Below are 57164 nucleotides of genomic sequence, written 5' to 3' on the forward strand. Positions count from 1 at the left end.
GCGCTGGAGGCGAAGTACGGCCTGAAGCTCATCCTCGTCGACAACGACAAGGCCGAGGAGTGGAACAACGCCTACTCCCTGTGGTGCGCGCGTGACGTCCTCAAGCAGGGCGTAATCCTCGCCAACGGCGACACCGTCCACCCCGTCTCCGTCGAGCGCACTCTGCTCGACGCCCGGGGCAACGGCCAGAAGATCATCCTCGCGCTCGACACGGTGAAGCACCTCGCCGACGAGGAGATGAAGGTCATCACCGAGGGCGACAAGGGTGTGCGGCGCATCACCAAGCTGATGGACCCGGCCACCGCCACCGGCGAGTACATCGGCGTCACCCTCATCGAGCCCGAGGCCGCCGACGAGCTCGCCGACGCGCTGAAGACCACCTTCGAGCGCGACCCCGACCTCTACTACGAGGACGGCTACCAGGAGCTCGTGAACCGCGGCTTCACCGTGGACGTGGCCCCCATCGGCGACGTCAAGTGGGTCGAGATCGACAACCACGACGACCTCGCGAAGGGCCGTGAGATCGCGTGCCTGTACTGACCCGCCTGATCCCGTCGCCCGTCGTCGTCGACATCAGTGCCGGTGCCCTGGACGATCTGGCCGGCCTCCTGGCCGACCAGCGAATCTCCGGTTCCGGAAAGCTGGCGATCGCCATCAGCGGAGGCTCCGGCCAGGCGCTGCGTGAGCGACTTGCGCCAGTACTCCCCGGTGCCGCCTGGTACGAGATCGCCGACGGAAACATCGACTCCGCGGTCAAACTCGCCGACCACATCAAGGGCAAGCGGTACGACGCCGTGGTCGGCCTCGGCGGCGGCAAGATCATCGACGTGGCGAAGTACGCCGCGGCGCGAGTCGGCCTGCCCATGGTTTCCGTCGCGACGAACCTCTCGCACGACGGCCTGTGCTCCCCGGTCGCGACGCTGGACAACGACAACGGCCGCGGCTCCTACGGTGTCCCCGGTCCGATCGCGATCGTCATCGACCTCGACGTCATCCGCGACGCCCCGGTCCGTTTCGTACGCTCCGGCATCGGCGAGGCCATCTCCAACCTCTCGTCGATCGCGGACTGGGAGCTGTCCCACCAGGTCAACCAGGAACCGGTGGACGGCCTCGCCGCCGCGATGGCCCGTACCGCCGGCGAAGCCGTACTGCGCCACCCCGGAGGTGTCGGCGACGACGATTTCCTCACCGTGCTCGCCGAGTCGCTGGTGCTGACCGGCATCGCGATCTCGATCAGCGGGGACACCCGGCCCGCGTCCGGCGCCTGCCACGAGATCAGCCACGCCTTCGATCTGCTCTACCCCAAGCGGGCCGCGAGCCACGGCGAGCAGGTCGGCATCGGAGCCGCCTTCGCGATGCACCTGCGTGGTGCGCACGAGCAGTCCGCACTCTTCGCCGAGGTGCTGCGCAGACACGGCCTGCCGGTGCTGCCCGAGGAAATCGGGTTCTCCACGGACGAGTTCGTCAAGGCCGTGGAGTACGCACCGCAGACCCGTCCGGGCCGCTTCACCATCCTCGAGCACCTTGACCTCACCACCGATCAGATCAGGGACGCGTACGCCGACTATGCCAAGACCATCAGTAGCTGAACTCCGTCCGGTCGTTCACCCGGCGGGAGTGAAGGACCGGCGAAGCGGCGAGCACTGGGGCGGCCGCCTGTACATGCGCGAGATCTCCCTGCGCATCACCCGCCGTCTGGTCACCACCGACGTCACGCCGAACCAGCTGACGTACCTGATGACCATCTGCGGCGTCCTCGCGGCCCCGGCCCTGCTCGTGCCGGGCATCTGGGGCGCCGTCCTCGGCGTCGTGGCGGTCCAGCTCTATCTGCTGCTTGACTGCGTCGACGGCGAGGTCGCCCGCTGGAAGAAGCAGTTCTCGCTCTCCGGCGTGTACCTGGACCGCGTCGGTGCCTACCTGTGCGACGCGGCGGTCCTGGTCGGCTTCGGCCTGCGCGCCGCCGACCTGTGGGGCCCCGGGCCGATCGACTGGCTGTGGGCCTTCCTCGGCACCCTCGCCGCGCTCGGCGCGATCCTGATCAAGGCCGAGACAGACCTCGTCGGGGTCGCCCGCCATCAGGGCGGGCTGCCGCCGGTCAAGGAGGCGGCGGCCGAGCCGCGCTCGTCCGGCATGGCACTGGCCCGCCGGGCCGCCGCCGCGCTGAAGTTCCACCGGCTCGTCCTCGGCATCGAGGCGTCCCTGCTCATCCTGGTGCTCGCCGTCCTCGACGCGATCCAGGGCGACCTGTTCTTCACGCGCCTCGGCGTCGCCGTGCTTGCCGGCATCGCGCTGCTCCAGACGCTGCTGCACCTGGTGTCCATCCTGGCTTCGAGCAGGCTCAAATGACTGTGTCCTCCCGGGGGACGACCTCCGAACCCCCGAGGCCGATGAAGCTCGGCGCGGTCATCATCACGATGGGCAACCGCCCCGACGATCTGCGCGCGCTCCTCGATTCGGTCGCCAAGCAGGACGGCGACCCGATCGAGGTGGTCGTGGTCGGCAACGGCGCCCCGGTGATCGATGTCCCCGAGGGCGTACGGACCGTGGACCTGCCCGACAACCTGGGCATTCCGGGCGGCCGTAATGTCGGCATCGAGGCCTTCGGCCCCTCCGGTTCCGACGTCGACGCGCTGCTCTTCCTGGACGACGACGGTCTGCTCCCCAACAGCGACACCGGCGAGCTGGTGCGCAAGGCCTTCGAGGCCGATCCGGAGCTTGGCATCGTCAGCTTCCGTATCGCCGACCCGGAGACCGGGCTCACCCAGCGCCGCCACGTCCCGCGGCTGCGCGCCTCCGACCCGATGCGCTCCTCGCGAGTGACAACGTTTCTCGGCGGAGCCAACGCCGTGCGTACGGAGGTCCTCGCCGAGGTCGGCTCGCTGCCGGACGAGTTCTTCTACGCCCATGAGGAGACGGACCTGGCCTGGCGGGCGCTGGACGCGGGCTGGGCGATCGACTACCGCTCGGACATGGTGCTGTTCCATCCGACGATGCCGCCGTCCCGGCACGCGGTCTACCACCGCATGGTGGCCCGCAACCGGGTCTGGCTGGCCCGCCGCAACCTCCCCGCGCCCCTGGTCCCCGTCTACCTCGGAGTCTGGGTGCTGCTCACCCTGCTGCGGCGGCCCTCGCTGCCCGCTTTGAAGGCCTGGTTCGGCGGATTCAAGGAAGGCTGGCAAACTCCTTGTGGTCCCCGTCGGCCCATCAGGTGGCGTACGGTGTGGCGCCTGACCCGTCTGGGCCGCCCTCCTGTCATCTGACATGCTCGGTCCTGAGAGCATCGGGCGTACTCCCGGGACCTGGACGTCTGAGCCTGCGCCCGACCGGCTGCGCATCTTGAACACGAAAGTTTCAACTTGTGAGTGACACAACCCATGACGGTGCGATCGTGACGAGCGCCCCGCCATCCGCCGACGAAGGCCTGACAGCGGCGCAGCTTGCCGACAAGTACGGCCTGTCGGTGAGCGGTGCCCGACCGGGTCTCGTCGAATACATCCGGCAGCTCTGGGGCAGGCGCCACTTCATCCTGGCGTTCTCCTCGGCGAAGCTGACCGCCCAGTACAGCCAGGCCAAGCTCGGCCAGCTCTGGCAGGTGGCGACCCCCCTGCTGAACGCGGCCGTGTACTACGTGATCTTCGGCCTCATCCTGGACTCGGGCCGCGGGATGGACAAGACGGTCTTCATCCCCTTCCTGGTGACGGGCGTCTTCGTCTTCACCTTCACCCAGACCTCCGTGATGGCCGGTGTCCGCGCCATCTCGGGCAATCTCGGGCTGGTACGGGCACTGCACTTCCCGCGGGCGGCACTGCCGATCTCCTTCGCGCTGCAGCAGCTGCAGCAGCTGATGTTCTCGATGATCGTGCTCTTCGTCATCGCGGCGGCCTTCGGCAGCTACCCGTCGCTCAGCTGGCTGCTGATCCTGCCCGCGCTGGCCATGCAGTTCGTCTTCAACATCGGGATCGCCCTGATGATGGCCAGGCTGGGCAGCAAGACACCCGACCTGGCCCAGCTGATGCCGTTCATCATGCGTACCTGGATGTACGCCTCGGGCGTCATGTTCTCCATCAAGGTGATGCTTGCGGACAAGCCCGCCTGGATCGGCGATGTGCTCAGCTACAACCCGGCGGCCATCTACATGGACCTGATCCGCTTCGCGCTGATCGACGGATACGGCGCGTCCAATCTGCCCTCGCACGTCTGGCTCGCAGGCGTCCTGTGGGCCGTTCTCTTCGGCGTCGCCGGGTTTGTGTACTTCTGGAAGGCGGAGGAGCGATATGGCCGTGGCTGAGGACATCACAGCGCAGGACATCGCGCAGGAGCGCATCCCCACTGTCATCGCCGACGACGTGCACATCGTGTACCGAGTGCACGGAGGCAGTGGCGGCAAGGGCAGTGCCACCGCGGCCCTGAGCCGGATACTCCGCCGGGACAAGAGCCAGACCCGCGGTATCCGCAAGGTCCATGCCGTGCGCGGTGTCTCCTTCACCGCGTACCGCGGCGAGGCGATCGGACTGATCGGAACCAACGGCTCCGGCAAGTCGACTCTCCTGCGTGCCATCGCCGGCCTGCTGCCGACCGAGAGCGGCAGGGTGTACACCGACGGCCAGCCCTCCCTGCTCGGCGTCAACGCCGCGCTCATGGGCGATCTCACCGGCGAGCGGAACGTCATTCTCGGCGGCCTGGCGATGGGCATGTCGCGCGAGGAGATCCGCGACCGTTATGAGGGCATCGTCGAGTTCTCGGGCATCAACGAGAAGGGCGACTTCATCACCCTGCCCATGCGCACCTACTCCTCCGGCATGGGTGCCAGGCTCCGCTTCTCCATCGCCGCCGCCAAGAACCACGACGTCCTCATGATCGACGAGGCCCTGGCGACGGGTGACCGCAAGTTCCAGATCCGCTCCGAGGAGCGCATTCGCGAGCTCCGTAAGGAGGCGGGCACGGTCTTCCTGGTCAGCCATGGCGCCAAGACGATCAGGGACACCTGCGACCGTGTCCTGTGGCTGGAGCGCGGCGAGCTCCTGATGGACGGCCCGACCGACGAGGTCCTGCGGGCGTACGAGAAGGAGACCGGCAAGTAGCCGGACCACGAAGATCGCGCGAAAAGATCCCCGTCGGCGCATCCCGGCGGGGGTCTTCTGCGTCCCTAGGGAGACACGGACCGCGCTGCGCGCCGACAGGTGGGCAAGGATCGTCAAGCCAAGGTCAATTCCCGAGCCGCCGGGGAAGGTTGGCAAGGATTGGAGTGTTCTTGTAATGCGCGCAACACCCGGACGTATCACCGCGCGTTGTACAACGTAAGCTGTACCGGTGCTGAATCGCGCCAATCGGGGCGATACGGCCGGACCAGACCTGTGGCGCGCCGTCCGCCGGGCGGTCTCCGCTGAGTCGGGAGGACCGGCGGCGTGTCCGAAATAGGATGGGTTGGATCGGCAGTGTAGAACGGGAGATGTGACGGCTATGACGGAAAATCTCCAGCTCCGCGAGGCTTTCGCCGTCCCCGCACCGGGCAGTTCCGAATGACGGGCACCCGGCAGGCGCGCGCCGAGGCTTCCGCGCGCGCCACACTCGACAAGGCCGCGGACGAGAACTTTCCCGTGGCCCCCTTCTTCCTGCCGCGCGCCTGGCGCGATGACCTGATGGCGGTTTACGGCTACGCCCGCCTTGTCGACGACATCGGCGACGGCGACCTCGCACCCGGCGGCGCTGACGCCCGCCACCTCGGCGTCGATCCGGCGAAGGCCGATGACCGGCTGGTGATGCTGGACGCCTTCGAGACGGACCTGCGCCGCGTTTTCGCCGGAGCCGACGCCGACCCGCACCACCCGCTGCTGAGCGCCCTGCGGCCGGTCGTACGCCGCCGCTCGCTCACCCCGGAGCCCTTCCTCCGGCTGATCGAGGCCAACCGCCAGGACCAGCTGGTGGGGCGCTACAAGACGTACGACGAGCTCGCCGCGTACTGCGAGCTGTCCGCCAACCCCGTCGGCCGGCTCGTCCTGCAGATCACCGGCACCGCCAGCCCCGAGCGCGTCCGGCTCTCCGATTCGATCTGCACCGGGCTCCAGATCGTCGAGCACCTCCAGGACGTGGGCGAGGACCTCGGACGCGACCGGATCTATCTGCCCGCCGAGGACATGCAGCGGTTCCATGTCACGGAGGACGATCTCGCCGCACCGAACGCGGGCGTGCCGGTGCGCGCGCTGATCGCATACGAAGCGGATCGCGCCCGGCGACTTCTGGATGAAGGCACGCCACTGGTGGGCAGCGTCCACGGCAGGCTGCGGCTGCTGCTCGCCGGGTTCGTGGCCGGAGGGCGCGCCGCCCTCACCGCGATCGCTGCCGCCGGACACGACGTCCTGGCCGGACCGCCCAAGGCGACCAAGGCCAATCTGCTGCGTGAGGTGGGAGCAGTCTTGCGAAGAGCGCGTAGAGAGGGGTGAGCCGGACGATGGAGGGATCGACGCAGGCGTCGGCGCCGGTGCAGGCCGCGTACAGCTACTGCGAGGCCGTCACCGGCCGGCAGGCGCGGAACTTCGCCTACGGCATCAGGCTGCTGCCCACCGACAAGCGACAGGCCATGTCGGCGCTGTACGCGTTCTCGCGGCGCGTCGACGACATCGGCGACGGCGAGCTCGCTCCCGATGCCAAGCGGAACCGGCTGGAGAGCACGCGGGACGTGCTGGAGCGGATCCGCCGGGGCACGGTCCAGGAGGACGACACCGACCCGGTCGCGGTCGCCCTCGCGGACGCGGCACGCCGCTTCCCGCTCCCGCTCGCGGGCCTCGACGAGCTCATCGACGGCGTGCTGATGGACGTACGCGGCGAGACCTACGAGACGTGGGACGACCTCAAGGTCTACTGCCGGTGTGTCGCGGGCGCGATCGGGCGGCTCTCGCTCGGCGTGTTCGGCACTCAGCCCGGCGCGCGCGGCGTCGAGCGCGCCGCCGAGTACGCCGACACGCTGGGGCTCGCGCTTCAACTCACCAACATCCTCAGGGACGTTCGCGAGGACGCGGCCAACGGGCGCACCTATCTGCCCGCCGACGACCTCGCCAAGTTCGGCTGCTCCGCGGGCTTCCACACCGCGACACCGCCGCCCGGCTCCGACTTCGCGGGCCTGGTGCACTTCGAAGTGCGGCGCGCCCGCACCCTGTTCGCCGAGGGCTACCGCCTGCTGCCCATGCTCGACCGGCGCAGTGGGGCCTGTGTCGCCGCGATGGCCGGGATCTATCGTCGCCTGCTTGACCGCATCGAACGCGACCCCGAGGCGGTACTGCGCGGCCGCGTCTCGCTGCCGGGGCGCGAGAAGGCGTACGTCGCCGTGCGCGGACTGTCCGGACTCGACGCCCGCCACATCACGCGGCAGACCCTGAGGGGGCGTGTCTGATGCGGGCGTACAACCGGCGGGCAACCGTCCGCTCCGACGCGGCGTCCCTGACTGCATCGGACCAGGACCGGGACCGGGGGGAGGTCGCGTGACGGACGACGACATGCGGTCCCGGCACGCAGTGGTGGTCGGCGGAGGGCTCGCCGGCATCACCGCGGCGCTGCAACTCGCCGAGGCGGGAATGAGCGTCACACTCGTCGAAAGCCGCACCCGGCTGGGCGGCCTCGCCTTCTCCTTCCGGCGCGGCGACCTGACCGTCGACAACGGCCAGCATGTGTATCTGCGCTGCTGCACCGCGTACAGCTGGTTCCTCGACCGGATCGACGGCGCTCATCTCGCCCCGCTCCAGGACCGTTTGGACGTACCGGTGCTGGATGTGGCGCCGAGGCGCGGACCGCGCCTCGGCAGGCTGCGCCGCACCGCGCTGCCCGTGCCGCTGCACCTCGCCGCCGGCCTGGCCACCTATCCGCACCTCTCGCTCGCCGAGCGCGCCGCCGTCGGGCGCGCCGCCCTCGCGCTGCAGAAGCTCGACCCCGCCGACCCGGCGCTGGACGGCATCGACTTCGCGACCTGGCTGGGCCGCCACGGCCAGTCGGCGCGCGCCATCGAGGCCCTGTGGGACCTCGTCGGCGTGGCGACCCTGAACGCCACCGCGTCCCACGCCTCTATGGGGCTCGCCGCGATGGTCTTCAAGACCGGACTCCTGTCCGAGCCGGGCGCCGCCGACATCGGCTGGGCCCGCGTGCCGCTCGGGGAACTGCACGACACGCTGGCCCGCAAGGCCCTCGACTCGGCGGGGGTTCGCACCGAGCTCTCGACCCGCGTCCGCGGCATCTCCCGTGCGGATCTGGGCCGTTGGCAGGTCGAGGTGGAAGACGAGCTGATGGAGGCCGACACCGTCGTGCTCGCCGTACCGCAGCGTGAGGCCCATGCGCTGCTGCCCGAGGGGGCTCTGGAGGACCCCGACAGGCTGCTCGACATCGGCACCGCGCCGATCCTCAACATCCATGTGCTGTACGACCGCAAGGTCCTGCGCCGCCCGTTCTTCGCCGCGCTCGGCACGCCGGTCCAGTGGGTCTTCGACCGCACGGAGGCCTCGGGGCTTGCCGAGGGCCAGTATCTGGCCCTGTCCCAGTCGGCCGCCGAGGACGAGATCGACACGCCCGTCGCCGCACTGCGCGAGCGGTATCTGCCCGAGCTGGAGCGGCTGTTGCCCGCCACGCGCGGAGCCGAAGTCCGCGACTTCTTCGTCACCCGGGAGCGTACGGCGACCTTCGCCCCGAGCCCGGGCGTCGGCAGGCTGCGCCCCGGTGCGCGTACCAGAGCGCCGGGCCTGTACCTTGCGGGCGCGTGGACCGCCACCGGCTGGCCCGCGACCATGGAGGGTGCCGTACGCAGCGGCTTCAGCGCCGCCGGCGCCGCACTCTCCGCTCTCGGCCGTCACCATGAACATCCGCTCAAGGAGGCGGCGTGAGCATCAGTACTGGAACAAGAGGAGAGACCGTGCCGACTGTGCCCTCGGCGAACCCGGCTGATGACACCGCAGCCGGAGGAGAGAGCCTGGACATCATTGCGCTGCTGGAGCGCGGGCGGACCATGTCCACCCCGGTGCTGCGTGCGGCCGTCAACCGGCTCGCGCCGCCCATGGACACCGTCGCCTCCTACCACTTCGGCTGGATCGACGCGCAGGGGCGGCCCGCCGACGGTGACGGCGGCAAGGCCGTACGCCCGGCGCTCGCGCTGCTGTCCGCCGAGGCCGCCGGTGCCGCACCCGAGGTCGGCATCCCCGGTGCTGTCGCCGTGGAGCTGGTGCACAACTTCTCGCTGCTGCACGACGACCTGATGGACGGCGACGAGCAGCGCCGCCACCGCGACACGGTGTGGAAGGTGCACGGACCGGCCCAGGCGATCCTCGTCGGCGACGCGCTGTTCGCGCTCGCGGGCGAGGTGCTGCTGGAGCTCGGCACCGTCGAGGCGGGCCGTGCCACCCGTCGGCTGACCACCGCCACCCGCAAGCTGATCGACGGCCAGGCCCAGGACATCTCCTACGAGCACCGCGAGCGGGTCACCGTCGAGGAGTGCCTGGAGATGGAGGGCAACAAGACCGGCGCGCTGCTGGCCTGCGCCTGTTCCATCGGCGCGGTGCTCGGCGGGGCCGACGACAAGATGGCCGACACGCTGGAGGCGTACGGCTACCACCTCGGTCTCGCCTTCCAGGCCGTCGACGATCTGCTGGGCATCTGGGGCGACCCGGAGGCCACCGGCAAGCAGACCTGGAGCGATCTGCGTCAGCGCAAGAAGTCCCTGCCGGTCGTCGCCGCTCTCGCGGCCGGCGGCCCGGCGTCGCAGCGCCTCGGGGAGCTGCTCGCGGCCGATGCCAAGAGCAATGACTTCGACACCTTCTCCGAGGAGGAATTCGCCACCAGGGCGGCCCTGATCGAGGAGGCGGGCGGCCGCGAGTGGACCTCGGACGAGGCCCGCAGGCAGCACGCGATCGCGATCGAGGCCCTGAGCGGTGTCGACATGCCGGAGCAGGTCCGGGAGCAGCTCGTCGCGCTCGCGGACTTCGTCGTCGTACGAAAGAGATGATCGCTATCGCCTGCAGCATATGCGTGTCTTCTGGGGGCTAGCCCCCAGACCCCCATGCAGTCGCCGGCCGGCGCCCGGGAGACCGGGCACCGGCCGACGGAGACCCCAGCACAGCAGAGAGCCACTGCAACGAAGGGGAAGCCATGACAGCGACGACCGACGGAAGCAGCGGGCCCGCGGGGCCCGTGGCAGCCGCGGCCAGTGAACGAACCGACATCACGCACGAAGTCGGCGATGTCACCCGGGCCGCGGCCCGGGCAGCGGAACGATCGATCGAGCATCTGCTGGGCCGGCAGGACGCCGAGGGCTGGTGGAAGGGCGACCTCGAGACCAATGTGACGATGGACGCCGAGGATCTGCTGCTGCGTCAGTTCCTCGGTATCCAGGACGCACGGATCACCGAGGCGGCGGGCCGCTTCATCCGGGGCGAGCAGCGCGACGACGGCGCCTGGGCCACCTTCTACGGCGGGCCGGGCGAGCTCTCCACCACCGTCGAGGCGTACGTCGCGCTGCGGCTGGCCGGCGACCGGCCCGACGATCCGCACATGGCGCGCGCATCCGCCTGGATCAGGGACCGGGGCGGCATCGCCGCGAGCCGGGTCTTCACCCGGATCTGGCTGGCGCTCTTCGGCTGGTGGAAGTGGGACGACCTCCCCGAGCTGCCGCCCGAGTTGATCTTCTTTCCGAAGTGGCTCCCGCTCAACATCTACGACTTCGGCTGCTGGGCCCGGCAGACGATAGTGCCGCTCACGGTCGTCTCGGCGATGCGTCCGGTGCGGCCCGCGCCGTTCGCGCTCGACGAGCTGCACACCGACGCGCGGACGCCTAGCCCCGTCAAGCCCCTTGCTCCCGCCGTGAGTTGGGACGGACTCTTTCAGCGTGCCGACAAGGTGCTGCACGCCTATCACAAGGTCGCACCGCGTCGGCTGCGCCGGGTCGCGATGAACGCGGCCGCGCGCTGGATCATCGAGCGCCAGGAGAACGACGGCTGCTGGGGCGGTATCCAGCCGCCCGCCGTGTACTCCGTCATCGCCCTGCATCTGCTCGGCTACGACCTTCAGCACCCCGTGATGAGGGCGGGCCTGGAGTCGCTGGACCGTTTCGCCGTCTGGCGCGAGGACGGCGCACGCATGATCGAGGCGTGTCAGTCGCCCGTATGGGACACCTGCCTGGCCACCATCGCGCTGGCCGACGCGGGACTGGCACCCGACCACCCGGCACTCGTCAAGGCCGCCGACTGGATGCTGGCCGAGGAGATCGTACGGCCCGGTGACTGGGCCGTACGCAAGCCCCGGCTCGCCCCGGGCGGCTGGGCGTTCGAGTTCCACAACGACAACTACCCGGACATCGACGACACGGCCGAGGTCATCCTCGCGCTGCGGCGGGTCAGGCACCCCGATCCGAAGCGGGTGGAGGCGGCGATCGGCCGGGGCGCGCGCTGGACCATGGGCATGCAGTCCAGGAACGGTGCCTGGGCCGCCTTCGACGCCGACAACACCAGCGCGTTTCCCAACCGGCTGCCGTTCTGCGACTTCGGCGAAGTGATCGACCCGCCGTCGGCGGACGTCACCGCGCATGTCGTCGAGATGCTGGCCCACGAGGGCATGGCCCACCACCCCCGTACCCGGCGCGGAATCGAGTGGCTGCTCACCGAACAGGAGCCCAGCGGCGCCTGGTTCGGCCGCTGGGGCGTCAACTACGTCTACGGAACAGGCTCGGTGGTCCCCGCGCTCACCGCGGCCGGGATGCCCCTCTCGCATCCCGCGATCCGGCGTGCCGTGCGCTGGCTCGAATCCGTCCAGAACGACGACGGAGGCTGGGGCGAGGACCTGCGCTCCTACCGCGAGCACAAGTGGATCGGCCACGGCGAGTCCACCGCCTCCCAGACCGCCTGGGCGCTGCTCGCGCTGCTCGCCGCGGGGGAGCGGGACAGCAAGACCGTCGAGCGGGGCGTGGCCTGGCTCGCCGAGACCCAGCAGGCGGACGGATCCTGGGACGAGCCGTACTTCACCGGCACCGGCTTCCCCTGGGACTTCTCGATCAACTACCACCTCTACCGGCAGGTCTTCCCGCTCACGGCGCTCGGCCGCTATGTGCACGGCGAGCCCTTCACCGACCGTGCGGGCAGCGCCCCGGACAACCGAGAGGGGGGCTGATGGACCGGTCCCCGGAGCCGTCCGGCTCCGCAGCGCCGCTGCTGATCGCCTGTGCGCTCGGCATCGAGAAACTCGCCCTGCGCACCGGCGACCGCAGTGGTGCAATCGGTCCGGTGACCGTGCTCCGCAGCGGCATGGGCCCGCAGAGCGCGGAGCGTGCCGTGCGGGAGGCGCTGGGCGAAGAGCCACTGCGGGACGCGGCGGTCGTCGCCTCGGGCTTCTGCGCCGGGCTCGCCCCGGGGATGCACCCCGGGGATCTGGTGGTCGCCGACGAGACCCGTCACGCCGACGGCTCCACGGTCTGTACGGATACGGAACTGCTGGTCAAGGCGGTGGCCCGGGCGGTTCCCGGACGCAGGGTGCACACCGGCCCGCTGACCGGCTCGGACCATGTGATCCGCGGACACGAACGGGCCGAGCTGCGCGCCGGCGGGGCGATCGCCGTGGACATGGAGTCCGCGGCCACACTCCGCACCGCTCTGAGCGCCGGGCCCCGCCCGGTTGCGGCCGTCCGGGTGGTCGTGGACGCTCCTGAGCATGAGCTGGTCCGTATTGGCACGGTGCGCGGTGGAATATCAGCCTTCCGTGTTCTTCGTGCCGTCCTTCCTGCTTTTTTCGAATGGCACCGTTCTTTGCTGCTCCCCAGGAGGTGAGCTAGATGGCCATGCCGCTCCGTCAGACCATCAGGGTCGGGACGTACCTCTTTGAACAGAAGCTCCGCAAGCGTGAGAAGTTCCCGCTCATCGTCGAGCTGGAACCGCTTTTCGCCTGCAATCTGAAGTGCGAGGGGTGCGGGAAGATCCAGCATCCGGCAGGGGTTCTGAAGCAGCGCATGCCGGTCGCGCAGGCGGTGGGTGCGGTCCTGGAATCCGGGGCGCCGATGGTCTCCATCGCGGGCGGCGAGCCACTGATGCACCCTCAGATCGATGAGATCGTGCGCCAGTTGGTGGCGAGGAAGAAGTACGTCTTCCTCTGTACCAATGCGATGCTGCTGCGGAAGAAGATCGAGAACTTCACCCCTTCCCGGTACTTCGCCTTTGCCGTGCACATCGACGGGCTGCGTGAGCGGCACGACGAATCGGTCGCCAAGGAAGGCGTCTTCGACGAGGCGGTGGAGGCGATCAAGGAGGCCAAGAAGCGCGGTTTCCGGGTCACCACCAATTCGACCTTCTTCAACACCGACACCCCGCAGACCGTCATCGAGGTGCTCAATTACCTCAATGACGACCTGAAGGTGGACGAGATGATGATCTCGCCCGCGTACGCGTATGAGAAGGCGCCCGACCAGGAGCACTTCCTCGGCGTCGAGCAGACCCGCGAGCTGTTCAAGAAGTCCTTCGCCGGCGGCAACCGGCGGCGCTGGCGGCTCAACCACTCGCCGCTCTTCCTCGACTTCCTGGAGGGCAAGGCGGACTTCCCCTGCACGGCGTGGGCGATCCCCAACTACTCGCTCTTCGGCTGGCAGCGCCCCTGCTATCTGATGGCCGACGGTTATGTCCCCACCTACCGGGAGCTCATCGAGGAGACCGACTGGAGCAAGTACGGCCGCGGCAAGGACCCGCGCTGCGCCAACTGCATGGCGCACTGCGGTTACGAGCCCACCGCCGTCCTCGCCACCATGGGCTCCCTCAAGGAGTCTCTGCGGGCGGCACGCGACACCGTCTCGGGAAACCGCGGGTGACGTCATGTCCCAAGGAGAGCCAGTAGCGCTGGGGCTCCCGGAGCTGCCGGCCCGGCCGATCGCGATGCGCCGCACCTCGCGGCGCATCCACGTCGGGCCGGTCGCCGTCGGCGGGGACGCGCCCGTATCGGTGCAGTCGATGACGACCACGCGCACCTCGGACATCGGGGCGACGCTGCAGCAGATCGCCGAGCTGACCGCGTCGGGCTGCCAGATCGTACGGGTCGCCTGTCCCACCCAGGACGACGCGGACGCGCTCGCCACCATCGCCCGCAAATCGCAGATCCCGGTGATCGCGGACATCCACTTCCAGCCGAAGTACGTCTTCGCGGCGATCGACGCCGGGTGTGCGGCGGTCCGCGTGAACCCCGGCAACATCAAGCAGTTCGACGACAAAGTCAAGGAGATCGCCCGAGCGGCGTCGGATGCGGGGATTCCGATCCGGATCGGGGTGAACGCCGGCTCGCTGGACCGGCGGCTGCTCGCCAAATACGGCAAGGCGACGCCGGAGGCGCTGGTCGAGTCGGCGCTGTGGGAGGCGTCCCTCTTCGAGGAGCACGGTTTCCGCGACATCAAGATCTCGGTCAAGCACAACGACCCGGTCGTCATGGTCAACGCCTACCGGCAGCTCGCTGCGGCCTGCGACTATCCGCTGCACCTGGGGGTGACGGAGGCGGGGCCCACGTTCCAGGGGACGATCAAGTCGGCCGTCGCCTTCGGGGCGCTGCTCAGCGAGGGAATCGGGGACACCATCCGGGTCTCGCTCTCCGCACCGCCCGCCGAAGAGGTCAAGGTCGGCATCCAGATCCTGGAGTCGCTCAATCTGCGCCAACGCCGCCTGGAGATCGTCTCCTGCCCGTCCTGCGGACGGGCCCAGGTCGATGTGTACAAGCTCGCCGACCAGGTCACGGCAGGCCTTGAGGGCATGGAGGTGCCGCTGCGCGTCGCCGTCATGGGGTGTGTCGTCAACGGTCCCGGCGAGGCGAGGGAAGCGGACCTCGGCGTGGCGTCGGGCAATGGGAAGGGTCAGATCTTCGTGAAGGGCGAGGTCATCAAGACCGTGCCCGAGTCGAAGATCGTCGAGACCCTCATCGAAGAGGCGATGAAGATCGCCGAATCCATGGAGGACGCGGGGACGGCCTCGGGTCCGCCCGCCGTCACCGTGAGCTGAACCAGCAAGTGAAGGGGGTCCGACCGTGACGATTCTTGAGAACATCCGGGGGCCGCGCGATCTGAAGGCGCTGACCGATGCGGAACTCGAAGAACTCTCCGAGGAGATCAGAGAGTTCCTGGTACAGGCGGTGGCGAGAACGGGCGGCCACCTGGGACCGAACCTCGGCGTCGTGGAGCTGACCGTCGCCCTCCACCGGGTCTTCGACTCGCCCGTCGACCGCATCCTGTGGGACACCGGGCACCAGAGCTACGTACACAAACTGCTCACCGGCCGGCAGGACTTCTCCAAGCTGCGCGGCAAGGGCGGGCTCTCCGGCTATCCCTCGCGCGAGGAGTCCGAGCACGACGTCATCGAGAACTCCCACGCCTCCACCGTGCTCGGCTGGGCCGACGGCCTTGCCAAGGCCCATCAGGTGCTCGGCAGCAGCGGCCATGTCGTCGCGGTCATCGGGGACGGCGCGCTCACCGGCGGCATGGCCTGGGAGGCTCTCAACAACATCGCCGCGGCCAAGGACCGGCCGCTGATCATCGTCGTCAACGACAACGAACGCTCCTACGCGCCGACGATCGGCGGCCTCGCCAACCACCTCGCCACACTGCGTACCACCGACGGCTACGAGCGGGTCCTGGCCTGGGGCAAGGACGTTCTCCAGCACACGCCCGTCGTCGGCAAGCCGCTGTATGAATCGCTGCACGGCGCGAAGAAGGGCTTCAAGGACGCCTTCGCGCCGCAGGGGATGTTCGAGGATCTGGGCCTGAAGTACGTCGGCCCGATCGACGGGCACGACATCGCGGCCGTCGAGTCGGCGCTGCGCCGGGCGAAACGATTCCACGGGCCCGTCCTGGTGCACTGTCTGACCGAGAAGGGCCGCGGCTACCAGCCCGCGGTGGAGGACGAGGCCGACCGCTTCCACACCGTCGGCATCATGGACCCGCTGACCTGTGAGCCGCTCGCACCGTCCAACGGCCCTTCCTGGACGTCGGTGTTCGGGGACGAGATCGCCGAGATCGGGTCGCAGCGGCCGGACGTCGTGGCGATAACGGCCGCGATGCTGCACCCCGTCGGTCTGACGAAGTTCGCCGAGCGCTTCCCCGAGCGGGTATGGGACGTCGGGATCGCCGAGCAGCACGCCGCCGTCTCCGCGGCCGGGCTCGCCACCGGAGGCCTGCACCCGGTCGTCGCCGTGTACGCCACCTTCCTCAACCGGGCGTTCGACCAGCTGCTGATGGACGTGGCCCTGCACAAGTGCGGAGTGACCTTCGTGCTCGACCGCGCGGGCGTCACCGGCGTCGACGGGCCCTCCCACAACGGCATGTGGGACATGTCGATCCTCCAGGTCGTTCCCGGACTGCGGATCGCCGCGCCGCGCGACGCCGACCGGCTGCGCCAGGAGTTGCGCGAGGCCGTCGACGTCAGTGACGCGCCCACCGTGCTGCGCTTCCCGAAGGAGTCCGTGGGCGAACCGGTCGAGGCGATCGGCCGGATCGGCGGGATGGACGTACTGCACCGGGACATCGAGCCCGAGGTGCTTGTCGTGTCCGTAGGAGCCCTGGCCCCCGTCTGTCTGCAGGCCGTGGAACTGCTCCGGGGGCGCGGCATCGCGTGCACCGTCGTGGACCCGCGCTGGGTCAAGCCCGTCGACGAACAGCTCGCGCCGCTCGCCGCCCAGCACCGGCTGGTGGCCGTGGTCGAGGACAACAGCCGCAACGGCGGCGTCGGTTCGGCCGTCGGGCAGGCACTGCGGGACGCGGACGTCGATGTGCCGCTGCGTACCTTCGGCATCCCCGAGCAGTTCCTCGCGCACGCCAAGCGCGGCGAGGTGCTCGCCGACATAGGGCTCACGCCGGTGGAGATCGCGGGACGGATCAGCGCTGCCATGGCAGTCAAGGAGAACGGTCAATGAGCAAGGAGTTCGACCTGGCCCAGCTGCTCGCCGAGCGCGGAGGCGAGCGCTACGAGCTGCACGCCAGACATCTCAACCACCAGCTGCCGCGCATGCTGCACACCATCGGCTTCGACAAGGTCTACGAGCGGGCCGAGGGCGCGTACTTCTGGGACTCAGAGGGCAACGACTACCTCGACATGCTCGCGGGCTTTGGGGTGATGGGGCTCGGCCGGCATCACCCCGTCGTACGCAAGGCGCTGCACGACGTCCTGGACGCCTCGCTCGCCGACCTCACCCGCTTCGACTGCCAGCCGCTGCCGGGACTGCTGGCCGAGAAGCTGCTGGCGCACAGCCCGCACCTGGACCGGGTGTTCTTCGGCAACAGCGGTACGGAAGCGGTGGAGACCGCCCTCAAGTTCGCCCGGTACGCGACCGGGAAGCCGAGGGTCATCTACTGCTCCCACGCCTTCCACGGGCTCACCACCGGGTCCCTGTCGGTCAACGGCGAGGCGGGCTTCCGGGACGGATTCGCGCCGCTGCTGCCCGACACCGCGATCGCGATGGGCGATCTGTCCGCGCTGGAGCGGGAGTTGAAGCGCGGCGATGTGGCGGGCTTCGTGGTGGAGCCCGTCCAGGGCAAGGGGGTGCACGCGACCCCGCCCGGATTCCTGTACGCGGCCCAGGAACTGCTGCACAAGCACAAGGCCCTGCTGATCGCCGACGAGGTGCAGACCGGCCTCGGCAGGACCGGCGACTTCTACGCCTACCAGCACGAGGAAGGGGTCGAGCCGGATCTGGTCTGTGTCGCGAAGGCGCTCTCGGGCGGATACGTACCGGTCGGGGCCACGCTCGGCAAGGACTGGATCTTCAAGAAGGTGTACTCCTCGATGGACCGGGTCCTTGTGCACTCGGCGAGCTTCGGATCCAACGCCCAGGCGATGGCCGCCGGGCTCGCAGTGCTCTCGGTGATCGAGGACGAGCAGATCGTCGCCAACGCCAGGGTGACCGGCGAGCTGCTGCGCTCCCGCCTTGCCGCGCTCGTCGACCGCTATGAGCTGCTGCACGAGGTGCGCGGTCGCGGCCTGATGATCGGCATCGAGTTCGGCCGGCCGGACTCGATCAAGCTACGCAGCCGCTGGACCATGCTGCAGGCAGCCCGCAAGGGCCTGTTCGCGCAGATGGTCGTGGTGCCGCTGCTGCAGAAGCACCGGATCCTGACCCAGGTCTCCGGCGACCATCTGGAAGTGATCAAGCTGATTCCGCCGCTGACCATCGGCGAGCGGGAGGTGGACCGGTTCGTGGAGGCGTTCACGGCCGTGATGGACGATGCCCACGGCGGTGGCGGACTGATGTGGGACTTCGGCAAGACCCTGGTCAAGCAGGCCGTCGCGAATCGCTAGTCCTTTTGCCTCTGGGGCAAGGAATTTGCCTCAGAGGCAGCCTCCTGGCGCAATGGACGTATGACCAATCCTGCCGCAGTGGCGGCTGACGGGCTGCCCGATGTCGCACCGAGGCTGCGCGATCTGCGCCGCCGCCGCGATCTCACCCTGGAGGCCGCCGCCGAGCGCGCGGGGCTTTCCCCCGCCCATCTGTCCCGGCTCGAGACGGGCCGCCGCCAGCCCTCGCTGCCGATGCTGCTGGGCCTCGCCCGCATCTACGGTACGACGGTCGCCGAGCTCCTCGGTGAGTCGGCGCCCGAGCGCGAGCCGATCATCCGCGCCGGGCGCAAGGAGCCCTCGTCGGCCTTCGGCTGGACCTACCACCGGGCCGGGGGCCCCGGCCGGGCCATGCAGGCCCTGCGGCTGGTCGTGCCGTACGGATCCCAGGGCGATCTGGTGCGGGTGCACCCGGGCGAGGAGTGGCTGTACGTCCTCCACGGGCGGCTCAGGCTGGCGCTCGGGGACGCCGTGCACGAGCTGAGCCCCGGGGACAGCGCGCACTTCGACTCCCAGACCCCGCACCGCATCGCCGCGGCCACACGCGAAGGGGCGGAGCTCCTGTTCGTACACACGCTGCTGCAGAGCCCCGACATCCATCCGCATGCCTGAGACACGCGAAAGGCCCGCCATGTCCCAGCACAACGAAGAGGGGAAGTTCCCCCGAGGGCTCGTGATCCGGCTCTTCGCCTATCTGGTGGCGGGCCATCTGTTCGCCGCGTTCCTGTATCTGCTGTTCACGCTCGGCGACAAGGGCTAGGAGGTGTCCGCCAGTGGCTCACGCCTCGTCGAGGAGGCGATCGCGCAGCCGTTCCCGGGTCTCGGCGCTCACGTTCAAGCCTTCGCTGAGGTAGCGCTCGGTGTCGCCCCAGGTCTGCTGGATCGTTTCGAAGGCCGCGTTCAGATACTCGGCGCGCGCGTCGAAGAGGGGGGCGAGCAGTTGCATCACTTCGGGGGACATCGCGGCCGGAGAGTTGTCGCCGCGGCGGACCAGGTAACGGCGGTGCGGGTCATTGGACTTGAGGTAGTCCGCCTGAATGGCGTCCCGCTCGACACCGACCGCGAGCAGCGAGACCGCTATGGACAGACCGGCCCGGTCCTTGCCCGCCGCGCAGTGCATCAGCGCCGGGACGCTGTCCTCCGCCAGTGCGTGCAGGACCCTGCTGTGCTCGGCGGTGCGCTCCTTGATGATCCTCCGGTACGACGCCGACATCCGGCCGGCCGCCTTCCCGTCCGCGAGGATCGAGCGCAGCTGGTCGAGATCGCCGTCCCGGACCATCTTCCAGAACTCCGCGCCGTCGGCCGGGTCGGTGAGTGGCAGATTCACATTGCGCACGCCGGCCAGCTCGACGTCCGGGCCCTCAAGACGCATGTCGGCCGCATTGCGGAAGTCGAAGATCGTGTGCAGACCGAGCGTGGCCAGGAACGAGGCGTCCGACTCGGTGGCATGGGCCAGATGACCGCTGCGGAAGAGCCGGCCGTGCAGCACCCGCCTGCCGTCCACGGTCGGCAGGCCGCCCACATCACGGAAATTGCGCACTCCGGTCAGCTCGGGCTCTGTCGAGGGGGCCTGCGGCAGTTGCTGCGTCACGTGGGCTCCTGAGGTGACTGCCGTCGGCGCTCCTCGCCGACGATGGCGCTTTCCCGACGATACGACATCGCTTTAGCGGGCAATCATTTCGATCTGTCGCCTCAAGGGCGTTGCACGGGCGGCGACTCCCATCGGATGATGTTCGAGCCTGTGCGGACCTGTGAGTATCTGAGGGGCCGGGATGATCGAGAGCGTTGGCGACGGACGTACGTGGGTCCTCTCCGGACCGACGAGCAGTTACGCACTCCACCTCACGGACGACGACGAGCTGCTGCATCTGCACTGGGGGCCACGGATCACGGGCTCCGACGCCGAGGCACTCGCGGCACAGGGCCTGCCGCCGTACTGGCCGTTCGAGTCCCGGCTCGACGGGCACGAGGAGTATCCGGTCGAGGGCGGCCCCCGTTTCGTACGCCCGGCGCTGTCCGTCCGTACGGCCGAGGTGCGCGGCACCGAGTGGACCTTCGCCCGGGCCGCGGTGGACGACGACGAGCTGCGCCTGCGCTTCACGGACGTCGTGCACGGACTCGGTCTCACCCTGCACCACCGGATGCGTGACGACGCCGATGTGATCGAGCGCTGGGTCACCGTTGCCCATGAGGGCGAGGGACCCGATCTGGAGCTGCTGAGGGCCGATGCGGCCGCCTGGACGCTGCCGCAGCGCGACTGCTGGCGGCTCAGCCAGCTGCACGGCCGGTGGGCCGCCGAATCCCTGCTCGTACGGTCGGAACTGACATACGGGGAGAAGGTGATCGGCAGCCGCCGCGGCCACACCGGGCATCAGCATCTGCCGTGGGTGGCGCTGGACGCCGAGGGGACCACCGAGGAGCGCGGCGAGGTGTACGGAGTGGCGCTCGGCTGGTCCGGATCGTGGCGGATCTGCGTACAGCAACTGCCCGACGGCCTGGTGCAGATCACCGGCGGGGCGGGCTACGACAACGCAGGGCTCGTGCGGCTCGCGCCCGGGCAGTCCTACACCTCGCCCGTCTTCGCCGGGCTGTGGAGCGACGGCGGCTTCGGCGGAGCCAGCCGGGCCTGGCACGCCTGGCAGCTGGCGCACGTCATTCCGGACGCCGCGACCGAACGGCCGGTCCTCTACAACTCCTGGGAGGCCACCGGCTTCGACATCTCCGAGGAGCAGCAGCGGGCGCTCGCGCATCGGGCTGCGGCCATGGGTGTCGAGCTGTTCGTCGTCGACGACGCCTGGTTCGGGCGGCGCACCAGCGACCGTGCCGGCCTTGGCGACTGGACCCCCAACGCCGAGCGCTTCCCGAAGGGCCTGGGGCCGCTCGCGGGCGAAGTGCACGCGCTGGGCATGGAGTTCGGGATCTGGGTCGAGCCGGAAATGGTCAACGCCGACAGTGATCTCTACCGGGCGCACCCCGACTGGGTGCAGCACCATCCGGGCCGCGCCAGGACCGAATTCCGCCATCAGCTGGTACTGAATCTCGCCCGCCGGGACGTGCAGGACTACCTGTGGGAGCAATTGGACACCCTGCTGACCAATGCCCCCATCGACTATGTGAAATGGGATTTCAACCGCTGTTTCACGGACGTGGGCTGGCCCGGTGAGGAGTACCCGCAGAAGCTGTGGGTCGAGCATGTCCACGCGTTGTACGCACTGCTGGACCGGCTGCGGGCGGCGCATCCCTCCGTCGCCTTCGAGTCCTGCTCGGGCGGCGGCGGCCGGATCGATCTCGGCATCCTCGCGCGTACCGACCAGGTGTGGACCTCGGACAACACCGACCCGCTGGACCGGCTCGCCATCCAGTGGGGTTTCACCCAGCTGCACCCGGCTCGGGTCATGGCCGCCTGGGTCACCGACAGCCCCAATGTCCAGCTCAACGGCCGGGTCAGTACGCTGCGCTTCCGCTTCGTCAGCGCGATGGCCGGGGTGCTCGGAATCGGCGGCGACCTCACCGAGTGGACCGACGAGGAGCTCGCCGAGGCGCGCGGCTGGGTGGAGCTCTACAAGAAGATCAGGCCGCTGGTGCAGCACGGCGAGCTGTACCGGCTGCGCGCGCCCGAGGGCGGGCTCGGCGCCGTTCAGTACGTACGCGGCGAGGAGACCGTCGTCCTCGCCTGGCTGCAGGCGCAGCACTACGGCGAACAGCCGCCGCGGCTCAGACTGCGCGGTCTCGATCCTGCGGCGGTCTACGAGTGCCCGGACACGGGCGCCCTGCACCGTGGGTCGGTACTGCTGCACCACGGGCTGTACACGGGACTCAGGGGTGATCTGGACGCCACGGTGATCCGGCTGCGGCGGCTCGGGCAGAGGCAACCGTGACTGACAGGTCCGGAGAATACGCACGAAAAGGGACAATCGGCCGCCGTGGAATTTCTCGGTAATGGCAGATCCGAGGGAAAAGTGAGCCCGATCGGTCGATAGTCATCAAATGGTGCTTCTGTCCGAATTGGACGGTTCGATATAACCTGCCCCGTCTGCAATGGAGATGGGGCATGCGTCGTGAGCAGGATCATATTTGTGACGGTGTGTGGTGGCGTGACGGATACGAAATCCGTTGCCTGGCGGGACAGGGAAGATCATTGATTGACGGAGCGTAACGGGAATTCTCCGGCGATATCACGCCGACTCGTGATCCGTAATTGCGGTGGCTTGTTCCGATCGGCTCGGCTCGCTTACGTTCACGGCAATCCGGACGGACCGCCAAATCCTGCCGCCGCCCGGAATTCGAACCCACCCACGTGTGGCAGGAGCGGGGGACCCAGGTAGTACGCCGATTCCGCACTTCCGGAACGGCTCGGGGTTAAGCAGCGCAACCGCGCGGCCGGGCATCTCCAGCCCGAACCCGACAGCTCACCTCGCCGGCGCCGGAGAGGAAAGCGCCATGCCCGCAAAGGGTAAGCACCGCCGTCCCAAGACCAGCCCGATCACCCGCGGTTTCGTCGCAGCGGGCACAAGTGGCGCCGCCATCGCGATCCCGCTCATGGGTGCCACCGGGGCCCACGCCGCGGGCAAGACCGCCCCCGTCGCGACCTCGTCGCACACGGCGGTGACCGCCGCCGCGGCACCGGCCGCGTACAAGGCCCCGCACAAGCCGGCCGCCGCACCCACGACGTACTCCGTCGTCGCCGGCGACTATCTCTCCAAGATCGCGGACGAGCACAATGTCCGCGGTGGCTGGAAGAAGCTGTACGAGGACAACCGCGAGCGGGTCGGTGACAACCCCTCGCTGATCCACCCGGGCCTCAAGCTCACCCTCGGCGCCAAGTCGCAGGCGAAGGCTCCCGAGAAGTCGCAGCACCGCGAGAAGAGCCAGGACCGGACCGCCACCAAGACCGCGTCCAAGGCTGCCACCAAGGCCGCCACCAAGACCGTGTCCAAGGCCGTCTCCAAGGCCTCCACGGACTCCGGCGCGGCGAAGAGCGCCCCGCAGACCAGCAGCTCCGGGTTCACGACCCCCCTCGACGGCGCGACCGTCATCACGCCGTACCACCTCTCGGGCTCCATGTGGTCCAGCGGCTACCACACCGGTGTGGACTTCGCGGCCTCCACCGGCACCACGGTCAAGGCCGTCGGCCCGGGCACCGTCGTCTCCGCCGGGTGGGGCGGCGCGTACGGCAACGAGGTCGTCATCCAGCACAGCGACGGCAGCTACTCGCAGTACGCCCACCTCTCCTCCCTGGCCGTCTCCGCCGGCCAGAGCGTGAGCGGCGGCCAGCAGATCGGCCTCTCCGGCTCCACCGGCAACTCCACAGGACCGCACCTGCACTTCGAGATCCGCACCGGCCCGAGCTACGGCTCGGACATCGACCCGCTGGCCTACCTGCGCCAGCACGGCGTCACCGTCTGACGCCCGTCCGACGCCCGTCCGGCGCGGCGATCACGCTCTCGTCCCCTCGTGCCGCAGCCCGCGGCGCGGGGGGATGCGGCGTATTCCGCCGTGGACAAATCTTGAGCGGTGGCAAAGATCACCCCTCGTCAACCCCTCCTTACGGTCGCGTAGGTCACATACGTAAGGGGAGGATCAGTACTTGTGGCAGACGATTCGAGAACAGAGATCAGCGGCGGATTCGGGTCGTACGCGGCGATCGGTGACAGCTTCACCGAAGGCGTCGGCGACCCGGGCCCCGACGGGATGTACGTCGGCTGGGCGGACCGGTTCGCGGTCCTGCTCGACGACCGGATGCCGGAGCACACCTTCAGGTACGCCAACCTCGCCGTGCGTGGGCGCCTCCTCGACCAGATCGTCGAGGAACAGGTGCCAAGGGCCATGGAACTGGCCCCGGATCTGGTGACGTTCTGCGCGGGCGGCAATGACATCATCCGGCCCGGCACCGACCCGGACGACGTGGCCGAGCGCTTCGAGCGCGCGGTCGCCGACCTCACCGGCGCCGTCGGGACGGTCATGGTGACCACCGGCTTCGACACCCGCGGGGTGCCGGTGCTGCGCCATCTCCGCGGCAAGATCGCCATGTACACCGCACATGTACGGGCCATCGCCGACCGCTACGACTGTCCCGTACTCGATCTGTGGTCGCTCAGGTCCGTCCAGGACCGGCGCGCCTGGGACGCCGACCGGCTCCATCTGTCGCCCGAGGGGCACACCCGGGTCGCGCTGCGCGCCGCCCAGGTCCTCGGCATCGAGGTGCCCGCCGAGCCCGACCAGCCGTGGCCGCCGCTGCCGCCCCGTGGCACGCTCGATGTGCGCCGCGACGACATCCAGTGGGCGCGGGAGCATCTCGTGCCGTGGATCGGCCGCCGGCTGCGCGGCGAGAGCTCCGGCGACCACGTGGAGGCCAAGCGGCCGAATCTGCTGCCCCTGTGACAGCGGCGGGGTGAACACGGGGTCGGTCCGGTGGCCCCGCGGCCGGCTGTCAGGTCTGTGCCGCCAGGAGTTCCGCCGCGCCGATCAGCGCCGTACTGCCCTCGCCCGTACAGGCGTGCGCGCCCGCCAGCGCGCCGAGCCGGGCGCTCTGCTCCAGATCACGGCCGGCCAGCCGCCCGTAGAGAAAGCCGCAGACATACGCGTCGCCCGCGCCGTTGGAGTCCACCACCCGGGCGCGAGGCGCCACCGCGGGGACCGGCCGCGGGGTGCTGCTGCCGTCGCGGGTCAGGAGATACGAGCCTCCCGCACCGGCCGTCGCGATCACGGCCTCGGCCCGTCCGTCGCGCAGGATCTCCCGCATCACCGACGCGATCCGCTCGCCCGCGCCCGCCGCACTGAGGAAGACCAGGTCCGAGCGGAGCGCGAACTCCCGGTGGTGGTCGGCCAGTCCGTCCCAGTCGTGCAGATCGGTGGAGACCGGGACGCCCAGCTTCTCGATGTCGTCGTACAGGAACCGCGCGAAGTTCACGATCGAGAGATGGACATGGCGGGCCCGGCTCAGATGGGGGAGGTAGACCTCGCGCGGCATGCGCAACTCCTCAGGATCGCGGGCGTCGTAGAACGACATCCGGCGGCCCGAGGGATCGACGAGATTGACCGCGCGCCGGGTACCGGCGGGGGAGATGAGTGGCTCGAAGTCCACCCCGCCTGCGGCGATCCGGTCCTGGACCTGGCGTCCGGGCCAGTCGTCGCCGATGTAGTCGAGGAGCGTGACCTTCAGTCCCAGTGCCCGGCAGCCGAGTGCCACATTGCCGCCGGTGTGGCCGGGCCATTCGCGGATCGGGCCGACGCCGACGGAGTCGGCGAGCGGAACCGGCAGGGAGTCGACGCGGACGACCGTGTCGACGCCGCTGCCGCCGACGACCAGCACATCCTGTGTGTTGTAGGGGAGTTGATCGGTCTGCTGATGCTGCGAGGGGTGAGACACAGTCGCCCAGTATGACTGCCCAGCCGGTTCGGCGTACCGGCGGGCGGGGTCAGCGTGCTACGGCTGTCAGCGCCTCGCGTTCCACCCCGAGCTCACGGGCCAGCGCCTCGTCGGTCCACTCCAGCATCGCGGCACGCGAGAGCGATCCCGCGTACGAGGTCATCTGCACGGCGAGCCCGTCCAGAAAAGCCGTCAGCCGCCAGGCCGTTGCCGCGGGGTCCTCGCACGGGAACTCGCCGGCCGCCGCGCCCTCCGCGATGACCTCGGTCAGCGCGGCCTTCCACTGCTGGTCGAGATCGCGGGCCACCTCGCGCAGCGCGGGTTCACGCAGTGCGGCTGCCCAGCCCTCGATCCACAGGCGCCAGCCCTTGGCCGTCCCCGTCGGCGCGTACCAGCGGACCGCGGCGCGCAGCCGGCGCAGCGCTGTGGTGCGGCGTCCCAGCAGTTTGCGCAGATGGGCGAGATCGCCGTCGGCGGCATACGCGAAGGCCGCGGCGACGAGCTTCTCCTTGGTCGAGAAGTGGTAGAGGACCAGGGCGTTGCTCACCCCCAGCGCGGAGGCGACATCGGCGATCCGTACGGCCGCCACGCCGTGTTCCTCGATCTGCTCGACGGCGGCGCCGAGCAGTTCCTCACGCCTCTCCGCCACGTTCAACCGGACTCTGGCCACGTGCTCACCCTACACAGCCGATCTTGGACGCGGCCCGTACACCGTGTGCTTGAGCGCGACGGCCCCGCCGGGGTGCACGAGCAGGGGATTCACCTCCAGTTCGGACAGCTCGGGATGTTCGGCGGCAGCCCGGGAGAGGGCGCACAGAGCGGCCGCCGCGGCGTCCAGGTGTACGGGCGGAGCACCGCGCGGGGCGCGCCCGGCGAGCGCCCCGGCCGCGAGCCAGTAACCCCACTTCTCCGGATTGTCCGAGGCACCGACGACGGCGACCGACCGCGGGTCGAAGAGGGCGTCGAGCCACGTCGTCATCTGTACCGGCCGAAGCGCTCGGCGATGACCGGCAGCCGGTCGGCGACGATTGCGTGCGCGGCGGCGCGCGGGGTCGTCCCGTCCGCCTCGGCGCGCGCCAGCATCTGGCCGATCAGCGCCCTCATCGAGCGGCGGGTGTAGGCGAACGCCTCGTCCGCGTTGGCGTCGATGTCCCCGAACAGCGTCCACCACCACCACGCGTTGGTGCCGGAGTTGACGACGACATCGGGCAGCACGGTGATCCCGCGCCGCGCGAGCATCTCCTCGGCGTCCGGCAGCACCGGCATGTTCGCCGCTTCGACGACCAGGCGAGCCGTGATCTGGGCCTGGTTGGCCGAGTCGACGGCGTACGAGACGGCCGCGGGGACCAGCACCTCCGCGTCGACGGACAGCCAGGCGTCGCCCGGCAGTTCCAGATCACCGGGCCGCAGAGCCGTACGGTCGACGGTGCCGTACGAGTCCCGCGCGGCCAGCAGCGCATCGACGTCCAGGCCGTCCGGGTTGGCCACGGTGCCCTTGATGTCGGCGACGGCGACGATCTTCAGCCCGGCGCGGGCGAGGAAGCGGGCGGTCGCGCCGCCCATGGTGCCGAGTCCCTGGACGGAGACGCGCGTTCCCTCGTACGGCACCCCCGCCCGGTCGAGCGCGACGAGGACCGACTCGGCGACGCCGCAGCCACCGACGAGCTCGTCGAGGCCGATGCCGTCGACCTCGACGGCGAAGGCGTCCGTGAGCCGCTTGCGCGCGGAGGCCTCGTCGTCGAGGAGGTGGTAGACGGCCTGGATGGAGGAGACGAGACCGGCCTCCTCGGCGGCGCGGTCGACGATGTCCTGGGTGAGGCCGAGGTCCTCGCCGGTGGTCCACATCGTCTCGATGTACGGGCGCACGGCGCGCAGATAGCGCACGAGGATCCCGTATGCCCGCGGGTCCTGCGGGTCGCAGTCGATGCCGCCCTTCGCACCGCCGAGCGGGATGTAGCGCCCGTCGGGGTTGTAGTGCAGGGCCTCCTTCATCGTCATCCCGCGGGCCAGCCCGGTCACCTCCTCCAGCGTGCAGCCCTCGCGCATACGCAGTCCGCCGCTGGACACCCCGCGAACGAGCCGGTCGATCACCAGATGGCCCTGGCGCCCGGTGACATGGTCGGTCCAGGTGAGCGACAGCAGGGGAGTGGTGGTCATCGGGCGGTCTCCTCGGGAACGGTGATCACGGTGGGGCCCGGGGTGGCCAGGGCCCGGGTGAGTGCGGTGGCGAGCGCGCCGGGGGTGGGGGCATGCACACCGTGCCCGCCGTAGGCGCGGGCGAGGGCGGGCAGATCGACGGGCGCGAAGTCGACGGCAGCCGGTTCGTCGCCGCGGGCGGCCATCTCGTCGCGGATCTCCCCGTACCCGCCGTTGTCGAACACCACGACGGGCAGGGGAAGTTGAAGCTGAGTGGCGGTGGCGAGCTCCTGCACGGAGAACTGCAGCCCGCCGTCCCCGCTGAGCGCGATCACCTGGCGGTCCGGGTGCGCGGTCTTGGCGCCGATCGCGGCGGGCAGGGCGTAGCCGAGGGTGCCGAATCCGGTGGGGTGCAGATAGCGGGCGCCGGGGCCGATGGGCAGATGGGGCAGGGCCCCGTAGTAGCAGCACTGGGCGCTGTCGGAGGTGATGACGGCGTCGGCGTCGAGGACGCCGCGGATCGCCTGGAGGTACGGCAGCCAGCGCGCGTCCCGCTCCCGGGTCTCGTCGTCCCGCGCGAGGCGCAGAGCGGCGACCTCCTCGGCGGCACCTGGCGAGCCGTCCCCCGCGTCGTCGGCTCCGCTCCCCGTATCCCGTACGAGACGCAGATCCACGGCACGCGGCACTGCATCCCGCCCCGGACGCAGCGCGGTGACGTTTCCCCCGGCCGCCCGGCCGGCTCCGGCGTCCCTGCACGCGGCCAGCAGCGCACCGAGCACCTGCTGCGCGTCGCCCACCAGCGCGACGTCCGCCGGGAGCGCCGCATACATCTGCGCCGGGTCCACGTCGACACGCACCAGCGTCCCGCCCAGCGGCGGCGGCTCCGACCACAGGTCGGACTCGGCCAGTTCGGTCCCCACAGCCAGCACCACATCGCGCTCGGTCAGCCACTTCTGTACGGCCGGGCTGTGCAGCGAGACGCCCAGCGACAGTGGATGGGTCTCGTCCACGATCCCCTTGCCGTTGGCGGTGGTGACGACGGGTGCGCTCAACTCCTCGGCCAGAGCGAGCAGTTCACCGGCAGCGCCGCGCGCCCCGCCCCCCAGCACGAGCGCGGGCCTGCTCGCCGTGCGCAGGGCGTCGGCGGCCTCCCGCAGCCCGGTTGCAGGGGGGATCAAGGTCCCGGCCGCCGGGGCGCCGCGTACCTCACCCGCCTTTTCCGCGGTCTCCAGCAGATCGAGAGGAATCTCGATGTGCACCGGCCGCGGCCGCCCGGTGGCGAAGAGCGTGAACGCCCGCGCGACCGCGGCGCCGATCTCGTCGGCCGTCGACACCCGGTGGCTGAACGCCGCGACGCCCCGCAGCGCCTCGGTCTGGCTGCGCATCTCGTGCAGCAGGCCGGTCGACTGGCGCGGGTGGCGCAGTGGCATCCCGGGCGAGACCACGAGCAGCGGCACACTGTCGGAGTACGCCTGGCCGACCGCCGCCGCGATGTTCAGCAGTGCGGGTCCCGTCGTGGTGATCGCGACCCCGGGCCGCCCGCTGACCCGGGCGTACGCATCGGCCGCGTACCCCGCGCCCTGCTCATGACGCGGCGTCACATGGGAGATTCCGTAAGCGGCGAGATGCCGATAGATCTCCAGATTGTGCGTGCCAGGAATCCCGAAGGCCTGGGTGACGCCGTGTGCCGTCAGTGCCCGGACGACGGCCTCGCCGCCCGTCACAGCCGTCGACGCCATGTCACATGCTCCTGGAGATGATCAGCCGCATGATGCCCGAGGTGCCTTCCTCGATCTCCTCCAGCTTGGCGTCCCGCATCCACTGCTCCACGGGGAACGCGCGGGCGTACCCCCATCCGCCCAGCGTCTGGACCGCTGCCCAGGTGCAGTACGCGGCCGTCTCGGAGGCCGTCAGTTTCGCCATCGCCGCCTCGTCCACCGCGCGCCCGCGGCCGGATCCCCTCGCGGGCGAACGCGCGGCTGAGGTCGACGATGTCGCGCTGTTCGGTCGTGAGCGGGACCAGCTCGGTGGGGAGCTCGGACATGGTGCCTCCAGGCACGATGAGGACGGAGTAACTGAACCGTCGGTCAGTATCTGGAGGCGCGGGCTCCCGTGTCAACATGATCGTCAACTGCCCTGCCGGGTGGTCCGCCCGGCGGACCGGGCGGATGTCCGGGCCGCGAGCGGGCGGTCAGACGGAGGCGGACCCGGGCACGGCCCCGCGGGCCGGAATCTCGCAGTGGTCCTTGAACCCCTGGCTGGTCAGACCGAGGGCCGAATTCATCCGCGAGCGCAGGTTCTCCACCGCCACAATCGCCGTGAGCTCGACAAACGCGGCCTCGCCCAGCGTCGCGAGCAGCCGCGCGGCCTGCTCGTCCTCGACCTTGGGCGGATTGGCGGTCATCGCCTCCGCGTACTCCATGACATCGCGCTCCAGCGCGGTGTACGCGTCGCTGTCGCGCCATACCGGCACATCGTGCAGCTTGCGTACGTCCATGCCGCGCTCCCGGCTCACCCAGTGGCCGAAGTCCATGCACCAGCTGCAGCCGATCGACGCGGCCGACGCCATCTCGGCCAGCGCCTTCAGATCGGCGTCGAGGTGCTTCCACTTCGCCACCGACTGCTCGAAACGCAGATCGCTCCAGAGCACCCGTGGGTTGTGGGCCAGCGCCCGGGCGGGGTCGAGCACCTTTCCGTACACGCGCCGGGAGTACCACTCGGTGAGGCGGAAGAGCGGCGAACGGCGCGGGGTGAGGGAGATACGGGCCATGACGGGCCTCCTGAGCTGTGGACGGTGTCCTTTCACGCCTACGACGGACGGGGTGCGGCCGGATGTGACATCACGAACCGCGGCCGGGAAAAGATCTTCAGGAACACCCGCACCGGGACGGGCGTTGCCTGGTCATGACGGAAAGCGCGCAGCAGGACGCCTTGCTCAGGCTGGTCGCCGAATACAAAGGCGGGGTGCTGGTCACCCTCAAGCGGGACGGCAGGCCCCAGCTCTCCAATGTGAACCACTTCTACTACCCGCAGGAGCGGACCATCCGGGTGTCGCTCACGGACGGCCGCGCCAAGACCGCGAACCTGCGCCGCGACCCCCGCGCCTCGTACCACGTCACGAGCCAGGACCGCTGGGCCTGGACCGTCGCCGAGGGCACCGCCGAGCTCTCCGAGGTCGCGGCCGATCCGTACGACGAAACGGTCGAGGAACTGATCACGCTCTACCGCGACGTCAGCGGCGAGCACCCGGACTGGGACGACTACCGCCGTGCCATGGTCCGCGACAAACGCCTCGTGCTCAGGCTGCGGGTGGAACGGGCCTACGGCCAGCCCCGAGGCTGACCACTGTCGGACCCCACGCACATAATGAAGACACCACACCGACCTCAGGAGGTGCCGTGACTGGCACTGGTCCCCACAACCCGCTGAGTTCCCGGCTGCGCGCGCTCCGGCCGGCTGCTTTCGGCGCCGACCCGTCCGGCGAGCGGTGGGAGCGGATAAAGCGCTCACCGAACTTCTCCGACGGCGTCTTCCAGAACCCCGTGGGAGCCAGGACCAGGCCGTCCGGCGGTTCCATGATCGAGTTCGCCAAGATCTACTTCCGCAAGGAGGCGCGGGCCCGCCGCTCCCCGGTCGGGCATGTGCCCCTGCATGCCACCACCCTCGCCGACCTGGCCAAACCGCCTGCCTCCGGGCTGCGGCTCACCTGGATGGGACACTCCAGCGTCCTCACGGAGATCGACGGGCGGCGGGTGCTCTTCGACCCGGTCTGGGGCGAGCGCTGCTCCCCCTTCCCCTTCGCCGGTCCCAAGCGGCTGCACCCCGTGCCCGTGTCGCTCGCGGCCCTCGGCCCGGTCGATGTCGTCGTGATCTCCCACGACCACTACGACCACCTCGATCTGCCCAGCATCCGGGCGCTGGCCTCCACCGACACGATCTTCGCGGTGCCTCTCGGCGTCGGCGCGCACCTGGAGCACTGGGGCGTGCCCGCCGACCGGCTGCGCGAGCTGGACTGGAACGAATCGGCGGAGGTGGCGGGCCTGCGCCTGACCGCGACCCCGGCCCGGCACTTCTGCGGCCGTGGAATCCGCAATCAGCAGCACACGCTCTGGGCGTCCTGGGCCGTCGCGGGCCCCGAGCACCGCGTCTACCACAGCGGTGACACCGGATACTTCCCCGGCTTCAAGGACATCGGCGCCGAGCACGGCCCCTTCGACGCCACCATGATCCAGATCGGCGCGTACAGCGAATACTGGCCGGACATCCATATGACACCCGCCGAGGGCATGCGCGCCCACCTCGATCTCCAGGGGGGCGAACCGTCCGGCGCGATGCTGCCGATCCACTGGGGCACGTTCAATCTCGCGCCGCACCCGTGGGCCGAGCCCGGGGAGGGCACGGTCGCCGCGGCCGCTGCGGAAGGCGCCCGTGTCGCGCTGCCGCGGCCCGGCGAGCCCTTCGAGCCGACGGCCGCGAGTGTTCCGTCCGAGCTGTGGTGGCGCGCTGCGGCGACCGCGCCCGCACAGGGCTGGGCCGCGTCCGGCGACAAGGGCAGGGGCCCCGAGGTGGCGCCGACCGCCTGATCGCCGACGCGTCCTCGGGCTCCCGCCGACACACCCGGCGGGGGCGCGTTTTCGGCCTGCCGTGCGAAGGGTCATACCAGAGCGGGAATGAATAGCGGGTAAGTTTGTCAACTGCCCCCCGCACGTGCCCTCTTGGCGACTACCGTGTGTGCCCGGTGATCCACGATGGGCTTTTTCTGCCTACGCCGAGCCTATCGTCGAGCCGAAGCTGACCACTTGCATTGCAGTACGCCGATTCCTGGGGCCCCACGTACCAAGGATGCTGATGTCTCAATTACGCGCACCCGCCGCGCGGCCGGACCGCCGGGAGGGCGGGCGCCATGGCCGGCCAGGCGCACGCTCCCTGCCGTCAGCCGGAAGGTCGCAACCCGTGCCGTCGTCGCCGGAAGCCCGTATACGCCCTCAACTCCAACGCACCGCAGTGCTGCCGGCGGTCATCGTCGCCCTCAGCGGAGCGACTGCCGTGCTCTACACGATCCACGCCGCCGGTCTGCGGCCCACCGTCGAACTCTGGGCCGTACTGGCCGGTGCCGCCGTGCTCGCCATCGCCGCGGTCGCCGCGGCGGCCATCGGCGCGGACCGCACGGCCAAATCCGTACTGGACCGCTGTGCGGCCCTGCGCCGCTCATCCGCACGCGGGCAGGCCGATCTGCAGACGGTCGTCGACCAGCTCAGACGGGGAGAGGGACCGCCCGCGCGCCGTTCCCCCCTGCCCGCGCCCCTCGACGGCGACGAGTTCGACCTGCTGACGCAGGAGCTGAGCCGCTCGCACGACGCCGCCGTGGCGGCCGTGGTGCAGGCATCCCGGCTCTCCAGCAGCGTCGGCAACGAACAGAAGGTCGAGGTCTTCGTCAATCTGGCCCGGCGGCTCCAGTCGCTGGTCCACCGGGAGATCCAGCTCCTCGACGAGCTGGAGAACGAGGTCGAGGACCCGGAGCTGCTCAAGGGCCTCTTCCATGTCGACCACCTCGCCACCCGCATCCGCAGGCACGCGGAGAACCTCGCCGTCCTCGGCGGCGCGATCTCCCGGCGGCAGTGGTCCAACCCGGTCACCATGACGGAGGTGCTGCGTTCCGCGATCGCGGAGGTGGAGCAGTATCCCCGGGTCAAGCTGGTGCCGCCGATCGACGGCACACTACGCGGACACGCTGTCGCCGACGTGATCCACCTGCTGGCCGAACTGGTCGAGAACGCCACCCTGTTCTCCGCCCCGCACACCCAGGTACTGATGCGAGCCCAGCACGTCACGGCCGGACTCGCCGTCGAGGTCGAGGACCGCGGCCTCGGTATGCCGGTGGACGAGCAGAACAGGATGAACGCCCTGCTCGCCGACCCCGACCAGGTGAACGTAGCCCATCTGCTGCAGGACGGGCGGATCGGCCTCTTCGTCGTCTCGGCGCTGGCCCGCAGGCACGGCATCGCGGTACGCCTGCAGTCCAACATCTACGGCGGCGTCCAGGCCATCCTCGTACTCCCGCAGGGGCTCCTCGGCGCCGAGCCTGACGCGCTCCAGCACAACGCCGCGGCCGCCGCGTCCGAAGCCGCGGCGCGCCCGAGGGGAGAGACGAGCATCACCCAGGCGACCGCGGTACGCCCGCCGATTCCGCAGCAGCCCCACTCCCCGCCGCAGCTGCCACAGCAGCAACAGAGGCAACCGCAGCGGGAGCCGGCGCACGCCACCACCTTCGGCTCGGGCCCCCTCCCCGTACGGGGAGAGCGCGCGGACCGCCCCAACCCGGCGTCAGCCACCCCCGGTGCCAGCCACTCGGACATCAGCCCTGCGGGCGTCAACCACGGCAGCGTCAACCACGCGGCACCCGCGCCGAGCTCACCCGCCGAGGCCCCCGATGTGGTGCGCGGCACCATGGGCCGCCCCCAACTGCCCAAGCGCCGCAGCCAGGAGCACCTCGTCCCCCAGCTGCGCGACGCTCCGGCGCCCCGCAAGGACGACGATCACGCCCTCCACGACCCGGGCCTGATGGCGGCCTTCCAGCGGGGCATCGGACTGGCAGAGTCCCAGCCCCTCGCGGACAGCGCGCCGCTGCCTGACCCGCAGCGCCACGACAACACCTCCAAGGAGTAGATCACCATGGTGAGCGATGTGCCGAACGGCCATGCCTCGGACCTCGACTGGCTGCTCAGCGGCCTGGTCCAGCGCGTGCCGTACACCCGGAACGCGGTACTGCTCTCCTCCGACGGGCTGGTGAAATCCGTGCACGGCCTGGACCCCGACAGCGCCGACCACATGGCGGCGCTCGCCTCCGGCCTCTACTCCCTGGGCCGCAGCGCCGGAGCGCGCTTCGGTGACGGGGGAGAGGTGCGCCAGGTGGTGGTGGAACTGGACTCGACTCTGCTGTTCGTCTCCACCGCGGGTTCCGGCACCTGTCTCGCCGTGCTCGCCGGGCGGGAGGCGGACGCCGCGGTCCTCGGATACGAGATGGCGATGCTGGTCAAGAGCGTACGGCCGTATCTGACCACGCCCGCCAGACATTCGGCCGGGGCGCCGAGTGCCGCGGGGCAGTGAAAGTGCCGTCCCCCAAGGACGGGCCACTGCTCGACGACGCGGCCGGCCGGCTCATCCGCCCGTACACGGTGAGCGGCGGCCGCACCCGTCCGACGGCCGCACTGGACCTGCTCTCCCTCGTGATGGCGACCGGGACCGTGCCGCAGACGCACTTAGGACCCGAGCACGCCACGGCGCTCGGCCTGTGCGACGGGCCGACGTCGGTGGCCGAGATCTCCGCACATCTCAGGCTTCCGGCGGTCGTCACCAAGGTGTTGCTCTCCGATCTGGTGGACTGCGGCGCGGTCACCGCGCGGGCGCCGCGCTGCAACGACTCACTCACGGACCGTTCATTGCTGGAGGCGGTGCTCGATGGCCTACGACGACGGCTCTGAAGTCGACGACCTCTTCCCAACCGCTCTGAAGATCCTGGTCGCGGGCGGATTCGGGGTGGGCAAGACGACCTTTGTGGGGGCGGTCAGCGAGATCGAACCCCTCAGTACGGAAGAACTGCTGACCCAGGTCAGCGTGGCGACCGACAGACTCGACGGCATCGAGTCCAAGACCACCACGACGGTCGCCATGGACTTCGGCCGGATAACGCTGGACCGGAGCCATGTGCTCTATCTGTTCGGCACACCCGGCCAGGAGCGCTTCTGGTTCATGTGGGACGAGCTCTCCGAGGGCGCCCTCGGAGCGGTTGTGCTCGCCGACACGCGCCGACTCGAGGACTCCTTCTCCGCCGTGGACTTCTTCGAGCGGCGCGGCATCGGATTCGTCGTCGCCGTCAACGAGTTCGACGGCGCCTACCGCTATGAACCGGAAGAGGTACGGGCCGCGATCGACCTCAAGCCGGAGGTGCCGGTCGTCCTGTGCGACGCACGTATCGCCAGCTCGGGGATAGGAACACTGGTCACCCTCGTCCAGCATCTGCTCACCACGACCCCGGCGCCGGCCGCGCCGGCCCCGAGTTACGGAGCACAGATATGACGTACGACCCGACCGGCCATCTGCTGCTGACCCCCGTCGACCGCGAGGCGCCCGTCCGCGTGCGGCGGCTGCGCCAGCTCGGCTTCGGGGACCGGCCGGACCCCGCCTTCGACGAATTCGCGCACAAGCTCGCGGAGGTGACCGGGGCGCCGTTCTCCATGGTCAACTTCATTGACGAGCACCGGCAGTTCTTCGCGGGGCTGCACACCCCCTCCGGTATGCACACCGGCAGCGATCTGGGCGCGGCGGCCGTGGCGGGGGACGGCGGGGTCAGCCGTTTCATGGCGCGCGACCACGGCTACTGCCCGCATGTGGTCGTACGGCGCAAGGCGCTCGTCCTGGAGGACGTCTGCGACTATCCGAGGTTCGCGGGCAACCCGGTCGTCGACGAGATCGGCATCCGCTCCTATCTCGGGGCGCCGCTCATCGACCGTACGGGGATCGCGCTGGGCACCATCTGCGTCGTGGACACGGAGCCCCGGCCGTGGGGGCGCGCGGGTCTGGAGACGATCAAGTCGCTGGCGGCGGAGCTGATCGAGCAGATCCACCGTCGCGAGGATGGCCGGATCTAGGTCCTGGCCGGCCGATCTTGCCGGGCTCGCGTGCCCTGGCACGGCACCTCGCTGCGTTGTCGTCAGTCGCCTACGCTCCGCGTGGGCTCCTTCCTCCGCCTTGCGATGCACCACGCCAGACCCCGCTCGCTGATCCGGCCTGATCGACCGGCCAGGACCTAGCGGGGTTGCCGGGCCCCGGGGTACGCCTCTTGGTGGCGTACCCCGGGCCGGGGCGGAGCTCAGGGTCGGTCAGACCGCCGGTTCCAGCCTCACCGCGTCGGACAGCCGGTCCGACCACTCGCCCTTCGACGTGCCCAGCGCCACCTCCGCCAGGCGGAGCAGCTGGATGTCGGAGGTGCCCGCGGGGGCGAACATGTGGAGAGCGTCCCGCAGATACCGTTCGATGGGGCGGTCGGTGAAGAGCCCTGCCGCGGCATGCACCTCCATGGCGTTGCGCGCGGTGTCGATCGCCGACTCGACATTGACCAGCTTCGCGTTCATGAGTTCCGCGTCGCACGGCAGGCCCCGGTCGAGCAGATGCACCGCGTGATACGCGGCGAGCCGTGCGGTCATCAGCCGCGACTGCATCTTCCCCAACTTCAGCTTGACCGACTGCAGATGGTGCAGGGGATTGCCGTAGCGCTGGCGCTCGGCGCAGAAACGAGAGGTTTCCTCAAGGATCGCCTGATGGATGCCGAGTGACACGGCGGTGAGGTTGGCCCGTCCATAGAGCACGCTGGAGGAGTACGCCACGGCAAGTCCGTCGCCCTCCTCGCCGAGCCGGTTCGGCGCGGGGACGCGGCAGTTGTGGAAGTGCAGTTCGCCGAAGCTGAAGCCGTGCAGCCCCATGGCGGGCCGCTGCTCGCCGACGGTGCACCCGGGGCGGTCCGATTCCACCAGGAAGGCCGTCAGCCCCTTGGAACCCGGAGCGGTTCGCACCACGACGCCGTGCAGATCGCCGACATGGCTGTTGCCCACATAGACTTTTCGGCCGTTGAGAATGTAGTCGTCGCCGTCCCGTACGGCGGTGGCGCTCATGCCCAGCACATGGCCGCCGGACTCGGGTTCGGTGACGGCGATCGTCGGCAGACACTCGCCGGCGGCGATGGCGGGGAGCCAATTCTTCTTCTGCTCGTCGCTGCCGAAGTGGATGATCTTGGCGACGCCGAGCTGCGAGGCCTGCACCATAGCGCCCATCGCCCCGCTGACCCTGGACAGTTCCTCGATGATGATGGTCTTGGCGAGATGCCCGACCCCCATGCCTCCGTGTTCCTTGCTGATCGTCGCGCCGAGCCAGCCCTGCCGGGCTATCAGCCGGGACAGTTCGCGGTGGACCGAGCGGGCGGTCTCCATCGCCGGGATCCGTGGACGTACCTCGGTCTCGGCGAACTCGCGGACATGGTCGCGTAATTGGTGATGCAGTCGACTGGCGAAGTAGCCGTCCATCGCGAGTCCTCCTCTGCGAAACGCCTGCCCGGGCAGTTGTTCGAGCAGGTGGTGCATCGGCAGTGATCTCGTCCCGAACAGGCCGACCACCTCATGGTGTTGATCGCTTTTCACTGGCACAAGATCGATTCCAACTTTGGCCTGAACGCAGGCCGTTGACGTTTGATTGAGGATGTGGTTCGCGTGGTACGGGCCTGTCCGGTCCTGTCGTACGGCATTCCCCCTGTGCCCCTTTCTGCCACATGCCAACGGCAAAGGTTTGGTGGGCATGTGGCACTGAGGGACAAGCGTGAGTCACAGACGTGCATATTTGCGACATCCGGGAACGCCGGAAGAACCGATATGGCACACACCCACACCGAAAAGAACGCATGCGGGCATGAAAGGTAGGCGTGGAGGCCAGCAGTCCCGGCGCACGGAGGTGCTACCCGGCGCGCGAAGTGTTGCAAGGGGGCGCATGGGGCGCACGCCCCTGCGTCTTTGTGGCTCGGGGTGCTGCCACGCATACGGGACTTTGAAGACATTCGCGGGCGGGTGGAAAGCGCTTTCTCGCTCCGTCGCGCAGCGTAGGCGGCGTCTCGCAGGGGGTCAATGGGGCTGGAGCGCCCCCTGTGGCAGCGGTCAGGTGGGCGCCCGGTGAGTGCCCGCTGAGTGTCAGTGCCGCGTCGTACGGTCTTCGTATGGCCACTGCCGACGACGTACGCAGACTTGCGCTCTCGCTGCCCGGGGCGATGGAGAAGCTCGCCTGGGGCATGCCGACGTTCCGCCTGGAGAGCGGGGGCAGGATCTTCGCCTCGCTTGACGACGACGACAAGGTGATGGGGGTGAAGTGCCCGAAGGGGGACCGGGAGGAGCTGATCGCCGCCGAGCCGGAGAAGTTCTTCATACGGGCGGGGCACGACGACAACTTCGCGTGGCTGCGGGTGCGGTTGGCCGCGCTGGAGGACGAGGAGGAGCTGTTCGCGATTCTGGTGGACTCGTGGCGGCAGGCGGCTCCGCGGAAATTGCAGGACGCGCACCCGGAGTTGGTCGGCCCGCGAACGCCGTGACCCGGTCGCGCAAGCCGCCCGCGTCCAGGCCGTGCGCCGCTGGGCCATCAGCTCGGTGCGGATTCTGGACGTCGTGGTCCGGGGTGACCGCTGTGTTTGCCATGACACTCTCCGTGCAACCTCACCTTTGATTGATGTCAAGCGCGCCCGGGGAAAGCGGTTCGTGACCACCGGTCGAAGTGCGGTATTGTTCTCATGCGCGTTCGGCCAAGGGAAACCCCAGGTCAGACGGGCACCGGGACGTGGCGCAGCTTGGTAGCGCACTTGACTGGGGGTCAAGGGGTCGCAGGTTCAAATCCTGTCGTCCCGACCAGCGTTTATGCAGGTCAGAGGTCGTATCGGAGTCTGCCGATACGACCTCGCCGGTTTTCCGGGGGCATGGCATCCGCTCCTGGCATGGACATCATCATCAGCTGGGCACTCGGCCGTGTCTGACAAATAGCGCCGTCCGCCCGCAGGGCGGGGTGCGCGGCGTCCGGTGCGTGCAATCGCAAGGCGGAGGATCATCCTCGTACTGGACGTACTTGGATGACTCCGACAACGCATGGAGTGTGCGTGCCGGGCGTCGCGCGCCAGGCGAGATTTGTCAGACACGGCCTGGCCCGCGCTCGTCGCGGCAGCGGCACCCGTGGCGAAGCCGGGACGTCGCGCCGCGTCTGCCCGTGAACCGTTTCGTCGGCACCTCCGTAGGGCCCCGTGTGGCGGCGGGAGCCCGTCGTGTTTCCGATCGAGCGGAGGGAAAGCGGCATGAGCAACATCAAGGTCAGCCCGGAGGAGATGCGGGAAGCCGCGACCTGGATGGACAACCAGAAGGACAGGATGCTGGACGCCGTCAGGGAGGCGAAGAACAAGATCGACAACGTCGTCGACAACTCCTATGACACTCCGAAGTCCAAGGAAAAGTTCGCCCCCATGTGGGACAAGTACCAAAAGGACCTCGAGACGGGCATCCAGACGATGCAGGAGATTGGCGAGTACCTGAGGAAGACCGCCGACGCCTTCCGCGACACCGACGACCAGACAGCGTCCGGAATCGGCTGATCCCAAGGCAATGGCCGGGTTCCGGACCGCCTGCAAGCGCTCGGAACCCGGCCGCTCGCGCTACGACGCCGCTGCACGACTCCAAGAGGCAGGTCAGGTATGAGCGACTCCATCAACATCCCGGTGGAGGATCTGAGAGACACCCTCACGAAGCTCGCGGACATCCGTTCCCGCGTCGAGGACAAGACGGGCCTGGAGCGGGTCGGCACCGAAGCGGATGTGGGCGATCGCCGGCTCATCGATGCGATCAACAGCTTCGACAGCGCCTGGGCCAAGGGCCATGACCGGGTCCAGGAGAACGTGGACTCGTTCAGTAAATCCACCCAGGGCATCATCGACAACTTCGAGCAGACCGACGCCGACGTGACCCAGAACATCTAGGTCCTGTCCGGCCGATCTTGCCGGGCTCGCGTGCCCTGGCACGCACTCCCCCGTAGCCCTTCGGGCACGGGAGGTGCCCCCATGCCGCGTTGTCGTCAGTCGCCGACGCTCCGCGTCGGCTCCTTCCTCCGCCTTGCGATCGCACGCACCAGACCCCGCTCACTGATCCGGCCTGATCGGCCGGACAGAACCTAGCAGAAGCAGGCCCGAGGCCTGCGCGTAAGGGGCACAACTCCTATGACACAAACGGCCGGTACGGCGCCGCCTGCCGCGGCACCGCGACACTTCACCATCCGCTATCCGGACTCGTGGTGGAAGCTCGATCTCGATCCCGGCACCCGGGACGCCGCCATTCGCCGTGCCGTCCAGGCGCAGGCCGAGGGGTTCCAGGTCGAGCGCACCATGCTGGACACGATGATTCGTTCGGCCCGCAAGACCGCACGCGAGGCCCACGCCCGGGGCGCTGTGCAGGCCGCCGGCATGATCCAGTTCACCGACAACGCCGAAGCGCTCACCGCGACGACGATCGTGATGCGCGTGGTGACCCCCGAGGATCACTCGTCCGATCTGTCGGAGCTGATACTTCCGGTCGCGTTGAAGAACGCCAAGAACCCCTTGGGAAAAGGCACGTCCGCGAACACGGCGGAGGTCATCGAACTCCCCGGGATCGGCAGTGTGGGACGCGTCACCCACATCGAGGACGTCGACTACTTGGGCCGTGGCACCGTGCGCACCGCGTTGATGCACACGGTCGTGCCCGTACCGAACAGCAGGGACTTCCTGGTCGTCTCCAGTTCCACACCCAACCTGAGCCTGGTCGACGCGTTCTTCGACGTGTTCGACGCGATCAGCGGCACGGTGCGATTCCAGCCTTGACCATGACGAGCGGCAGAGAGCGAGGTCGGTGCAATGGCTCGGCCCCCGGTGAGTGACTGGGCGGTCCTGGATCTCACTGAGGATCCGACCCCCGGCGAAACGCAGGTACTGAACAACCTGGCAGGCGAGTACAAGAAGGTCTTCGAGGAGGCGGAGTCCGCCTTCTCCGTCATCACCCGTATCGAGTCCCAGGAACTCGGTCAGGGCAAGGCGATGGAAGCGCTCAAGGAAGTACTCAAGGAACTGCCCAAACAGGTGGGGGCCCTGCGCGACTCGTACGAGGCGGCTGCGAAGGCCGTCTCCGACTACGTGCCCCGCCTTGAAGATCATCAACGTAAGGCCGAAATGGCCCTGACCAACGGCAGAGAGGCGAAGAAGGCGCTGGACACGGCGCTCGCCTCGCAGAGCGCCGCCGAGGCGAGCCTTTCTGCCTTGGACAATGCGCCGAAGCCGGCCGACGACGACACGACGGGCCAGGAGAACGCCCGCAACGCCCGTCGCGATGCCGACAACGCCGTCACGTCGGCCGACGGCGCCGTCGACGCGGCCCAGGCCGATCTCGATGCCGCGAAGCGCCTTGCCCTGGACGCCAAAGGTCTGCGGGAGACTGACGCCAAGACCGCCGCCACCGCCTTGGGGCACGCCGAGGACCAGGCGGTCAAGGAGAAGAACTTCTGGGACAAGCTCTGGGACAAGATCGGCTCGGCGTTCGGGATCATCAGCGCCATACTCGGTGTCATCTCGTTCGTCGTCGCGTTCATCCCGGGCCTTCAACCACTGGCGCTCGCCCTGGGTGCCGCCAGCCTGGTCTTCGGACTCGTCCCGCTGGGCATCAATATCGCCAGAGGCGCAGTGACCGGGGACTGGGACATCGCGGGCATCGTCCTCGGCGTGGTGGGCACCGCCTTCGGTGGGTTCTCCGTGATCAAGGGCCTCGGGGCAGCGCTCGGGCCTGCCATCAAGGGCGCTCTGGGGAACATCGGGAGGGGCCGCGGAGCGGGCGGTACGGGCAGCGTGTCGGATGACGTCGACAGCGTCGCGCCGCCGAGCAGCAGCGGCAGCGGCAGCAATCCGAACGTCGGCACGGCAGCGGACGACATTCCGCTGACGAACCTGCCGCCCAGGTCGAACGGCCCGACCCCCGCCCCCAGCAACAACCCGCTCGACGACTTCGTTTTCCCTTGGCAGAACCGGCCGCCGAGCCCGACCCCGGCCCCCAGCAACAACCCGCTCGACGACTTCGTTTTTCCCTGGCAGAACCGGCCGCCGAGCTCAACTGGTGCATCCGGTTCCAGCGGGTCGTTGGCGGACGACGTCGACAGCATCCCGCCGAGGCCGATGAACCCGACCCCGGGCTCCAGCAATTCGACACTGGGCAGCGGCCCAGGGCCGATCAGCACGTACTTCAACAACATGGCCAACGGGGTCCGCAACGACATCCCCGGCGCGATCGGCGCGGGCACGGCGTTCGGCGGCACCATCTACGCCCCGGGCGCGACCGCCGGTACCTTCGACGGCACCGTGCACGGGCCTCCGCTGGTGGGTAACCGGAACGACGACGGCACCTGATCCGGCCGTCGGCGAAGAGCCGGCACAGCGAAGAGGGCTCCCGCGCCGAATCCGGCGCGGGAGCCCTCTCTTGTGTCCGCCTCAGCCGTCCGTACTCGGCGTCGCCGTCCCGGGCAGGGTGCCGTCGGCCGCGGGCGCGGCGGGCTCGGTCTCGGGCTGGGGCCCGGGCTGCGGCTCGGCCTCGGGCTGGGGCTCGGCCAGGACCGCTTCCGGAATCTGCACGGTACGCATCACCCCGTCGCCCAGGTGCATCAGCGCCCGTCCGACCCGGCTCGTACCGAGCCGGCTGCGCGGGATCTTGACACCGATCAGGTCGCCGTCGCTGACATTCTGCGGACTCAGCAGGATCCCCTGCCGGTTGCGCCGGATGTCCGCCTGCCAGCCGGAGTAGCCGGAGGAGAGCCGCTCGAGCTGGCCCGACACGATCAGGCCCTGCCCCATCTCGGCCCCGCTGCGCGCGATGCGGTTGAGCACGGTCTCGGCCTGGGTCTGCTGGAGCAGATCCCCGTCGTCGAGGATCACCACGACGCCGCTGTCCGAGGCCCGTCCGATGGCCGCCTCCAGTTCCTCGGGATCGATGTCGGACCCGTCGAAGACGGCAAGGACCCCAGGCCTGCCCCTGAGGGCACGCAGCGGGGAGCGACGCGGCGCCGCGACCACGACCGGCGTACCGGCCGCCAGCAGCGACAGCGCCATCGTCAGCAGGACGGTGCTGCGGCCGGAGCGGGACGGCCCTCCCACAAGGAAGGTCGGTGTCATCGCGAAGTCCGGTCCCACGGCGGTGAGTTCGTCGCCGCCGACCCCGGCCATGGCCCACAGTGATCCGGGCCGCTGCCGCGGCAGATACGCCACGGCCTGCTCGAAGCTGAGCCGGTCGGGCAGCAGATCCACCCGGAACGGCAGTGCCGGGGCCGGGACGTGGGCGTCTCGCTCCTGGCACACGGCGGCGATCCGCTGCACCTCCGCGGCCTGCGCCTGCCCGCTGCTGTCCGCGCCGAGCAGGGCGATCTGCACCTCGCACTTGTCTGTCCCGCGCAGAGCGCGGCCGGCGGGAATCTCGTCGGGGACCGAGCGCTGGTTGACACCGATCATGGCGTACTCGGACTTCTCATTGAGGCGCAGGACCAGCTTGTCCTCGGTGGTGGAAGCGATCCGGCTCGAGAAGAGCGACCGGTCACCGGCGAGCACCAGGTGAACGCCGATGCTCGCCCCGTCACGCAGCAGGGCCATCACCGTATCGAGCAGGCTCCCGCCGTCGTACTCACCCAGCGTCTTGTCGAAGACCTCCCAGCGGTCCAGGAGCACCACGATGTGCGGCGGGCGCTCCTGCGGTGGCAGCGCCCTGCGCAGTTCGGGCAGGTCGGCGGCGCCCCGTGCGGCCAGGAGCTCCTGACGCCTGGTCACCTCCCTCATGAGGCGGGAGAGCAGCCGTGCGACCCGCTCGGGCTGGGCACGCTGGACGACGGCTCCGCAGTGCGGCAGCGCCTCCAGGGCCAGCAGCGCGCCGTTGCCGCAGTCGATCCCGTACAGATGCAGATCGGCCGAGGAGTACGCGCGGGCCGCGGAGCCGGCGATCGTGCGCAGCGCCTGCGACCGGCCGGCACGCGGGGATCCGACGATGTGCAGGTGCCCGAGTGTCGTGAAATCCAGGACCAGTGGCTGCTGCGCCTGATCCTCGGGCTTGTCCACCAGCCCGTAGGCGACCGGCGGGAGATCGTAGGTGCCCGTTTCGGGGAGAGGCGGCAGGTTCTGGGGGGTCAGGGTGGTGGGCAGTGCCGGGAGCCAGGGGCTGTGCTGCGGTGGGATGTTCAAGTCCTGGTTGGCGCCCCTGATCGCCTGGACGAGGTCGGCGAGGTCGGTGATCGCGTCGTCGGACTCCTGCCGTGCGGCGCGCGGACGCGTGGGCAGCGGGTGGCCGAGCTGGTGCCAGCCCACCGGCACGACCCAGGGCTGCGGGAGCGACTCCTGTGAAGCGCCTGGCCTGCGGCCGCCGACCCGCCCGGCCTGGAAGGGTATGAGGGAGTTCTGGCCCAGGCGTACGTACGCCCGCCCCGGGGTGCTCTTGGAGATTCCGGCGGCCTCCGGCGAGGTCAGCACGTCCTGGCTCTCGGAGCTGTCGGTCACCCGCAGGGCAATGCGCAGGTTGGTGTTGGCGCGGATCTCGGGGGAGACCACGCCGCCGGGGCGCTGGGTGGCCAGGATCAGGTGGATGCCGAGCGAGCGGCCCCGCTGGGCGATGTTGACCAGGCCCTTCACGAAGTCGGGCAGGTCGCGGACCATCGAGGCGAACTCGTCGATGACGATGAGGAGCCTGGGCATCGGGGTGCGGTGGGGCTCGCGCCGCAGCAGATCGACATAGTCCTCGATGTCCTTGGCTCCGGCCCCGGCCAGGATGTGTTCACGGCGCTTCAGCTCCGCGGACAGGGACGTCAGCGCACGTTCGACGAGATGGGCGTCCAGGTCGGTGACCATGCCCACGGTGTGCGGCAGATCGACACAGTCCTTGAAGGCCGAGCCACCCTTGTAGTCGACGAGCACGAAGGTCATGGAGTCGGGCCGGTTGGCCACGGCGAGCGAGGCGACGATGGTCTGGAGGAGTTCGGACTTTCCGGAACCAGTGGTTCCGGCGACGAGGCCGTGCGGACCGTCACGGCGCAGGTCGAGCGCGAACGGGCCGTCGAGGGAGATGCCGACGACGGCCGATGTCGTACGGCCGCCCGCCTTCCAGCGTCCGGCGATCGCGTCCGGCGTCGGCCGGTCGAGCAGCAGTACGTCGAGCAGCCGCGCCGCCGACGGAAGTATCGCGCCTTCGTCGTCCGCGCCGCCGGAATCCCGCACGGGACCGAGCGCGCGGGCGACGGACCGGCACCAGTCCACGGACACGGCGTCCGCGCGCACCCCGGTGAGCGTGCCCGAGCGGGACAGACCGACGCGGAGTGTGCCGCCCGGTTCCTCGACCACGACCGCCTGGCATTCCTCGGGCAGCAGGCGTTCCTCGGTGTCCAGGCACACCGCGTGCACGCCGACGGCCGGTCCGTCGCGCAGGATCTGTACGACTCCGGGCAGGGAACGGAGACGGCGCGCACCGTCCAGGACGACGAGTACGTCGGGCTCGCGGCCGGTGCGCTGCTCGCGTGTCATCGCCGCCCGCGCCGCGATCAGACCGGTCAGCTCGGCGACCCGACGGGCCGAACTCTCCGTGTCCGTACCGACCTTCGCCGGCGTGTCGCCCGACTCGTGCCGTACGTGCGGCAGCCAGCGGACCCAGTTCCAGGAGTCCTCGCCCTCGTTCGCCGTGGTGAGCACCTGGATGTGCAGGTCCTTCGGGCTGTGCAGGACTGCGGCCTGGGTGACGGCCCAGCGCGCCACGGCACGGGCGGCGGGGCCCTGTCCGGCGATCCCGAGCACCTTGTGCTCGCGCAGGGCGACGGTCACCGGCACGTCGTAGGCGGCGACAGCGACCATGCGCCGGTGCTCGTCCTCGGTAGGGTCTTCGAGCACGACCTCGGACGGCTGGTCAGCGGTGCCGACCCGCAGTTCGAGGAAGTCGGAGTCCTTCAGGCGCCGCTCCCACAGCCTGCGGCGCGGTCCGACTGCCGTGAGCAGTACGGCGGCCGGGTCGGGGAAGCCGCGACGGCGTGAGGTGCGTTCGGCGACCACCGCCTCCTCCGCGTCCTTCTCGATCCGGGCCTTCTTCTCCTCGTACTTGGCCAGTGATTCGCCGTATGTCTCCTTGCCCTCACGGCGGTTGAGCATGTAGTTGCCGATGATCATGATGGGCGAGAGCAGACCGAAGAGCAGGTAGGTGAGCCGGCCGAAGATGAGCACACCGGCGCCGGCCATCACGAGCGGCATGATCGCCGCGAAGTAGGGCAGGGGCCGCTTGCTCGGTTTCGTCGGCGGCGCCGGCAGTCTGAACTTGGTCTCGGCCGCCGGCGGGAGCAGCCGCGGCGGACGGTTGTAGTCCCAGCCGGTGCCGTCCTCGGACAGCTGCAGGGCCGCGTCGGGCCGCTCGGGGCGTACGAGTTCGAGCAGGCAGTCGCCGACCAGAAGCTGGCCGCCGATCGGCCAGGACTGCTCGTCCTCGACGTCTTCGCGGTCCAACCGCAGGGATCTGTCCGCCCCTTGGGGCTCCCGCGGGATGAGTACGCAGCGCCCGCCGGGCCCGACCTTGAGGGTGGCGTCCGTCCGGTCGGGGGTGCCGCGGACGATCTGCGGCGTGCCGTCGACGGCGCGGCCGATGCGGTACGCGCCGATGTCCAGGCGGTGCACCGCGCCGGATCCCGGGCCGCCGACCACGCGTACCTCCACCAGACCGCCGGGCTCGACCGCGGCCGAACCGGTGGCACGGCCGAGACCGACCACACTGGCGTCGCGCAGCGGCGAGTCCCGCAGGGTCATGTCCTCCGGCAGGGATTCGCCGTCGATGTGCAGGCCGGATTCGGTCAGGGGCAGCGCGACACCGTTCGTCTCGGCGAGCGCCTGCGCGACGGTGCTCAGCGGCGTGTCGGGATCGGCGTCGAGATGTACGTCGTAGGCGTCGCCGACATCGTCGACGACGGTGAATATCAGCCGCACGAGGATTCTCCAGACGGGCGAGGGGCGGAGGTGGCGGGAACGGACGAGGCGCACAGATCGCCCGGACCGCTCACCGTCCTACGGACGGCATGCCCAGGTGGTTCACGGCGCCCGCGTACCGCCCGGCGCACCATGCCGCGGCGGGTGTGAACCCCACGTCGTTCGTGAACTGCCCAGCAGACGTGAACCGTTCGGGGTCCGGCTCCGTAGCACGCCGTCGACCCCTCCCGGCAACTCCCGTGACCCGACGAAGGTGACCGCATGAAGCTGTCCGTTCTCCTGGCCGTGGTGCTCGGCCTGGCGCTGCTCGGCGCCGTCGCCGCGCTGATCCTCACCGAACGCAAGACCCCCGCCGCCGCCCCGCCCCGTCGTCCCGCGTCCGCGCACGTCAAGGGGCGTGAGGCCCTGGACGCCATCGACCTCGGCCTGCGGAAGCTGGCCGCGGGATGCGTCCGGGCCGGCCGTGCGCTGCCCGATGTGTATGCCGTCGTCTACTCCGGCGAGCACCTGACACTCCGGCTGGCCGGCGCCGATCCGGACGCGCCCGAGCCCTGGTCCGCGGACGACTCGGGCGAGGAGTGGACGGTCGACTCGGCGCGGCTGGGTGGTGGGGACTTCGGGGACGCCGGTGCGGCACAGCCGTACTCCCTTGCCGTCACCGTCGGACTGGACCAGGGCGACCGGGTGATGGTCGATCTGTCGCGGGCGTCATCGGCGATCGCGGTGACCGGCAGCGGCCGCGATGCACAGCAGTTGGTGCGGGCGTTCGTGACCGAGCTGATCACGGGTCCGGTGGGGCGCCATGCCGAGGTGACCCTGGTGGGATCCGCGGCCAGCGCCGAGATGACCGCCGGTCTGGGCCTGCGGTCGGCGCGCCTCAACACGGTCGCCACGCTGGAGGAGGCGCTGGCCCGGGGAGGCGACATGTCCCATACGGACTCGCCCGTTTCGTCGTCCGCGGTCACGCAGGTCTTCCGGCTGATCGAAGGCAGCAGCCCGGTCACCGTGCAGGGCCGCGCCCCGCGGCTCATCGTGCTGGACGCGGCCCAGTTCGCCGACGAGAAGGCGGCCGTGAAGGGCCTTGATGCGTCGGACGCGCTGCTGGTGCTGGGCGATGCCGCCGACTCCGGCTGGCGTTTCGAGGTCGGCGCCGACGGCTCGCTCGACACCGGTCCGCTGGGTCTGCGGATCGACGTCCACGCCGGCCGCCTGTCCTGACCGGTGGTGTGCCGGGTCTCAGCCGGCGAGCAGTCCGCGGCTCTGCAGGGCCTCGCGCAGCGCCCGCGTCGCGTAGTACGTACGCGACTTGACGGTGCCGGGCGGCACACCGAGCACCTTCGCCGTCTGGTTCACGCTGCGGCCCATGTAGTGCACGTGCAGCAGCACCTCCCGCTGGAACGGCGCGAGGTCCCTCATCGCGTCGACCACCACCTGGGTGGTGAGCGCGTGGTCGACACCGTCCGGCACGGGCAGCTGCGTCATATCCGGGTCGCCGGCCTCGGGAGGCCGTGACTGCCGGGCCCGGTAGCCGTCGATGACCAGATTGCGGACCACGGTGAACAGCCACGGGCGTACGGTCTCGGCCGTGGGGTCCAGGTCGGCGGCGTGGTGCCAGGCCCGGATCGCGACCTCCTGCAGGACGTCCTCGGCGCGGTGCCAGTCACCGCCGAGCAGCCGCGTCGCGAAGCGCAGCAGGACCGATCCGTGCTGCTCGTACAGGGCTCTGAGGAACTCCTCGGTCGGCTGCGCAGCCTCGGCCACCCGTCTGTCATATGGCAGGTGCATGACATTCGAAACGGGAGGAGCCGCACCGGCCGACACGGATTCGAGCACGCCTAAGTGCATGGAGGGGCCTCCTTGTGAACCGAGGGGCTGCGAATGCCCGTTTGGGCTTCCGATCACTTTGTACCTGTATACGAGCGGGCTGAGTTGGCCCGTCATGGGAGACATCGCGACCGAATGTGACCGCTTCTGCAAACACGGATCCGCTGGCTGGACCGCCCGACCTCCGCCCGGTGCCCGCGTCCTCTGCCCGATCGCCCCGAACGGGGGCCCGTTTCCCATCCGGGCACTCCGGGACGGACAACGGGGCGGCAGGAGCTGCAGCTCTCCGGCCGCCCCGCGGGGGACTGGGGTGTTCCGGTCAGGGCACGGACTAGCCGCGCTTGGGCTCGTGAGCCGCCAGGGACACGATCTCGCCGGGGCTCAGTGCCCGGTCGTAGGCGTGCACATCGGAGATGGCTCCGCTCCAGAAGTCGACGGGCCTGTTGTTGAACTTGGCGCGGCCGATCACCAGGTGCCCCGTGGGCCGCTCCGGGTTCTTGGCCTGAACGCTTCCGGACGCGACTCCGTTCACGTAGATCCGCAGTGTGCTGTCGGCCTGGGTGTAGGTGCCGGTGAGGTGGTACCAGCGGCCCAGCTCCGGGTCGCCTGCCGTGTCTGCCACGGCGCGGGCGTTCGCGAAGCTGAAGGCGAACCGCTTGTCGGTGCCGGAGTACTGGAGGAAGAAGGTGCTGGCCTTGTCGCCGTCCAGGGAGACGGCGGACCGGAAACCCTTGTTGTCCATGCGGACCCGCGCGGCCACGGAGTAGTCGCCGGTCGCGGTGTCGATGATCTGGCCGCCGGTGTCCACGGAGCCGGTGTTGCCGTCCAGCAGGATGGCTCCACCACCGGGGGTGCCGCCGATGAAGTTCGCACCGCCGATCAGCGTCGCGTCATGACGTCCTGCCGCGTCCGCGGCCACTCTGCCGGAGGTCTCGTGCGCGGGCCACCAGCCCACGCCGTACAGGGTCGTCTGCGGTGTGGGGCGGGCGGCACCCGCTGCCGCGGCGTTCTTCTTCCTGCCGGAATCGGTGCCGCTGCCGATATCGATGATCACGAAGGTCAGTGCGACGGCCAGTCCGACGATCGCGGCGATGAGCGACCACCTGCGCGTCATAAGTCCCTCCAGGAATCCGTACGGATGGGTAGGCGCTGCGGTTGACGGACGCCGCCCGAAAGTGGTTCACGCGCGGATGAGGGCCCGACGACCCACAGTCGCGGCACGGAGCGTTGCGACATACACCGAGTCGAACGGGCGCCGAATGGGCGTGTGTTGGACACAAACGGGCAGCGGCGGCTTCCCTGCGGCGCCTCATCTCCCGTTCCGCCTGCGCCTGTGTGTCTCGCCGAGCGGGCGCGAACGGGCAGCAACTGCTCCGCCGACGGTCGGTTCGAATCCGTGTCCGTGCGGATACAAACATTCCACAAGCCCGAACGGGCACGGAGCCGTACAGGAAGTGGGAGGCAGAGCCATGGACACCGAAGAGCGCAGACGGGACATACTGAAACTTGCCCGGCGTACAGGTTCCGTGGAAGTCACCACCCTGGCCACGGACTTCAGCGTGGCCAAGGAAACGATCCGCCGGGACCTTCACGCGCTGGAGGAGCATGGCCTGGTGCGGCGTACGCACGGCGGCGCCTATCCCGTCGAGAGCGCAGGCTTCGAGACGACACTCGCCGTGCGCACCACGCGCTCCGTACCGCAGAAGGGCCGGATCGCGGCGGCCGCCGCCCGGCTCATCGGCGATGCGGAGACCGTCTTCGTTGACGAGGGTTTCACCCCGCAGCTGATCGCGGCCGCTCTGCCCCGGGACCGGCCGCTGACCGTCGTCACGGCGTCCCTGGCCGTGGCGCAGGCCCTGGGCGACGCCGACAGAACCACCGTTCTCTTACTGGGCGGCCGGGTACGCAGTCGCACGATGGCAACCGTCGATCACTGGGCGACCCGGATGCTCGCGGGCTTCGTCATCGACCTGGCCTACATCGGCGCCAACGGGATCTCGCGCCGGCACGGGCTCACCACCCCGGACCCGGCGGTGGGGGAGGTCAAGGCCCAGGCGGTACGTGCGGCCAGGCGGCGCGTATTCGCGGGCGTGCACAGCAAGTTCGGCGCCGTCAGCTTCTGCACCTTCGCCGCGGTGCGTGATGTGGAAGCCATCGTGACCGACACCGGACTTCCTGTGGCCGAGGCCCAGCGCTACAGCCTGCTGGGCCCCCAGGTCATCCGGGTGTGACCGGTCGGCGTGACCGAGGGGTGTGACTGAGGCGTGTGACCGAGGGGCCCTTTCGGGCGTCGCAGGGCTGGGGCACGATGGCGGGACGAACAAGCGTGCCCACCGTCCAGATCCGTCCGACCCGGAGCATCCGGAGGCGCCGCGTGCCGAGCAAAGATCACGCCAGGCTCGACGAGCTGCAACGCGATCCCTATCCGCTCTACGCGCGGGCGCGCCGGACCGAGGGCCTGACCTTCGTTCCCGAGCTCGACGCCTGGCTGGTCGCCCGGGACGCGGATGTACGTGAAGTCCTGCGGCGGCCCGAGGAGTTCTCGTCCGTACGCGCCCTGCTCCCCGATGTGATCCCCTTGCCCGCCGCCCTGGAGGTGCTGTCCAAGGGATTCGGCAAGCGGCCCACCGTCGTCTCCACGGACGGTCCGGCGCATCAGCGCCATCGTGCCCCGCTCAACCGCGGACTGTCCGCCGGGCGGATCGCCGCACTCGTCCCGTACGCCGCCGAGCGAGCCGAGGCGCTCGTCGACGGCTTCGCCGCGGGACCTGACGGCCGGGTCGAGCTGATGGAGGCGTACGCGCGAAAGTTACCCGGCCAGGTCATAGGGCGCCTGATCGGCTTCGACCCGGCGGACGTGCCGCTCGCGGTGCACGGCGGCCACCGCGCCGAGGAACTGCTGTTCCGGCCGATGGACCCGGACGGGCAGGTCGCCGCCGCCGAGGACGTCGTCGCGCTCCAGAAGCTGCTGGACGAGTACACACGCGAGCGGCGGCAGAGCCCGCGCGACGATCTGCTGTCCGGGATGGTCGCCGCACTCGCGCCCGGAAGCGGCGAGCTCACTCTCGACCAGCGCCACGAGCTGGTGTCCAGCCTCCAGAACTTCCTGATCGCCGGGCATCTGACCACCACGGCTCTCATCGGTTCGACGCTGCTGCATCTGCTGCGCGACCGGCCGCAGTGGGAACTGATATGCGCCGACCCGGAGTTGATACCCGCCGCGGTCGAGGAAGCGGCGCGGTACGACACCGCGGTCCAGGGCTTCCGGCGTACCACCACCCGTCCCGTCACGATCGCCGGTACCGATCTCCCCGCCGGGGCCACCGTGTTCGTGGCGTACGGATCGGCCAACCGGGACGAGAAACGCTACGACCGGCCGGAGGTCTTCGACATCACCCGGCCCCTCTCGCGGCAGCATGTGGCCTTCGGGCACGGCACGCACGGCTGCCCCGGATCACAGCTGGCCCGCGAACAACTGCGCCTGACCCTTGAGTTGTTCGCCCGCAGGCTCCCCGGCCTGCGGCTCGACGAGGACAGGCCGTCGCCCGTGATGCGGCCGACGCTCATCCACCGCTCGCCCGAGGCGCTGCATCTCGCCTGGTGAACTGATCCACGCGGACAGATCACCTCCACGCTCACGTAGGGCCTGTCGTTCGCATCTTGCCGGGTTCGCGTGCCCTGGCACGCACTCCCCCGTAGCCCTTCGGGCACGGGAGGTGCCCCCATGCCGCGTTGTCGTCAGTCGCCGACGCTCCGCGTCGGCTCTCCCCCTGCCTTCGGCGGGGGGACCCCCATCCTCCGGCCTGCGATCGCACGCACCAGACCCCGCTCACTGATCCGGCCTGATCCAAACGACATGCCCTACGCGATCCCTGGGCGAAGCAGCGCCCGCGGACCTGTCAGCCGCGCCGCAGCAGATAGGTGTCCATGATCCAGCCCTTGCGGGCACGCGCCTCGGCCCTCAGCTCCTCGATCCGCCCGGACACCTCCGCGAGCCTGCCCGAGACCAGGATCTCCTCCTCGGTGCCCACATAGGCGCCCCAGTAGATGAAGAGATCCTGGTCGAGATGGCGGGTGAACGCCTGTCGCGCGTCGAGCATCACCACCACGTCGTCCACGCCCTCGGGCCAGCCCTCGGCGAGCCGGCGGCCCGTGGTGATCTGCACCGGGCGGCCCACCCGGTTCAGAGCGGTGCGGTGCCTGGCCAGCAGCGACGAGACGCTGCTGATGCCCGGCACCACCTCATGCTCGAAGGCGACCGTGCCCCGCTCAAGGATCTCCTCAAGGATGGCGAGGGTGGAGTCGTACAGCGAGGGATCGCCCCACACCAGGAACGCACCGCACTCGTCATCGCCCAGCTCCTCGGCGATGAACCGCTCGTACAGATCGGCCCGGCGGCGGCGCCAGTCGTCGACAGCAGGGGAGTAGTCCGATGTTTCCCGGTCCCGCTCCGGATCGCGCGCCTCGACCAGACGGTAGGCGCGGTTCTCGACATGGGCGTCGAGAAGGTCCCGCCGCAGCCGGATCAGATCCGACTTCTCCTCTCCCTTGTCGAGGATGAAAAACGCATCCGCCTTGTTCAGCGCCTTGACGGCCTGCAGGGTCAGCTGGTCGGGGTCGCCCGCCCCGATGCCGATCACATAGATCTTTCTCACCCCACCGATTATGCGCGGCACCCCTCGTCCGGCGGTATGCGGGACCTACCGGGGCCGCCGGTCGCGGCATATCCTCCGACCATGCGTGTCGCACTCTTCGTCACCTGCGTCAACGACGCGGTGTATCCGGCCACGGGCATCGCGACCGTCAGACTCCTGGAGCGGCTGGGGGTGGAGGTGGACTTCCCGGCGGCGCAGACCTGTTGCGGACAGCCGCAGTACAACACCGGCTACCGGCGGGAGACCGAGCCCCTGGTACGGCGGACGGCGCAGGCCTTCGAGGGCTACGAATATGTCGTGACGCCGTCGGGGTCGTGCGCGGCGATGGTGCGGGAGCACTATCCGAAGTTCGGCGAGACGGCACTCCCGGCCCGTACGTACGAACTCACCGAGTTCCTCGTCGACGTCCTCGGTGTCACCGATGTCGGCGCCTGGTTCCCGCACACCGTCACCTACCACCCCTCATGCCACGGGCTACGGGCCCTCGGCCTGGGGGAGCGGCCACGCAGGCTCCTCGAAGCGGTCAAGGGCCTGGAGCTGAGGGAACTGCCCGGTGCCGAGGAGTGCTGCGGCTTCGGCGGCACCTTCGCCGTCAAGAACCCCGACGTCTCCGCCGCCATGGGCCAGGACAAGGTCCGCAACGCCCTGTCTACCGGCGCCGAGGTGCTGTGCGGCGCCGACAACTCCTGTCTGATGCACATCGGAGGCATCCTGCGCCGCCAGGACGCCCCGCTGCGCGCCCTGCACATCGCCGACATCCTCGCCGGCACCGAAGAGGAGCCCCTGCTGTGAGCGGTACGTATCTCGGCATGCCGTCCTTCCCCAAGGCCGCCGCGGACGCCGTCCACGATGTGACGCTGCGTGCCAATCTGCGCCACGCCACCCACACCATCCGCGACAAGCGCGCCAAAGCCGTGGCGGAGCTGGAGGACTGGGCGCTGCTGCGCGAAGCGGGCAAGCAGATCAAGAACCACACGCTCCGCCATCTCGACCGCTATCTGGAGCAGTTGGAGTCGGCAGTCGTCGCGGCCGGAGGCACCGTTCACTGGGCCGCCGACGCCGCCGAGGCCAAGCGCATCGTCGCCGATCTGGTGAAGGCGACGGGCCAGAGCGAAGTCGTCAAGGTCAAGTCGATGGCCACCCAGGAGATCGGCCTCAACGAAGCGCTGGAGGCCGAGGGCATCGCGGCGTACGAGACCGACCTCGCCGAACTCATCGTGCAGCTCGGCCACGACCGCCCGTCCCACATCCTCGTCCCGGCCATCCACCGCAATCGCGGCGAGATCCGCGACATCTTCCGCAAGGAGATGGGCAGTTGGGGCAGAGCGGCCCCGGAAGGACTGACCGACACCCCCGCCGACCTCGCCGAAGCCGCGCGCCTGCATCTGCGTGAGAAGTTCCTGCGCGCCAAGGTCGGCATCTCCGGCGCGAACTTCATGGTCGCCGAGACCGGCACCCTCGTCGTCTTCGAGTCGGAGGGCAACGGGCGGATGTGTCTGACCCTCCCCGAGACCCTGATCTCCGTCGTAGGCATCGAGAAGGTGGTCCCCACCTGGCGCGACCTCGAGGTCTTCCTGCAGACCCTGCCGCGCTCGTCGACCGCCGAGCGCATGAATCCGTACACCTCGATGTGGACGGGGACGGCCGACGCCGACGGACCGCGGACCTTCCACCTGGTCCTGCTCGACAACGGCAGGACCGAGACGCTCGCCGACGAGGTCGGCCGCCAGGCGCTGCGCTGCATCCGCTGCTCGGCCTGTCTGAACGTCTGCCCGGTGTACGAGCGGGTCGGCGGCCATGCCTACGGCTCCGTCTACCCCGGCCCGATCGGAGCCATCCTCAGTCCCCAACTGCGGGGTATCCAGAGCGAGATCGACGCCTCGCTGCCGTTCGCGTCCTCGCTGTGCGGCGCCTGCTACGAGGTGTGCCCGGTGGCCATCGACATCCCCGAAGTCCTCGTCCACCTCCGGGAGAAGGTCGCCGACCGGGGCGGCAAGGGGCACCGCGTCGAAAAGGCGGCGATCAAGGCGGCGGGGTGGATCCTCGACCATCCGGCCGCGCTCGCCGCCGGGGAAAAGGCCGCCGCCAGGACCCGCAAACTGCATCCGAAGAAACTCCCGGGCGCGGGGGCCTGGACCGCGGACCGGGAACTGCCCGAACTGCCCGCCCAATCCTTCCGTGACTGGTGGAAGAAGAACCGCACATGAGCGCCTCACGCGAGCGCATCCTCGCCCGTGTCCGTGCGGCCGTGGCCGACGCCCCCGAGGCGCCCGAGTCTGCCCGCGACTATCTGGAGAGCCATACCTCCGACGATCCGGCCGAGATCCTCGATCTGCTGCACGAGAACCTCGCGGACTACCGGGCGATCGTGCACCGCGCCACCGAAGCCGAACTGCCGGCCCTCATCGCCGAGTTGCTCGACACGCGCAGTGCGCGATCGGTCGTCGTACCGGACGGGCTGCCCGAAGCCTGGCTCGCCGACACGACCGCCGAACAGCGCACGGACGACGGTCCGCTCACTCCGTACGAGCTGGACGCCATCGACGCCGTGGTGACCGGCTGCGCCCTCGCGATCGCCGAGACCGGCACGATCGTCCTGGACGCGGGCCCGGGGCAGGGGCGCCGGGCGCTGACGCTCGTTCCCGATCTGCACATCTGCGTCGTCAGGGCCCCCGGGCAGATCGTCGCCTCCGTACCGCAGGCGATGCCGCGCATCGACCCGACCCGCCCGCTGACCTGGATCTCCGGTCCCTCGGCCACCAGCGACATCGAGCTCGACCGGGTCGAGGGCGTCCACGGCCCCCGCACGCTTGAGGTCGTTCTGCTACGGGACTGAGCCTGCTACGAGACCGAGGTCAGCCGCGGTGCCTCGGCGCCCGCGTCCACCGGTCCGTCGAGCCGGGCCGCGAGCTGCCGTGCCCAGGCCGTCAGAGCGGCCACATCGATCGCGTACGGGTCGTGGTAGCCGGAGATCCGGTCCGCGCCGCGCAGCAGCAGCCGCGCGCCGCCCGCCGTATTGCCGCGGGCAGCGTGCGTGAGCCCCACCGCCAGCTGCGCCAGTCCGCGCCACAGCTCGCGCTCCGCCTCGGGCCCGGTCTTCCAGGCGTCCTCGAAGACCTCGTGCGCGTGGAAGGGCATGCCCGCGTCGAGCAGCCGCTGGGCATCGGCAAGTGTCTGGCCTGGGGTGCGGACGACGCCCTCGGGCTGCCGTTCCACTCCCTGCGTCCCGTACGGGAGAGGGCGCCCCAGCCCGTCGCGCGGCCGGGCGTTGCGTGCGCGCCCTTCGGTGTCGCGGTCCCTGC

At 69.7% G+C, this 57164-nt stretch carries 53 protein-coding genes, 1 tRNA gene and 1 riboswitch (2 of these 55 running past the window's edge); of the genes, 40 read left to right on the forward strand and 14 right to left on the reverse strand.

What is annotated here, in order from left to right; genetic code table 11:
- The 18 genes from OOK40_RS20160 to OOK40_RS20245 all read left to right on the forward strand — a co-directional run.
- Window positions 1-540, forward strand: the 3' portion of a protein-coding gene (locus OOK40_RS20160) for a phosphocholine cytidylyltransferase family protein (protein ID WP_266483553.1). It extends 198 nt beyond the left edge of the window; 540 of the gene's 738 nt are visible here — the last part of the coding sequence; the start codon falls outside the window, past its left edge; it ends in the stop codon at window positions 538-540.
- A complete protein-coding gene (locus OOK40_RS20165; RefSeq protein WP_266483556.1) occupies window positions 528-1589 on the forward strand; it encodes an iron-containing alcohol dehydrogenase family protein in 1062 nt (353 codons plus the stop codon). Before OOK40_RS20160 ends, OOK40_RS20165 begins: the two co-directional genes overlap by 13 nt.
- On the forward strand, window positions 1567-2346 hold the full coding sequence (locus OOK40_RS20170) for a CDP-alcohol phosphatidyltransferase family protein (RefSeq protein ID WP_266483559.1): 780 nt from the start codon (window positions 1567-1569) through the stop codon (window positions 2344-2346). Before OOK40_RS20165 ends, OOK40_RS20170 begins: the two co-directional genes overlap by 23 nt.
- 41 nt (window positions 2347-2387) lie before the next feature.
- On the forward strand, window positions 2388-3260 hold the full coding sequence (locus OOK40_RS20175) for a glycosyltransferase family 2 protein (RefSeq protein ID WP_266484474.1): 873 nt from the start codon (window positions 2388-2390) through the stop codon (window positions 3258-3260).
- A 98-nt stretch (window positions 3261-3358) separates the two neighbouring features.
- Window positions 3359-4288 (forward strand): ABC transporter permease, encoded by a 930-nt coding sequence (locus OOK40_RS20180; RefSeq protein ID WP_266483561.1) that lies wholly within the window; start codon window positions 3359-3361, stop codon window positions 4286-4288.
- Entirely contained in the window at window positions 4275-5081 is an 807-nt protein-coding gene (locus OOK40_RS20185) for an ABC transporter ATP-binding protein (protein WP_266483563.1), read from the forward strand. Before OOK40_RS20180 ends, OOK40_RS20185 begins: the two co-directional genes overlap by 14 nt.
- A 438-nt stretch (window positions 5082-5519) precedes the next feature.
- A complete protein-coding gene (gene hpnC, locus OOK40_RS20190) occupies window positions 5520-6440 on the forward strand; it encodes a squalene synthase HpnC (RefSeq protein WP_266483565.1) in 921 nt (306 codons plus the stop codon).
- An 8-nt stretch (window positions 6441-6448) separates the two neighbouring features.
- The gene (gene hpnD, locus OOK40_RS20195; protein ID WP_266483568.1) at window positions 6449-7387 is read left to right on the forward strand and encodes a presqualene diphosphate synthase HpnD; all 939 of its coding nucleotides are present in this window, start codon (window positions 6449-6451) and stop codon (window positions 7385-7387) included.
- A gap of 103 nt (window positions 7388-7490) precedes the next feature.
- Window positions 7491-8861, forward strand: coding sequence for a hydroxysqualene dehydroxylase HpnE (hpnE, locus tag OOK40_RS20200; RefSeq protein WP_266484475.1), 1371 nt, complete (start codon window positions 7491-7493; stop codon window positions 8859-8861).
- A 38-nt stretch (window positions 8862-8899) separates the two neighbouring features.
- Window positions 8900-9976: a polyprenyl synthetase family protein gene (locus OOK40_RS20205; RefSeq protein WP_266484478.1), complete on the forward strand. Its 1077-nt coding sequence runs from the start codon at window positions 8900-8902 to the stop codon at window positions 9974-9976.
- Between the two features lie 143 nt (window positions 9977-10119).
- Window positions 10120-12132, forward strand: coding sequence for a squalene--hopene cyclase (gene shc / locus OOK40_RS20210; RefSeq protein WP_266483570.1), 2013 nt, complete (start codon window positions 10120-10122; stop codon window positions 12130-12132).
- On the forward strand, window positions 12132-12785 hold the full coding sequence (locus tag OOK40_RS20215) for a 1-hydroxy-2-methyl-2-butenyl 4-diphosphate reductase (protein WP_266483572.1): 654 nt from the start codon (window positions 12132-12134) through the stop codon (window positions 12783-12785). The genes shc and OOK40_RS20215 overlap by 1 nt, the downstream gene beginning before the upstream one ends.
- Before the next feature lie 5 nt (window positions 12786-12790).
- Window positions 12791-13813, forward strand: coding sequence for an adenosyl-hopene transferase HpnH (hpnH, locus tag OOK40_RS20220; protein WP_266483575.1), 1023 nt, complete (start codon window positions 12791-12793; stop codon window positions 13811-13813).
- A 4-nt stretch (window positions 13814-13817) separates the two neighbouring features.
- Window positions 13818-14984, forward strand: a complete 1167-nt coding sequence (gene ispG / locus OOK40_RS20225; protein WP_266483577.1) for a flavodoxin-dependent (E)-4-hydroxy-3-methylbut-2-enyl-diphosphate synthase — start codon at window positions 13818-13820, stop codon at window positions 14982-14984.
- Between the two features lie 25 nt (window positions 14985-15009).
- On the forward strand, window positions 15010-16890 hold the full coding sequence (dxs, locus tag OOK40_RS20230; RefSeq protein ID WP_266483580.1) for a 1-deoxy-D-xylulose-5-phosphate synthase: 1881 nt from the start codon (window positions 15010-15012) through the stop codon (window positions 16888-16890).
- Window positions 16887-18272 carry an aspartate aminotransferase family protein gene (locus tag OOK40_RS20235; RefSeq protein ID WP_266483584.1) on the forward strand — a complete coding sequence of 462 codons (1386 nt, stop codon included), beginning with the start codon at window positions 16887-16889 and terminating at the stop codon, window positions 18270-18272. Before dxs ends, OOK40_RS20235 begins: the two co-directional genes overlap by 4 nt.
- A gap of 60 nt (window positions 18273-18332) precedes the next feature.
- Complete coding sequence (locus tag OOK40_RS20240; RefSeq protein ID WP_266483587.1) at window positions 18333-18920, forward strand: helix-turn-helix domain-containing protein; 588 nt, start codon at window positions 18333-18335, stop codon at window positions 18918-18920.
- The gene (locus tag OOK40_RS20245; RefSeq protein ID WP_266483590.1) at window positions 18913-19068 is read left to right on the forward strand and encodes a DUF6126 family protein; all 156 of its coding nucleotides are present in this window, start codon (window positions 18913-18915) and stop codon (window positions 19066-19068) included. Before OOK40_RS20240 ends, OOK40_RS20245 begins: the two co-directional genes overlap by 8 nt.
- 18 nt (window positions 19069-19086) lie before the next feature.
- Here the strand turns inward: OOK40_RS20245 and OOK40_RS20250 are convergent, their stop codons facing one another.
- Entirely contained in the window at window positions 19087-19899 is an 813-nt protein-coding gene (locus tag OOK40_RS20250; RefSeq protein ID WP_266483593.1) for a tyrosine-protein phosphatase, read from the reverse strand.
- A gap of 181 nt (window positions 19900-20080) precedes the next feature.
- On the opposite strand from OOK40_RS20250, the gene OOK40_RS20255 reads away from it, so the two are divergent.
- The 3 genes from OOK40_RS20255 to OOK40_RS20265 all read left to right on the forward strand — a co-directional run bounded on the left by OOK40_RS20255 (window position 20081) and on the right by OOK40_RS20265 (window position 24689).
- Window positions 20081-22186 (forward strand): alpha-galactosidase, encoded by a 2106-nt coding sequence (locus OOK40_RS20255; RefSeq protein ID WP_266483596.1) that lies wholly within the window; start codon window positions 20081-20083, stop codon window positions 22184-22186.
- Between the two features lie 402 nt (window positions 22187-22588).
- Window positions 22589-22744, forward strand: a riboswitch (cyclic di-AMP (ydaO/yuaA leader).
- Between the two features lie 4 nt (window positions 22745-22748).
- Entirely contained in the window at window positions 22749-23714 is a 966-nt protein-coding gene (locus OOK40_RS20260) for a LysM peptidoglycan-binding domain-containing M23 family metallopeptidase (RefSeq protein WP_266483599.1), read from the forward strand.
- A gap of 183 nt (window positions 23715-23897) precedes the next feature.
- The gene (locus tag OOK40_RS20265) at window positions 23898-24689 is read left to right on the forward strand and encodes an SGNH/GDSL hydrolase family protein (protein ID WP_266483602.1); all 792 of its coding nucleotides are present in this window, start codon (window positions 23898-23900) and stop codon (window positions 24687-24689) included.
- 49 nt (window positions 24690-24738) lie between these two features.
- Here the strand turns inward: OOK40_RS20265 and OOK40_RS20270 are convergent, their stop codons facing one another.
- From OOK40_RS20270 to OOK40_RS20300, 7 genes are all read right to left on the reverse strand, one after another.
- Window positions 24739-25617, reverse strand: coding sequence for a carbohydrate kinase family protein (locus OOK40_RS20270; protein WP_266484480.1), 879 nt, complete (start codon window positions 25615-25617; stop codon window positions 24739-24741).
- Window positions 25618-25726: 109 nt separating this feature from the next.
- On the reverse strand, window positions 25727-26347 hold the full coding sequence (locus tag OOK40_RS20275) for a TetR/AcrR family transcriptional regulator (RefSeq protein ID WP_266483605.1): 621 nt from the start codon (window positions 26345-26347) through the stop codon (window positions 25727-25729).
- Between the two features lie 9 nt (window positions 26348-26356).
- Window positions 26357-26656, reverse strand: a complete 300-nt coding sequence (locus OOK40_RS20280) for an acetate--CoA ligase family protein (RefSeq protein WP_266483608.1) — start codon at window positions 26654-26656, stop codon at window positions 26357-26359.
- A complete protein-coding gene (locus OOK40_RS20285; protein WP_266483610.1) occupies window positions 26653-27834 on the reverse strand; it encodes a glutamate dehydrogenase in 1182 nt (393 codons plus the stop codon). Before OOK40_RS20285 ends, OOK40_RS20280 begins: the two co-directional genes overlap by 4 nt.
- Entirely contained in the window at window positions 27831-29552 is a 1722-nt protein-coding gene (locus OOK40_RS20290) for a thiamine pyrophosphate-dependent enzyme (RefSeq protein WP_266483612.1), read from the reverse strand. Before OOK40_RS20290 ends, OOK40_RS20285 begins: the two co-directional genes overlap by 4 nt.
- A gap of 1 nt (window position 29553) precedes the next feature.
- Entirely contained in the window at window positions 29554-29751 is a 198-nt protein-coding gene (locus OOK40_RS20295; protein ID WP_266483614.1) for an acyl-CoA dehydrogenase family protein, read from the reverse strand.
- A gap of 253 nt (window positions 29752-30004) precedes the next feature.
- Window positions 30005-30583, reverse strand: a complete 579-nt coding sequence (locus OOK40_RS20300; protein ID WP_266483618.1) for a carboxymuconolactone decarboxylase family protein — start codon at window positions 30581-30583, stop codon at window positions 30005-30007.
- A gap of 134 nt (window positions 30584-30717) precedes the next feature.
- Between OOK40_RS20300 and OOK40_RS20305 the strand changes: the two genes are divergently transcribed.
- From OOK40_RS20305 to OOK40_RS20335, 7 genes are all read left to right on the forward strand, one after another.
- A complete protein-coding gene (locus tag OOK40_RS20305) occupies window positions 30718-31155 on the forward strand; it encodes a PPOX class F420-dependent oxidoreductase (protein ID WP_266483620.1) in 438 nt (145 codons plus the stop codon).
- Between the two features lie 56 nt (window positions 31156-31211).
- Complete coding sequence (locus OOK40_RS20310) at window positions 31212-32396, forward strand: MBL fold metallo-hydrolase (protein WP_266483623.1); 1185 nt, start codon at window positions 31212-31214, stop codon at window positions 32394-32396.
- A gap of 265 nt (window positions 32397-32661) precedes the next feature.
- The gene (locus tag OOK40_RS20315) at window positions 32662-34479 is read left to right on the forward strand and encodes a sensor histidine kinase KdpD (protein ID WP_266483626.1); all 1818 of its coding nucleotides are present in this window, start codon (window positions 32662-32664) and stop codon (window positions 34477-34479) included.
- 6 nt (window positions 34480-34485) lie between these two features.
- Window positions 34486-34920 carry a roadblock/LC7 domain-containing protein gene (locus OOK40_RS20320; RefSeq protein ID WP_266483627.1) on the forward strand — a complete coding sequence of 145 codons (435 nt, stop codon included), beginning with the start codon at window positions 34486-34488 and terminating at the stop codon, window positions 34918-34920.
- A 2-nt stretch (window positions 34921-34922) separates the two neighbouring features.
- Window positions 34923-35294, forward strand: coding sequence for a DUF742 domain-containing protein (locus tag OOK40_RS20325; protein WP_266483629.1), 372 nt, complete (start codon window positions 34923-34925; stop codon window positions 35292-35294).
- On the forward strand, window positions 35272-35889 hold the full coding sequence (locus OOK40_RS20330; RefSeq protein ID WP_266483631.1) for an ATP/GTP-binding protein: 618 nt from the start codon (window positions 35272-35274) through the stop codon (window positions 35887-35889). Before OOK40_RS20325 ends, OOK40_RS20330 begins: the two co-directional genes overlap by 23 nt.
- Window positions 35886-36461, forward strand: a complete 576-nt coding sequence (locus tag OOK40_RS20335) for a GAF domain-containing protein (protein WP_266483634.1) — start codon at window positions 35886-35888, stop codon at window positions 36459-36461. The genes OOK40_RS20330 and OOK40_RS20335 overlap by 4 nt, the downstream gene beginning before the upstream one ends.
- A gap of 231 nt (window positions 36462-36692) precedes the next feature.
- On the opposite strand, the gene OOK40_RS20340 is transcribed toward OOK40_RS20335, so the two are convergent.
- Window positions 36693-37889 carry an acyl-CoA dehydrogenase family protein gene (locus OOK40_RS20340; RefSeq protein WP_266484482.1) on the reverse strand — a complete coding sequence of 399 codons (1197 nt, stop codon included), beginning with the start codon at window positions 37887-37889 and terminating at the stop codon, window positions 36693-36695.
- A 680-nt stretch (window positions 37890-38569) separates the two neighbouring features.
- Between OOK40_RS20340 and OOK40_RS20345 the strand changes: the two genes are divergently transcribed.
- The 6 genes from OOK40_RS20345 to OOK40_RS20370 all read left to right on the forward strand — a co-directional run bounded on the left by OOK40_RS20345 (window position 38570) and on the right by OOK40_RS20370 (window position 42805).
- Window positions 38570-38938, forward strand: coding sequence for an MmcQ/YjbR family DNA-binding protein (locus OOK40_RS20345; protein ID WP_266483638.1), 369 nt, complete (start codon window positions 38570-38572; stop codon window positions 38936-38938).
- A 236-nt stretch (window positions 38939-39174) separates the two neighbouring features.
- Window positions 39175-39251, forward strand: a tRNA-Pro gene (locus tag OOK40_RS20350).
- 434 nt (window positions 39252-39685) lie between these two features.
- Complete coding sequence (locus tag OOK40_RS20355) at window positions 39686-39979, forward strand: WXG100 family type VII secretion target (RefSeq protein WP_266483640.1); 294 nt, start codon at window positions 39686-39688, stop codon at window positions 39977-39979.
- A gap of 99 nt (window positions 39980-40078) precedes the next feature.
- Complete coding sequence (locus OOK40_RS20360) at window positions 40079-40360, forward strand: hypothetical protein (protein ID WP_266483643.1); 282 nt, start codon at window positions 40079-40081, stop codon at window positions 40358-40360.
- A 237-nt stretch (window positions 40361-40597) separates the two neighbouring features.
- Window positions 40598-41236 (forward strand): hypothetical protein, encoded by a 639-nt coding sequence (locus OOK40_RS20365; protein WP_266483646.1) that lies wholly within the window; start codon window positions 40598-40600, stop codon window positions 41234-41236.
- A gap of 33 nt (window positions 41237-41269) precedes the next feature.
- Complete coding sequence (locus tag OOK40_RS20370) at window positions 41270-42805, forward strand: hypothetical protein (protein WP_266483649.1); 1536 nt, start codon at window positions 41270-41272, stop codon at window positions 42803-42805.
- Window positions 42806-42886: 81 nt separating this feature from the next.
- Here OOK40_RS20370 and OOK40_RS20375 read toward each other — a convergent pair whose 3' ends face one another.
- The gene (locus tag OOK40_RS20375; protein WP_266483652.1) at window positions 42887-47383 is read right to left on the reverse strand and encodes an FtsK/SpoIIIE domain-containing protein; all 4497 of its coding nucleotides are present in this window, start codon (window positions 47381-47383) and stop codon (window positions 42887-42889) included.
- Between the two features lie 261 nt (window positions 47384-47644).
- On the opposite strand from OOK40_RS20375, the gene OOK40_RS20380 reads away from it, so the two are divergent.
- Window positions 47645-48601 (forward strand): hypothetical protein, encoded by a 957-nt coding sequence (locus tag OOK40_RS20380; RefSeq protein WP_266483654.1) that lies wholly within the window; start codon window positions 47645-47647, stop codon window positions 48599-48601.
- A gap of 18 nt (window positions 48602-48619) precedes the next feature.
- On the opposite strand, the gene OOK40_RS20385 is transcribed toward OOK40_RS20380, so the two are convergent.
- Entirely contained in the window at window positions 48620-49144 is a 525-nt protein-coding gene (locus tag OOK40_RS20385; RefSeq protein ID WP_266483656.1) for a sigma-70 family RNA polymerase sigma factor, read from the reverse strand.
- Between the two features lie 394 nt (window positions 49145-49538).
- Complete coding sequence (locus OOK40_RS20390; protein ID WP_266483658.1) at window positions 49539-50321, reverse strand: LamG domain-containing protein; 783 nt, start codon at window positions 50319-50321, stop codon at window positions 49539-49541.
- Window positions 50322-50676: 355 nt separating this feature from the next.
- On the opposite strand from OOK40_RS20390, the gene OOK40_RS20395 reads away from it, so the two are divergent.
- The gene (locus tag OOK40_RS20395) at window positions 50677-51438 is read left to right on the forward strand and encodes a DeoR/GlpR family DNA-binding transcription regulator (protein WP_266483660.1); all 762 of its coding nucleotides are present in this window, start codon (window positions 50677-50679) and stop codon (window positions 51436-51438) included.
- A gap of 143 nt (window positions 51439-51581) precedes the next feature.
- Window positions 51582-52811, forward strand: coding sequence for a cytochrome P450 (locus OOK40_RS20400; RefSeq protein WP_266483663.1), 1230 nt, complete (start codon window positions 51582-51584; stop codon window positions 52809-52811).
- Between the two features lie 295 nt (window positions 52812-53106).
- On the opposite strand, the gene cobF is transcribed toward OOK40_RS20400, so the two are convergent.
- Window positions 53107-53862 carry a precorrin-6A synthase (deacetylating) gene (gene cobF / locus OOK40_RS20405; RefSeq protein ID WP_266483667.1) on the reverse strand — a complete coding sequence of 252 codons (756 nt, stop codon included), beginning with the start codon at window positions 53860-53862 and terminating at the stop codon, window positions 53107-53109.
- 81 nt (window positions 53863-53943) lie between these two features.
- On the opposite strand from cobF, the gene OOK40_RS20410 reads away from it, so the two are divergent.
- The 3 genes from OOK40_RS20410 to OOK40_RS20420 are packed head-to-tail and all read left to right on the forward strand — an operon-like array spanning window position 53944 to window position 56698.
- Window positions 53944-54654, forward strand: coding sequence for a (Fe-S)-binding protein (locus tag OOK40_RS20410; protein WP_266483670.1), 711 nt, complete (start codon window positions 53944-53946; stop codon window positions 54652-54654).
- The gene (locus OOK40_RS20415; RefSeq protein WP_266483673.1) at window positions 54651-56069 is read left to right on the forward strand and encodes a LutB/LldF family L-lactate oxidation iron-sulfur protein; all 1419 of its coding nucleotides are present in this window, start codon (window positions 54651-54653) and stop codon (window positions 56067-56069) included. The genes OOK40_RS20410 and OOK40_RS20415 overlap by 4 nt, the downstream gene beginning before the upstream one ends.
- A complete protein-coding gene (locus OOK40_RS20420) occupies window positions 56066-56698 on the forward strand; it encodes a lactate utilization protein C (RefSeq protein ID WP_266483676.1) in 633 nt (210 codons plus the stop codon). The genes OOK40_RS20415 and OOK40_RS20420 overlap by 4 nt, the downstream gene beginning before the upstream one ends.
- 5 nt (window positions 56699-56703) lie before the next feature.
- On the opposite strand, the gene OOK40_RS20425 is transcribed toward OOK40_RS20420, so the two are convergent.
- Window positions 56704-57164 carry the 3' portion of a DUF309 domain-containing protein gene (locus OOK40_RS20425; protein WP_266483679.1) on the reverse strand. Its footprint extends 13 nt past the window's final position, so only the last 461 of its 474 coding nucleotides appear in the window; its start codon lies beyond the right edge, outside the window; its stop codon occupies window positions 56704-56706.

Origin of the sequence: Streptomyces sp. NBC_01481, from assembly GCF_026339995.1 — a bacterium.
In the GTDB taxonomy this organism is placed as follows: Bacteria; Actinomycetota; Actinomycetes; order Streptomycetales; family Streptomycetaceae; genus Streptomyces.

Excerpts from the sequence above, each read along its gene's own strand:
- OOK40_RS20175 (WP_266484474.1), top strand. The coding sequence starts at position 2,388 with ATGAAGCTCGGCGCGGTCATCATCACGATGGGCAACCGCCCCGACGAT.
- OOK40_RS20235 (WP_266483584.1), top strand. The coding sequence starts at position 16,887 with ATGAGCAAGGAGTTCGACCTGGCCCAGCTGCTCGCCGAGCGCGGAGGC.
- hpnC (WP_266483565.1), top strand. The coding sequence starts at position 5,520 with ATGACGGGCACCCGGCAGGCGCGCGCCGAGGCTTCCGCGCGCGCCACA.
- OOK40_RS20390 (WP_266483658.1), bottom strand. The coding sequence starts at position 50,321 with ATGACGCGCAGGTGGTCGCTCATCGCCGCGATCGTCGGACTGGCCGTC.
- OOK40_RS20330 (WP_266483631.1), top strand. The coding sequence starts at position 35,272 with ATGGCCTACGACGACGGCTCTGAAGTCGACGACCTCTTCCCAACCGCT.
- OOK40_RS20365 (WP_266483646.1), top strand. The coding sequence starts at position 40,598 with ATGACACAAACGGCCGGTACGGCGCCGCCTGCCGCGGCACCGCGACAC.
- OOK40_RS20370 (WP_266483649.1), top strand. The coding sequence starts at position 41,270 with ATGGCTCGGCCCCCGGTGAGTGACTGGGCGGTCCTGGATCTCACTGAG.
- OOK40_RS20335 (WP_266483634.1), top strand. The coding sequence starts at position 35,886 with ATGACGTACGACCCGACCGGCCATCTGCTGCTGACCCCCGTCGACCGC.
- OOK40_RS20360 (WP_266483643.1), top strand. The coding sequence starts at position 40,079 with ATGAGCGACTCCATCAACATCCCGGTGGAGGATCTGAGAGACACCCTC.
- OOK40_RS20315 (WP_266483626.1), top strand. The coding sequence starts at position 32,662 with ATGTCTCAATTACGCGCACCCGCCGCGCGGCCGGACCGCCGGGAGGGC.
- hpnD (WP_266483568.1), top strand. The coding sequence starts at position 6,449 with ATGGAGGGATCGACGCAGGCGTCGGCGCCGGTGCAGGCCGCGTACAGC.
- OOK40_RS20240 (WP_266483587.1), top strand. The coding sequence starts at position 18,333 with ATGACCAATCCTGCCGCAGTGGCGGCTGACGGGCTGCCCGATGTCGCA.
- OOK40_RS20245 (WP_266483590.1), top strand. The coding sequence starts at position 18,913 with ATGCCTGAGACACGCGAAAGGCCCGCCATGTCCCAGCACAACGAAGAG.
- ispG (WP_266483577.1), top strand. The coding sequence starts at position 13,818 with ATGTCCCAAGGAGAGCCAGTAGCGCTGGGGCTCCCGGAGCTGCCGGCC.
- OOK40_RS20380 (WP_266483654.1), top strand. The coding sequence starts at position 47,645 with ATGAAGCTGTCCGTTCTCCTGGCCGTGGTGCTCGGCCTGGCGCTGCTC.
- OOK40_RS20305 (WP_266483620.1), top strand. The coding sequence starts at position 30,718 with ATGACGGAAAGCGCGCAGCAGGACGCCTTGCTCAGGCTGGTCGCCGAA.
- OOK40_RS20420 (WP_266483676.1), top strand. The coding sequence starts at position 56,066 with ATGAGCGCCTCACGCGAGCGCATCCTCGCCCGTGTCCGTGCGGCCGTG.
- OOK40_RS20320 (WP_266483627.1), top strand. The coding sequence starts at position 34,486 with ATGGTGAGCGATGTGCCGAACGGCCATGCCTCGGACCTCGACTGGCTG.
- OOK40_RS20260 (WP_266483599.1), top strand. The coding sequence starts at position 22,749 with ATGCCCGCAAAGGGTAAGCACCGCCGTCCCAAGACCAGCCCGATCACC.
- OOK40_RS20280 (WP_266483608.1), bottom strand. The coding sequence starts at position 26,656 with ATGACGACGTGGCTCGACGCCCTCTTCGACCCGCGGTCGGTCGCCGTC.
- hpnH (WP_266483575.1), top strand. The coding sequence starts at position 12,791 with ATGGCCATGCCGCTCCGTCAGACCATCAGGGTCGGGACGTACCTCTTT.
- OOK40_RS20395 (WP_266483660.1), top strand. The coding sequence starts at position 50,677 with ATGGACACCGAAGAGCGCAGACGGGACATACTGAAACTTGCCCGGCGT.
- OOK40_RS20215 (WP_266483572.1), top strand. The coding sequence starts at position 12,132 with ATGGACCGGTCCCCGGAGCCGTCCGGCTCCGCAGCGCCGCTGCTGATC.
- OOK40_RS20285 (WP_266483610.1), bottom strand. The coding sequence starts at position 27,834 with ATGACCACCACTCCCCTGCTGTCGCTCACCTGGACCGACCATGTCACC.
- OOK40_RS20290 (WP_266483612.1), bottom strand. The coding sequence starts at position 29,552 with ATGGCGTCGACGGCTGTGACGGGCGGCGAGGCCGTCGTCCGGGCACTG.
- OOK40_RS20355 (WP_266483640.1), top strand. The coding sequence starts at position 39,686 with ATGAGCAACATCAAGGTCAGCCCGGAGGAGATGCGGGAAGCCGCGACC.
- shc (WP_266483570.1), top strand. The coding sequence starts at position 10,120 with ATGACAGCGACGACCGACGGAAGCAGCGGGCCCGCGGGGCCCGTGGCA.
- OOK40_RS20345 (WP_266483638.1), top strand. The coding sequence starts at position 38,570 with ATGGCCACTGCCGACGACGTACGCAGACTTGCGCTCTCGCTGCCCGGG.
- OOK40_RS20300 (WP_266483618.1), bottom strand. The coding sequence starts at position 30,583 with ATGGCCCGTATCTCCCTCACCCCGCGCCGTTCGCCGCTCTTCCGCCTC.
- OOK40_RS20340 (WP_266484482.1), bottom strand. The coding sequence starts at position 37,889 with ATGGACGGCTACTTCGCCAGTCGACTGCATCACCAATTACGCGACCAT.
- OOK40_RS20410 (WP_266483670.1), top strand. The coding sequence starts at position 53,944 with ATGCGTGTCGCACTCTTCGTCACCTGCGTCAACGACGCGGTGTATCCG.
- OOK40_RS20170 (WP_266483559.1), top strand. The coding sequence starts at position 1,567 with ATGCCAAGACCATCAGTAGCTGAACTCCGTCCGGTCGTTCACCCGGCG.
- hpnE (WP_266484475.1), top strand. The coding sequence starts at position 7,491 with ATGCGGTCCCGGCACGCAGTGGTGGTCGGCGGAGGGCTCGCCGGCATC.
- OOK40_RS20255 (WP_266483596.1), top strand. The coding sequence starts at position 20,081 with ATGATCGAGAGCGTTGGCGACGGACGTACGTGGGTCCTCTCCGGACCG.
- OOK40_RS20185 (WP_266483563.1), top strand. The coding sequence starts at position 4,275 with ATGGCCGTGGCTGAGGACATCACAGCGCAGGACATCGCGCAGGAGCGC.